47 protein-coding genes (2 of these 47 cut by a window edge) are annotated in these 57,671 nt (G+C 73.3%); 14 read left to right on the top strand and 33 right to left on the bottom strand.

The window, feature by feature from the left end:
- The 6 genes in view from ABTZ91_RS25655 to ABTZ91_RS25630 are tightly spaced (at most 5 nt apart) and all read right to left on the bottom strand, a layout consistent with a single transcriptional unit that may run on beyond the window.
- Nucleotides 1-781 carry the 5' end (the start) of an ABC transporter ATP-binding protein gene (locus ABTZ91_RS25655; protein ID WP_352079590.1) on the bottom strand. 863 nt of this gene lie to the left of the window's left edge, so 781 of the gene's 1,644 nt are visible here — the first part of the coding sequence; its start codon is at nt 779-781; its stop codon lies beyond the left edge, outside the window.
- A complete protein-coding gene (locus ABTZ91_RS25650) occupies nt 771-1,712 on the bottom strand; it encodes an ABC transporter permease (protein ID WP_352079589.1) in 942 nt (313 codons plus the stop codon). The genes ABTZ91_RS25655 and ABTZ91_RS25650 overlap by 11 nt, the downstream gene beginning before the upstream one ends.
- The gene (locus tag ABTZ91_RS25645; protein WP_352079588.1) at nt 1,709-2,641 is read right to left on the bottom strand and encodes an ABC transporter permease; all 933 of its coding nucleotides are present in this window, start codon (nt 2,639-2,641) and stop codon (nt 1,709-1,711) included. The genes ABTZ91_RS25650 and ABTZ91_RS25645 overlap by 4 nt, the downstream gene beginning before the upstream one ends.
- 2 nt (nt 2,642-2,643) lie before the next feature.
- A complete protein-coding gene (locus tag ABTZ91_RS25640) occupies nt 2,644-4,272 on the bottom strand; it encodes an ABC transporter substrate-binding protein (RefSeq protein WP_352079587.1) in 1,629 nt (542 codons plus the stop codon).
- Nucleotides 4,269-4,496: a ferredoxin gene (locus ABTZ91_RS25635; protein WP_352079586.1), complete on the bottom strand. Its 228-nt coding sequence runs from the start codon at nt 4,494-4,496 to the stop codon at nt 4,269-4,271. Before ABTZ91_RS25635 ends, ABTZ91_RS25640 begins: the two co-directional genes overlap by 4 nt.
- A gap of 5 nt (nt 4,497-4,501) precedes the next feature.
- The gene (locus ABTZ91_RS25630) at nt 4,502-5,737 is read right to left on the bottom strand and encodes a cytochrome P450 (RefSeq protein ID WP_352079585.1); all 1,236 of its coding nucleotides are present in this window, start codon (nt 5,735-5,737) and stop codon (nt 4,502-4,504) included.
- A gap of 164 nt (nt 5,738-5,901) precedes the next feature.
- Between ABTZ91_RS25630 and ABTZ91_RS25625 the strand changes: the two genes are divergently transcribed.
- Genes ABTZ91_RS25625 through ABTZ91_RS25610 form a run of 4 tightly spaced genes read left to right on the top strand, consistent with a single transcriptional unit; the run spans nt 5,902 to nt 10,169 of the window.
- Nucleotides 5,902-6,669 (top strand): 2-oxo acid dehydrogenase subunit E2, encoded by a 768-nt coding sequence (locus ABTZ91_RS25625; protein WP_352079584.1) that lies wholly within the window; start codon nt 5,902-5,904, stop codon nt 6,667-6,669.
- A complete protein-coding gene (locus ABTZ91_RS25620) occupies nt 6,666-7,805 on the top strand; it encodes an alpha/beta hydrolase (protein WP_352079583.1) in 1,140 nt (379 codons plus the stop codon). The genes ABTZ91_RS25625 and ABTZ91_RS25620 overlap by 4 nt, the downstream gene beginning before the upstream one ends.
- The gene (locus ABTZ91_RS25615; protein ID WP_352079582.1) at nt 7,802-8,680 is read left to right on the top strand and encodes a TIGR03621 family F420-dependent LLM class oxidoreductase; all 879 of its coding nucleotides are present in this window, start codon (nt 7,802-7,804) and stop codon (nt 8,678-8,680) included. The genes ABTZ91_RS25620 and ABTZ91_RS25615 overlap by 4 nt, the downstream gene beginning before the upstream one ends.
- 4 nt (nt 8,681-8,684) lie before the next feature.
- Entirely contained in the window at nt 8,685-10,169 is a 1,485-nt protein-coding gene (locus tag ABTZ91_RS25610) for an FAD-dependent monooxygenase (RefSeq protein ID WP_352079581.1), read from the top strand.
- 204 nt (nt 10,170-10,373) lie between these two features.
- Here ABTZ91_RS25610 and ABTZ91_RS25605 read toward each other — a convergent pair whose 3' ends face one another.
- On the bottom strand, nt 10,374-11,408 hold the full coding sequence (locus ABTZ91_RS25605; RefSeq protein ID WP_352079580.1) for a 3-oxoacyl-ACP synthase III family protein: 1,035 nt from the start codon (nt 11,406-11,408) through the stop codon (nt 10,374-10,376).
- Nucleotides 11,409-11,594: 186 nt separating this feature from the next.
- Here ABTZ91_RS25605 and ABTZ91_RS25600 point away from each other — a divergent pair, with 186 nt between their 5' ends.
- The 3 genes from ABTZ91_RS25600 (at nt 11,595) to ABTZ91_RS25590 (ending at nt 27,706) form a co-directional block, all read left to right on the top strand.
- Nucleotides 11,595-23,693 carry an SDR family NAD(P)-dependent oxidoreductase gene (locus ABTZ91_RS25600; RefSeq protein WP_352079579.1) on the top strand — a complete coding sequence of 4,033 codons (12,099 nt, stop codon included), beginning with the start codon at nt 11,595-11,597 and terminating at the stop codon, nt 23,691-23,693.
- Nucleotides 23,690-27,076, top strand: coding sequence for a type I polyketide synthase (locus ABTZ91_RS25595; protein WP_352079578.1), 3,387 nt, complete (start codon nt 23,690-23,692; stop codon nt 27,074-27,076). The genes ABTZ91_RS25600 and ABTZ91_RS25595 overlap by 4 nt, the downstream gene beginning before the upstream one ends.
- Before the next feature lie 84 nt (nt 27,077-27,160).
- Nucleotides 27,161-27,706: a helix-turn-helix domain-containing protein gene (locus tag ABTZ91_RS25590; RefSeq protein ID WP_352079577.1), complete on the top strand. Its 546-nt coding sequence runs from the start codon at nt 27,161-27,163 to the stop codon at nt 27,704-27,706.
- Between the two features lie 136 nt (nt 27,707-27,842).
- On the opposite strand, the gene ABTZ91_RS25585 is transcribed toward ABTZ91_RS25590, so the two are convergent.
- Nucleotides 27,843-28,541, bottom strand: coding sequence for an alpha/beta hydrolase (locus tag ABTZ91_RS25585; protein WP_352079576.1), 699 nt, complete (start codon nt 28,539-28,541; stop codon nt 27,843-27,845).
- Nucleotides 28,542-28,646: 105 nt separating this feature from the next.
- Nucleotides 28,647-29,405 carry an alpha/beta fold hydrolase gene (locus ABTZ91_RS25580; protein ID WP_352079575.1) on the bottom strand — a complete coding sequence of 253 codons (759 nt, stop codon included), beginning with the start codon at nt 29,403-29,405 and terminating at the stop codon, nt 28,647-28,649.
- Between the two features lie 359 nt (nt 29,406-29,764).
- On the opposite strand from ABTZ91_RS25580, the gene ABTZ91_RS25575 reads away from it, so the two are divergent.
- Nucleotides 29,765-30,211 carry a hypothetical protein gene (locus ABTZ91_RS25575; protein ID WP_352079602.1) on the top strand — a complete coding sequence of 149 codons (447 nt, stop codon included), beginning with the start codon at nt 29,765-29,767 and terminating at the stop codon, nt 30,209-30,211.
- A 228-nt stretch (nt 30,212-30,439) separates the two neighbouring features.
- On the opposite strand, the gene ABTZ91_RS25570 is transcribed toward ABTZ91_RS25575, so the two are convergent.
- The 10 genes from ABTZ91_RS25570 to rpmG all read right to left on the bottom strand — a co-directional run bounded on the left by ABTZ91_RS25570 (nt 30,440) and on the right by rpmG (nt 38,725).
- Entirely contained in the window at nt 30,440-30,943 is a 504-nt protein-coding gene (locus ABTZ91_RS25570) for a DUF6099 family protein (RefSeq protein ID WP_352079574.1), read from the bottom strand.
- Between the two features lie 126 nt (nt 30,944-31,069).
- A complete protein-coding gene (locus tag ABTZ91_RS25565; RefSeq protein WP_352079573.1) occupies nt 31,070-31,453 on the bottom strand; it encodes a nucleotide pyrophosphohydrolase in 384 nt (127 codons plus the stop codon).
- The gene (locus tag ABTZ91_RS25560; RefSeq protein WP_407078024.1) at nt 31,440-32,777 is read right to left on the bottom strand and encodes an ATP-binding protein; all 1,338 of its coding nucleotides are present in this window, start codon (nt 32,775-32,777) and stop codon (nt 31,440-31,442) included. Before ABTZ91_RS25560 ends, ABTZ91_RS25565 begins: the two co-directional genes overlap by 14 nt.
- A 220-nt stretch (nt 32,778-32,997) precedes the next feature.
- On the bottom strand, nt 32,998-33,420 hold the full coding sequence (locus ABTZ91_RS25555; RefSeq protein WP_352079572.1) for a cell division protein SepF: 423 nt from the start codon (nt 33,418-33,420) through the stop codon (nt 32,998-33,000).
- Nucleotides 33,421-33,778: 358 nt separating this feature from the next.
- On the bottom strand, nt 33,779-34,219 hold the full coding sequence (locus ABTZ91_RS25550; protein ID WP_352079571.1) for a DUF6086 family protein: 441 nt from the start codon (nt 34,217-34,219) through the stop codon (nt 33,779-33,781).
- Between the two features lie 271 nt (nt 34,220-34,490).
- Nucleotides 34,491-36,329, bottom strand: coding sequence for a rhamnogalacturonan lyase (locus ABTZ91_RS25545; protein ID WP_407078025.1), 1,839 nt, complete (start codon nt 36,327-36,329; stop codon nt 34,491-34,493).
- A 481-nt stretch (nt 36,330-36,810) separates the two neighbouring features.
- Complete coding sequence (gene rpsR / locus ABTZ91_RS25540) at nt 36,811-37,047, bottom strand: 30S ribosomal protein S18 (protein WP_150233278.1); 237 nt, start codon at nt 37,045-37,047, stop codon at nt 36,811-36,813.
- A gap of 74 nt (nt 37,048-37,121) precedes the next feature.
- A complete protein-coding gene (locus ABTZ91_RS25535; RefSeq protein ID WP_352079570.1) occupies nt 37,122-38,273 on the bottom strand; it encodes a GTP-binding protein in 1,152 nt (383 codons plus the stop codon).
- Complete coding sequence (locus ABTZ91_RS25530) at nt 38,273-38,518, bottom strand: type B 50S ribosomal protein L31 (protein ID WP_030493470.1); 246 nt, start codon at nt 38,516-38,518, stop codon at nt 38,273-38,275. The genes ABTZ91_RS25535 and ABTZ91_RS25530 overlap by 1 nt, the downstream gene beginning before the upstream one ends.
- A 42-nt stretch (nt 38,519-38,560) precedes the next feature.
- Complete coding sequence (gene rpmG, locus ABTZ91_RS25525; protein WP_352079569.1) at nt 38,561-38,725, bottom strand: 50S ribosomal protein L33; 165 nt, start codon at nt 38,723-38,725, stop codon at nt 38,561-38,563.
- Nucleotides 38,726-38,792: 67 nt separating this feature from the next.
- On the opposite strand from rpmG, the gene rpmB reads away from it, so the two are divergent.
- From rpmB to rpmF, 4 genes are all read left to right on the top strand, one after another.
- On the top strand, nt 38,793-39,029 hold the full coding sequence (rpmB, locus tag ABTZ91_RS25520) for a 50S ribosomal protein L28 (protein WP_352079568.1): 237 nt from the start codon (nt 38,793-38,795) through the stop codon (nt 39,027-39,029).
- Nucleotides 39,029-39,334, top strand: coding sequence for a 30S ribosomal protein S14 (rpsN, locus tag ABTZ91_RS25515; protein WP_352079567.1), 306 nt, complete (start codon nt 39,029-39,031; stop codon nt 39,332-39,334). Before rpmB ends, rpsN begins: the two co-directional genes overlap by 1 nt.
- A 187-nt stretch (nt 39,335-39,521) precedes the next feature.
- Nucleotides 39,522-40,748, top strand: coding sequence for a GTP-binding protein (locus ABTZ91_RS25510; RefSeq protein ID WP_352079566.1), 1,227 nt, complete (start codon nt 39,522-39,524; stop codon nt 40,746-40,748).
- Nucleotides 40,749-40,808: 60 nt separating this feature from the next.
- Nucleotides 40,809-40,979 (top strand): 50S ribosomal protein L32, encoded by a 171-nt coding sequence (gene rpmF, locus ABTZ91_RS25505; RefSeq protein ID WP_352079565.1) that lies wholly within the window; start codon nt 40,809-40,811, stop codon nt 40,977-40,979.
- Nucleotides 40,980-41,745: 766 nt separating this feature from the next.
- Here rpmF and ABTZ91_RS25500 read toward each other — a convergent pair.
- The 13 genes from ABTZ91_RS25500 to ABTZ91_RS25440 form a co-directional block, all read right to left on the bottom strand.
- Nucleotides 41,746-42,468, bottom strand: coding sequence for a cation transporter (locus tag ABTZ91_RS25500; RefSeq protein ID WP_352079564.1), 723 nt, complete (start codon nt 42,466-42,468; stop codon nt 41,746-41,748).
- A 2-nt stretch (nt 42,469-42,470) separates the two neighbouring features.
- On the bottom strand, nt 42,471-42,806 hold the full coding sequence (locus ABTZ91_RS25495) for a metalloregulator ArsR/SmtB family transcription factor (RefSeq protein WP_352079563.1): 336 nt from the start codon (nt 42,804-42,806) through the stop codon (nt 42,471-42,473).
- Nucleotides 42,807-42,992: 186 nt separating this feature from the next.
- Nucleotides 42,993-43,997 (bottom strand): hypothetical protein, encoded by a 1,005-nt coding sequence (locus ABTZ91_RS25490; protein ID WP_352079562.1) that lies wholly within the window; start codon nt 43,995-43,997, stop codon nt 42,993-42,995.
- Between the two features lie 52 nt (nt 43,998-44,049).
- A complete protein-coding gene (locus tag ABTZ91_RS25485; protein WP_352079601.1) occupies nt 44,050-44,280 on the bottom strand; it encodes a hypothetical protein in 231 nt (76 codons plus the stop codon).
- A gap of 143 nt (nt 44,281-44,423) precedes the next feature.
- A complete protein-coding gene (locus ABTZ91_RS25480) occupies nt 44,424-44,873 on the bottom strand; it encodes a CBS domain-containing protein (protein ID WP_352079561.1) in 450 nt (149 codons plus the stop codon).
- Nucleotides 44,860-46,107 (bottom strand): cation:proton antiporter, encoded by a 1,248-nt coding sequence (locus ABTZ91_RS25475; RefSeq protein WP_352079560.1) that lies wholly within the window; start codon nt 46,105-46,107, stop codon nt 44,860-44,862. The genes ABTZ91_RS25480 and ABTZ91_RS25475 overlap by 14 nt, the downstream gene beginning before the upstream one ends.
- A gap of 305 nt (nt 46,108-46,412) precedes the next feature.
- Entirely contained in the window at nt 46,413-47,720 is a 1,308-nt protein-coding gene (nhaA, locus tag ABTZ91_RS25470; protein ID WP_352079559.1) for a Na+/H+ antiporter NhaA, read from the bottom strand.
- A 243-nt stretch (nt 47,721-47,963) separates the two neighbouring features.
- Nucleotides 47,964-49,514: an alanine/glycine:cation symporter family protein gene (locus ABTZ91_RS25465; RefSeq protein WP_352079558.1), complete on the bottom strand. Its 1,551-nt coding sequence runs from the start codon at nt 49,512-49,514 to the stop codon at nt 47,964-47,966.
- A gap of 396 nt (nt 49,515-49,910) precedes the next feature.
- On the bottom strand, nt 49,911-50,141 hold the full coding sequence (locus tag ABTZ91_RS25460) for a hypothetical protein (RefSeq protein WP_352079557.1): 231 nt from the start codon (nt 50,139-50,141) through the stop codon (nt 49,911-49,913).
- Nucleotides 50,142-50,310: 169 nt separating this feature from the next.
- Nucleotides 50,311-51,363: a PucR family transcriptional regulator gene (locus ABTZ91_RS25455; protein WP_407078023.1), complete on the bottom strand. Its 1,053-nt coding sequence runs from the start codon at nt 51,361-51,363 to the stop codon at nt 50,311-50,313.
- A 118-nt stretch (nt 51,364-51,481) separates the two neighbouring features.
- Nucleotides 51,482-51,781 carry a hypothetical protein gene (locus ABTZ91_RS25450; RefSeq protein ID WP_352079555.1) on the bottom strand — a complete coding sequence of 100 codons (300 nt, stop codon included), beginning with the start codon at nt 51,779-51,781 and terminating at the stop codon, nt 51,482-51,484.
- A 74-nt stretch (nt 51,782-51,855) separates the two neighbouring features.
- The gene (locus tag ABTZ91_RS25445) at nt 51,856-52,578 is read right to left on the bottom strand and encodes a TrkA family potassium uptake protein (RefSeq protein ID WP_352079554.1); all 723 of its coding nucleotides are present in this window, start codon (nt 52,576-52,578) and stop codon (nt 51,856-51,858) included.
- Entirely contained in the window at nt 52,571-53,932 is a 1,362-nt protein-coding gene (locus tag ABTZ91_RS25440; RefSeq protein ID WP_352079553.1) for a potassium transporter TrkG, read from the bottom strand. Before ABTZ91_RS25440 ends, ABTZ91_RS25445 begins: the two co-directional genes overlap by 8 nt.
- Nucleotides 53,933-54,336: 404 nt before the next feature.
- Here ABTZ91_RS25440 and ABTZ91_RS25435 point away from each other — a divergent pair, with 404 nt between their 5' ends.
- Entirely contained in the window at nt 54,337-54,843 is a 507-nt protein-coding gene (locus ABTZ91_RS25435) for a hypothetical protein (RefSeq protein ID WP_352079552.1), read from the top strand.
- A 53-nt stretch (nt 54,844-54,896) separates the two neighbouring features.
- On the top strand, nt 54,897-56,327 hold the full coding sequence (locus tag ABTZ91_RS25430; protein WP_352079551.1) for an SPFH domain-containing protein: 1,431 nt from the start codon (nt 54,897-54,899) through the stop codon (nt 56,325-56,327).
- 111 nt (nt 56,328-56,438) lie between these two features.
- Here ABTZ91_RS25430 and ABTZ91_RS25425 read toward each other — a convergent pair whose 3' ends face one another.
- Nucleotides 56,439-57,671 carry the 3' portion of a SulP family inorganic anion transporter gene (locus ABTZ91_RS25425; protein WP_352079550.1) on the bottom strand. Its footprint extends 273 nt past the window's final position, so only the last 1,233 of its 1,506 coding nucleotides appear in the window; its start codon lies off the right edge, out of view — the gene reads right to left on this strand; its stop codon occupies nt 56,439-56,441.

Below are 57,671 nucleotides of genomic sequence, written 5' to 3'. Positions count from 1 at the left end.
GACGGCGGGTGTACGGATGGGCGGGCGCGGCCAGGACCTTCCCGGCGGGACCGCTCTCCACGATCCGGCCGCCCCGCATCACCGCGATCCGGTCGGCGAGCCGGGCGACCGCCGCCAGGTCGTGGCTGATCAGCAGTACCGCGGTGCCCGCGTCCCGGCGGGCGGCGAGCAGGTCGAGGATCTGCGCCTGCACGGTCATGTCGAGCGCGGTGGTCGGCTCGTCGGCGATCAGGACGCGCGGTCCCGCGGCGAGGGCGGAGGCGATCAGCGCCCGCTGCCGCTGCCCGCCGGAGAGCTGGTGCGGGAACTGCCGGACCCGCCGCTCGGGTTCGGGTACGGCGACCTGGCGCAGCAGCTCGACGGCCCGGTGCGGCCGGTCGCGACGGGTGCCGATGCCGTGGTTGGCGAGCGACTCCTCGATCTCGGCGCCGACCCGGCGCAGCGGGTCGAGGGAGACCAGCGCGTCCTGGAGCACCAGGCCGATCTCGGCGCCGCGCAGCCGGCGCCACGCGCGTTCGTCGAGGGCGGTCAGGTCCCGGCCGTCGAAGTCGAGGGTGCGGGCGGTCACCGTGGCGCCGGGCCCGGTGAGTCCGGCGAGGGTGCGGCCGGTGAGGGTCTTGCCGGAGCCCGACTCGCCGACCAGGGCCAGGCATTCGCCGGCCCGCAGGGTGAGGTCCACGCCGTGGACGACCTCGGTGCGGCCGCGGCCGCGGCCGAAGGAGATCCGCAGGTCCTCCACGGTGACGAGGGCCCGCTCCGCGCGGGTGCTGTCAGTGTCCACGGCCGTCCCTCCGGTCGAAGCGGCGCTGCAGGGCCCGGCCGACGACCGTCACGGAGACGACGGTGACGGTGATGGCCAGGCCGGGGAAGACGGCCGCCGCCCACGCCGTGTCCAGGTGGTCGCGGCCCTCGGCGAGCATCGCGCCCCACTCGGGCGAGGGCGGCTGCGGCCCGAGGCCGAGGAAGCTGAGGGTGGACCCGGCGATGACGGCGCTGCCCACGTTGACCGTGGCGAGGACGAGCAGCGGGGGCAGGGCGTTGGGCAGCAGGTGCCGGAACAGGATCGACGCCCGGCCGCGGCCCATCACGAGGGCCGCCTGCACGTAGTCGCTGTCGCGGATGGCGAGCGCCTGGCCCCGGGCGAGCCGGACGAAGCCGGGCAGCAGCGAGGCGCCGATGGCCAGGGTGGCGTTGCCGGTGCCGGGGCCGAGGACGGCGACGACCACCAGGGACAGCATCAGCCCGGGGAAGGCCATCAGGATGTCGGTGCCGCGCATCAGGACCTGGTCGACGGCCCGGCCCGCGGTCGCGGCGAACACCCCGAGCAGCGAGCCGGCCACGACCGCGAGGGCGGTCGCGCCGAGCCCGATGACGAGCGAGGTACGGGCCCCGTGCACGATCCGGCTGAACACGTCGCGGCCCAGCTGGTCGGTGCCCAGCCAGTGTCCGGCCCCGGGCCCCGCGAGCGCGTCGACCGGGTCGATGAGGTCCGGCTGCCGGGGCGCGAGGAGTTCCGGCGCCACGGCGGCGACGGCGACGGCCAGGAGCACCACCGCGGCGAGCGCGACACCCGGCCGGAACCGGCGCGGGGCGCGGCGCGGCGGCGCGGCAGCGGCGTCGCCCGGGGCGTCGGCGGTCGTCCCGCCGGCGCCCGCCGCGGCCCCGCGTTCGGAGGCCGGGTGGGACGAGGCGGCCGAGGCGGACGCGGTCATCCGATGCTCCTCTCGTCGATGCGCGGGTCCACGAGCCGGTAGAGCACGTCCACCGCGAGGTTGATCAGGGCGAAGGCGACGGCCGAGACCAGCACCACCCCCGTCACCACCGGCAGGTCGCGGCCGGCCACGGCGGCGGCCGTGACCTGGCCGAGCCCCTGGCGGCTGAAGACGGTCTCCACCACGACGGCGCCGCCGAACAGCGCCCCCACCGCCCAGCCGGACAGGGTGATCAGCGGGATGAGGCCGTGCCGCAGCGCGTGCCGCAGCCGGATCGCGGTCTCGCCGCCGCCGCGGGCGCGCGCGGTGAGCACGAAGGGCTGTTCCAGGGCCCGTTCGAGCTCCTCCCGCAGCACCTGGGTGAAGGCGCCCACGAGACCGGCGGCGAGGGTGACCGCCGGGAGCACCAGGGCGGCGGCGTCGCTGCCGCCCATCGCCGGGAACCAGCGGAGCCGGAAGGACAGCAGCGCCAGCAGGAGCAGACCGGTCCAGAAGGCGGGGGTGGAGGCGGTGACGAGTTCGAGGGAGGAGGCGAGCCGGCGGGCCCGCGGCCGGTGGGCGGTGAGCACGGCCAGGGTCACCGACACCAGCAGCGCGAGCAGCAGGGCCGCGACGGCGAGCTGGACGGTGGGCCACAGCTGCCCGCCGATCACCTCGCCGACCGGCTGCTGGAGCTGGAAGGACTCGCCGAGGTCGCCGGTGAGCAGCCCGCGCATGAACCGCCCGTACTGCACGGCGAGCGGCTCGTCGAGGGCGAGGTCGTGCCGTACCCGCGCGACGAGTTCGGGCGTGGGGTTGGTGGAGCCGAGCACGCTGCGCACCGGGTCGCCGGGCAGCAGCCGGAAGGCGAAGAAGACGGCGTTGGCCGCGCCGAACACGACCAGGGCGGCCAGCACCAGCCGGCGCGCGAACCAGCGCAGGGGCAGCACGGTCAGTCCTCCAGCCGGGCGTCGTGGAAGCGGGGGTACGCCTGGACGTCGAAGGTCACGCCGCGCACCCGGTCGGCGACCCCGAGGAGGGTGGCGGGGGCGTACACGGGCAGGGCGTAGGCCTGGTCGTTCACGCGGGTCTGGGCCTTCGCGTACAGGGCCGCGCGGCGGGCGGGGTCGCGGGTGGCGGAGGCCTCGCGGAGCCAGCCGTCGAGCTGCGCGTCGGCGAGTCCGAAGGCGTTCACGCCGCCCTTGTCGGCGGTCTGCGCGGAGTCGAAGAAGGTCCGCAGGATGTCGGGTTCGGCGCGGTTCCAGCTGAAGGCGAGGATGTCGGCGTCGCGGCCGACCGCCTTCTGGAGGTAGGCGCCGGGTTCGAGGGCGGTGAACCGGAGCTCGATGCCGGCCCGCTTGGCCTCGGCCTGGATGCCCTGGCCGAGCAGCGCCCGCTGGTCGCGCATGAGGCTGTTCATGTAGGGCCAGTGCACGGTGAGCCGGACGCCGTTCCTGGTGCGGTAGCCCTGCTCGTCGCGCCCGGTCCACCCGGCCGCGTCCAGGAGCCGGGCCGCCTCCCCGGGGTCGTACGGCCAACCGCCCTCGGTCGCGCGGGCGTAGCCGGTGGTGGCGGGCGCCAGGGTGCTCCAGGAGCGCTCGTACGCGCCCGAGTACAGCGCCTTCACCAGGGCGTCGAAGCGCACGGAGCGCTGTAGCGCGCGGCGCACCCGCGGGTCGTCGAGCGGTGCCCGGTTGACGTTGAGCATGAGCAGGTACGGCGCGCCGGGCTGGGTGGCCCGCATCAGCCGGAAGCCGTCGGCGTGCCGGAGCCTGCCGACGTGGCTGGGCGGCACGGCGGAGGCCAGGTCGACCTGGCCCGAGCTGAGGGCGCCGAAGCGCGAGGCGGCCTCCGGGATGAACTCGACGGTGACGCCGGCGACGTGCGCCGGTCCCCGGTGGGCGGCGTCCGGCGGGCCCCACGCGTAGTGCGGGTTGCGGTCCAGGTCGATCCTCCGGTTGCGGGTCCAGCCGGCGAAGACGAACGGGCCGCTGCCGACGGGCTTCAGGCACGTCCGGCCCCGGTTCGCGCGCAGTGCGGCGGGCGACTGGATGCCGAACGTGGCCGTGGACAGCACCTGGAGGAGCGGGGTGTACGGGCGGGAGAGCCGGATCCGTACGGTGCGGGCGTCGACGACGGTCGCGCTCTCGTACATGGAGATGAGCCCGGCCGCGTACTGCGACTTGGTCTCGGGCGCGACGGTGTGGTCGAGGGTGGCCTTGACGGCGGTCGCGTCGAAGGCGGTGCCGTCGTGGAAGCGGACGTCGTCGCGCAGACGGAAGGTGTAGGTCCGCCCGTCGTCGGAGACCTGCCAGGACGTGGCGAGCCAGGGCCGGACGCGGCCCTTTGCGTCCATGGCGACCAGCGAGTCGAAGACGCCCCGGCCCAGGGCCGCCGTCACGTCGTACGGGCTGATCTGCGGGTCCAGGCAGTCGGGCTGGGTGTCGACGGCGTACACGATCCGGCCGCCTGCTCCGGCCGCCCGGCCGGTGCCGGTGCCGCAGCCGGTGGCGACGCAGGCGAGGGCCAGCGCCGCCGTCAGGGCCCGGCGGACGACGGTGCGGTGTGTACGGGTCCTCATGCGCCCGGCTGCCCCTCGGCGTCGTCGGTGGCGGGTGTGACGCGGAGCGCGGCGGCCGGGCACAGGTGCGCGGCCTCCTCGGCGAGCTTCGTGTCCGCCTCGGTGGCGACGGTGTCGGTCAGCAGGACGACGAGGCCGTCCTCGTCCTGGTCGAACAGGCCGGGCGCGGTCAGGACGCACTGGCCCGCGCCGATGCAGCGGTCGGAGTCGGCGATGACGCGCACCGGCCTCACCACGCCACGGGGAGTTCGTAGATGCCCTGCACTCCGCTCTGCGCGGGCTTGATCTCCACCTCTTCGGCGGGAACGGCGAGCCGCAGCCCGGGGATACGGGAGAAGAGCAGGGTGAGCGCGCTCTGCATCTCGGCGCGGGCCAGGTTCTGGCCGATGCACTGGTGCACGCCGTAGCCGAAGGCGAGGTGGTGCCGGGCGCCGCGGCCGAGGTCCAGCGCGTCGGGATCCTCGAAGGCCTCCGGATCGCGGTTGATCTCGGCGGTGGACAGCATGACGCTGTCGCCGGCCCTGATGTGGGCGTCACCGACGACCATGTCCTCGGCGGCGATCCGCATGGCCACGTCCCCGATGGAGAGGTAGCGCAGCAGCTCCTCGACGGCCATGCCCGCCCCGTCCGGGTCGGCGCGGAAGGCCGCCAGCTGGCGCGGGTTCTGCAGCAGCGTGAAGGTGCTCAGCGTGATCATGCTGGCGGTGGTCTCGTGACCGGCCATCAGCAGGATGATGCCGAGTCGGATCACGTCGTCGCGTGACAGCGAGCCGTCGGCGAGGTCCTTGTGCACCAGGGTGTCGAGCAGGCCCTCGCCCGGCTCGGACTCCTTCTCCTTGCGGTCCACCAGGGACGTCAGGTAGTCCCGCAGGTTCGTCAGCGCCCCGGTCGCGTCCTCCTCGGAGACGTCGGGCGAGACGAGCAGCGCCGACTGCTCCTCGAAGTAGGCGTGGTCCTCGTAGGGCACGCCGAGGATCCCGCAGATGGTGTGCGAGGAAAGCGGCAGCGCGAGAGCGTGCAGGATCTCCGCGGGCGGGCCCTGTTCGATGATGGCGTCGACGAGTTCACCGGCGCGCCGGTGGATCGACTCGCCGAGCTCGCGGGTGCGGCGGACGGAGAACGAGGGGATGAGCCGGCGGCGGTACGCGGAGTGTTCCGGCGGGTCCATCCCGACGAGGATCGTCGCCTTCTGGATGGCCTTGCGGCGCGGGCTCGGCGACGGGAAGTCGGGCCGGCTCCAGTCGGAGGAGAGCCGCGGGTCGATGAGCAGCTCACGGGCGACGGCATGACCGAGGACCACCCAGGTAGGACGGCCGTCGTAGAGCCGGGCGCGCACCACCGGCCCCTCGGCGAGCCGCAGGTCGCGGTAGCCGGGCGGCGGCTGGTACGGGCAGGTGCGCGGCTGCGGGAAGTCGGGCAACGGCGCGTTTCCGGTGGTGAGGCCCACGGCGCTGGGGTGTGACATGCGCGATCTCCTGCGAGCGGCGACATTCGGGCTGGGGGCAAGACTGGAACGGGCGTCTTGCGCCGCGCTAAAGGACGGCTGTGGACCCTTCCCCCGGGAAGCCGCCGGGGCCGGGTTTAGGCCGCGCTAAAGGGTGCTTTAGCCGGGCTGCGGAGATTGGCGGGATGCAGATCGCAGCCATCGCCCGGGAGCGGCGACACACGCTCTTCTTCCTCGACGAGATACGGCCCTTCGCGCCGGTCCACCTCGACACGGAGGTGGACATGTCCGGGGTGCTCGCGCACCGCGAGGCCCATCGCGGCGACAGCCGGCTGTCCGTGGTCACCTACGTCCTCCACTCCGCGGCCCGGGTGATCGCCGCCCACCCGGAGGCGAACGCCGCCATCCGGGGCCGGCTGCGCCCCAGGGTCGCCCGCTACGGCGAGGTGTCCGGAAAGGTCGCCCTCGACAAGCGGGTCGGCGGCCGGCGGGTCGTGGTCTCCACGGTCCTGCCGGACCTGGACCGGACCGATCTGAAGGGCATCCAGAACGAGCTGGAGCGCTTCCGGGACGGCGACCCGGAGACCATGCCGGAGTTCGCCTCGATGCTGCTGCTGCACCGGCTGCCGTCGCTGCTCGCGCGCGCCGCCTACCGCCGCGCGGTACGTCCGCTCCTCGCCCACCCGCGCTTCTTCGGCACCTTCTCGGTGTCGTCCCTGGGCCACCGGGCGGTCGACGGCTTCCACTCGGTGGGCGGCACGACCCTCACCTTCGGCGTGGGCCGGATCGTGCCGCGCCCGGTCGTCCGGGACGGCGAGGTGACGAGCGCGCCCGTGATGCGGCTGAACCTCACCTTCGACCACCGCGTGATCGACGGCGCCGAGGCGGCGGACATCCTCACCGAGGTCAAGGAGTCGCTGGAGGGCTACTCGGCCGAGGAGGCGCTGCGATGAACGACGTCACGGAGCTGAAGCGGTTCGTGGAGGTGCACGGCCGCATCCTCGGCATCCCGGGCGGGCGGCTGGCCCAGGTCCTCGGGCGGATCCGCCACGACGAGGACGGCGCACCGGGCTCCTGGGCCCGCGAGTGGACCGAGGCCGGCGTCGAACTGGAGCGGCGGGGCCGGGAGGTGGAGGCCGGGCGGCACTTCAACATCGCCCGCTTCCCCTACGTGGACGGCCCGGCGCGCGCCGACGCGCAGGCCCGGACGGTCGCCTCCTTCGACCGCTGGCGGCTCGGCGGCTCCGGCATCCAGCGGGTCGACCTCGACCTGTCCGGCGGCCGGGTGCGCTGCTGGGCGGCCGGGCTCGCCCCGCGCGGCGGCGAACGCGCGCCGGTGCTGCTGCTCAGCGGCGGCATCGTCAGCGTCAAGGAGCAGTTCGGTCCGATCCTCGCCAAGGCCGGACGGCTGGGTCTGACCGTCGTCGCGACCGAGATGCCGGGCGTGGGTGAGAACGAGCAGCGTTACGGGGCGGACAGCCACCGCATGGTCTCGGAGATCCTCGACGCCCTCGCGGACCGCGCGGACACCGACCGGACCGTCGCCGTGATGATGAGCTTCAGCGGCCACATGGCGCTGAAGGCGGCCCTCCACGACAAGCGGATCCAGGGCGTGGTGACGGCCGGCGCGCCGATCGGCGACTTCTTCACGGACACCGGCTGGCGGCCCCGGGTGCCCCGGGTCACCGTCGACACCCTGGCCCACCTCACCGGCCACGGCCCGGACACCGTGCTGCCCCGGCTCGCGGACCTGGCGCTGACGCCGGAGGAGCTGTCGGCGCTCCAGGTGCCCGTGGCGTACACGGTGAGCGCGCGCGACGAGATCATCCCGCCCGGCGACCGGCTGCTCCTCGAGAACCATGTGCGCGACCTGCGGCTGCTCGTCCACGACGACGTGCACGGCTCGCCGTCCCACGTCGCCGAGTCCCGGCTGTGGAGCCTGCGTTCGGCCCTGGACGCCCTCGGCGGTTACGGGCCCCAGCGCCGGTTCCTCGGCCTCGCCCTGGCCGCGCTCCGGTTCCGCGAGCGACTGACCGGGACGGGCGGACGCGACTCCGCCGCGGCGGACGCGACCGGGGAGGAGGCGTGACCGCCGGGCCGGGCCCCGCGTTCCGGCTCGGGGTCAGTCAGATCGCCCAGGACGCCGACTGGCCCGGCTTCGCCCAGGAGGCCGAACGGCTCGGCTACGACATCCTCGCGACCACCGACCACCTGGGCATGACCGCGCCGTTCCCGTCCTTGGTGGCCGCCGCCGCGGCCACCGACCGGATCGAGGTCGCCACCTACCTCACCAACACCACGCTGTGGGATCCCGAGGTGCTCGCCCGGGAGATCGCCGGCACCGACCGGCTCACCGGCGGGCGGCTCCGCGTCGGCCTGCACGCGGGCCAGACCGGCAGCACCGCGACGGCCTCGCTCACCGCCGCGGACAAGCGCGAGCGGCTCGCCGAGACCGTCGACGTGCTCGACCGGCTGCTCACCGACCCGGCACACCTGCCCCGGCCGCTCCGGACGCCCCGGCCCCCGCTGATGATCGGCGCCGGCGAACCGGAGGAGCTGGAACTCGCCGCCCGCCGGGCCGACACCGTCTGCTTCCTCGGCGCCGAACTCCCGCCCGGAGGCGGCTTCGTGCTCACCGGTCCCGAGGAGTTCGCCGCCCAGGTGGCCGTCGTCCGCACCCGGGCCGCCGAGCTCGGCCGCTCCCCCGAGCTGAACACCGGTGTCAAGAAGGTCGTCGTCACCGACGACCGGAAGGCCGCCGCCGAGCGGCTGCGCCCCGCGCTCGCCCCGCACCTGACCACGGACCAGCTCCTCGACCTGCCCTCCGTGCTGTTCGGCACCCATGAGGAGATCGCCGAGCAGATCCGCCGCGGCCACGAACGGTACGGCCTCACGTCGTACATGATCCTCGCCGCCCACCTCCACGACTTCGCCCCCGTGATCCCGCTCCTGCGGAAAGGATGACCCCGTGACCGACCCCGTGATCGTCGTGGGCGCCGGCCCCACCGGTCTGATGCTCGCCTGCGAGCTCGGCCTGGCCGGCGCGCCCGTCGTCGTCCTCGACCGACGCGACGCACCCGATCCGCACGCCCCGGGCCAGGCCGTCAACGCGGGCGTCGTCGCGCTCCTCGAACAGCGGGGCCTGGCCGACGCGCTGCGCGCGTCCGGACTCCCGCTGCCCGGGGCGCACTTCTCGCTGCTGTGGCTGCGTCCCGAGCAGGTGGCCGCCGACCGGCCCGAGGCGGGCACCGGACTCCTCGTGCCACAGCCCCGGCTGACCGAGGTGCTGGAGCAGCGGGCCCGCGAACTCGGCGTGGACATCCGCCGCGGCCACGAGGTGACGGAGCTGCGCCAGTCCACCGGACACGTCACGCTGAAACTGCGCACCTCCGCGGGCGAATCCCTGCTGCGCGGCTCGTACGTGGTCGCGGCCGACGGCGCCGGAAGCACCGTGCGCCGCCTCGCGGGCATCGACTTCCCGGGCAGCGGCTGGACCGTGTCGGGCATCGTCGGCGACGTCACGGCCGACTTCTCCGAGCTCGCCGTCCACCACCTGGGCGCGCACTACCTGCCGGCCGGCGGGGTGTACTCCGGCGCGCCCGCCGGCCCCGGAGTGCTGCGGGTGATCACCACCGTGTTCGGCAGCACGCCCGCCGCCCCGGCGGGCCCCGTCGCCGCGGAGGAACTCCAGGGCGAGGTCGAGCACCTCACCGGGCAGCCGCTGGCGGCCCGCGAGGTGCTGTGGGCCCACCGGTTCACCAGCCACAGCGGCAACGCCGAACGCTACCGCTCGGGCCGGGTGTTCCTCGCCGGCGACGCGGCGCACTCCTTCTACCCGCTGGGGGGCCTGCGCCTGAGCACCTGCCTGCAGGACGCCGTGAACCTCGGCTGGAAGCTCGCCGCGGACCTGGCGGGCTGGGCGCCGCCGGGGCTGCTCGACACGTACCACTCGGAGCGTCACCCGGAGGGCGAGCGGGCGCGGCTCGCGCTCGACGCCCAGCTGGCCCTGATGCACCCGGCGGCCCGCACCGCCGGGGCCCGCTCGCTCGTCGCGGACCTGGCCCGCTTCGACGACGTCAACCGGTATCTGGTGGAGCTGGTGACCGGCGTCGACCTGCGCTACCGCCTGGGCCCCGACGACACCTCCGGCTCCGCCGCTGTCGACCCCGCGCTCGGCGGCCGGGTCCCCGGCGCCGCGCCGCTGCTCCACGACGGCCGCGGGCTGCTGCTCGTCGGCGGGGACGGCGAGGAGGGCGGGGACGGCGAGCGCGGCGAAGCCGGGGCGTACGCCCGTACGGCGGCGGCCTGGGCCGACCGCGTGGGCGTCGCGCCCGCGTCCGCGGCCGAGGCGACCGGCTCCGTACTGCTGCGCCCGGACGGACACGTCGTGTGGGCCGAGGGCTCGGGCAGTCTGGAGACGGCCCTGAAGCACTGGTTCGGCGCGCCGCGCTGAGCACGCGCGACGACGGAAGAAGCGCCCGCGGTCACCGCGGGCGCTTCTCGTGCGGGGGGGTGGGCGCCGACCGGGCCGCCGGTACGGGCGGTCAGGGCAGGGGCGCACGGTCAGGACAGGCCCGGACGGTCAGCGCAGGGGCGCACGGTCAGGACAGGCCCGGACGGTCAGCGCAGGGCGGACGGTCAAGGCAGGGGCGGACGGTCAGGGCAGTTCGAGGGCGAAGCCGGCCTTCAGCCACTTGCTGGACTCGACGGAGATCCCGAGGACCCGGTCGCCCGGCGCCAGCTGCGGCAGGACCTGCTCCAGCTGGAAGAACGGCATCGCGTTGCCCGTGTTGGCGATGGTGTCCACGCGGGTGACCTCCTCCGCGAGGGGCATGTCCAGGCCCTCGACGATCCGCCGCGTCATGCGCCCCGACAGCTGGGGCGGCAGCAGGTAGTCCACGTCCGTGACCGCCCAGCCCAGATCGCCGAGCAGTTCCTCGGCGATCTCCCGGGACATCACCGGGACGGACTCCTCGATCGCCTTGTAGTCCTCCTTGATGTGCGCGCGGTCCGCGTCGTCCCGGTCGAGCGCGCCGGTCCACTCCACGATCTGGCCCGGCTCGCGGCCCAGCCCGGTCAGCCGGTTGAGGACCCGGCGGATCACCGGCGCGCCCGCGGTCGGCTCAGCGGTCAGCACGGCCGCGCCGGCGCCGTCGCCGAACAGCACGAAGTTGACCAGCTCGCCCGAGTCGAGCTTCGCGAGGTCGACACCCGGGTCGTAGTGCCGGGAGCACAGCTCACCGCCGATCACCAGGGCCGTACGGTGTCCGCCGGCCCGTAGCATCTGGCTGCCGACGTCGAGGGCCTGGAAGGCCCCCGCGCAGCCCGACTGCAGCTGGTAGGTCGGCACCCCGTCGATCCCGAGCCGGTCCGCGACGATGTTGACGGTCGCGGGCATGAGCTGGTCGGGCGTGGCGGTGCCGAGGACCACCAGGTCGATGTCGCCGGGCCCGAGACCGGCGTCCGCCAGGGCGCGGGCACCGGCCTCGGTGGCCAGGTCGGCGAGCGTGGACCTGAGCCTGCCGGTCGCCAGGTCCACCGACAGGTGCCGGGCCCGGGTCCCGACGAAGGCGTCGACCCACTCCTCCCAGATCGGGTCCATGCCGAAGTGCCGGGCGAGGTCCGCGTTGTCCAGGGGGTCACCGGGCAGGGCGGTGCCCACGGACAGGATGTGGATTTCCGAGGCTTCCATCCCGCCACTTTCGGCCGCCGGGCTGTCGCCCCGCTGACGGCTGCCTAAAGAACCCCTTAGGCGCCGCACGGGACATTCGCGCCGGTCAACGGCGGACCGCGACGGCTTTAGGTCACGCTAAGCAGCCCGCAAGCCGCGTCGGCGACGTTGCCCGCAAGACCGTCTGGCATTGCGAGGGATGGGTTCATGGCCAACGAAGCGAAACTCCGGGACTACCTCAAGCGGGTGACGACCGACCTGCAGCAGACCCGGCAGAGGCTGACCGACGTCGAGGCCGCGGCGCACGAGCCGATCGCGATCGTCGGCATCGGCTGCCGCTTCCCGGCCGGTGTGCGCAGCCCCGAGGACCTGTGGCGGCTGCTCGCCGCCGGCGGCGACGCCATCACGGACTTCCCCGAGGGCCGCGGCTGGGACCTCGACCGGCTGCACGCGCCGGACCCCGGGTCCGACGCGCAGGCCACCACGTACGTGGCCAAGGGCGGCTTCCTGCACGACGCGGGCCTCTTCGACGCCGGGTTCTTCGGCATCAGCCCGCGCGAGGCCGAGGCGATGGAGCCGCAGCAGCGGGTGCTGCTGGAGACGGCCTGGGAGGCCCTGGAGCGCTCCGGGATCTCCCCGGACAGCCTGCGCGGCAGCGACACCGGCGTGTTCGTCGGCGTCATCGCGCAGGACTACGCGCGCCCCGAGGAGATCCGCCCCGAGCTCGAGGGCTACCTCGTCACCAACACGGCGAGCGTGGCCTCCGGCCGGATCGCCTACACCCTCGGCCTCGAAGGGCCCGCGCTCACCATCGACACCGCCTGCTCGGCCTCGCTGGTCGCGCTGCACCTCGCGACCCAGTCGCTGCGGCAGGGCGAGTGCTCGCTGGCGCTGGCCGGCGGCGCGACGGTCATGGCGTCGCCGGTGCTGCTCACCGAGTTCAGCCGGCAGCGCGGGCTCGCGGCGGACGGCCGCTGCAAGGCCTTCGCCTCCGGCGCGGACGGCACCGGTTTCAGCGAGGGCTCCGCGCTGCTCGTCCTGGAGCGCCTCTCGGACGCCCGCCGCAACGGCCACCCGGTGCTCGCGGTGATCCGCGGCACGGCCGCGAACCAGGACGGCGCGAGCAACGGCCTCACGGCGCCCAACGGGCTCGCGCAGGAGGCCGTCATCCGCCAGGCCCTGGCCAACGGCCGCCTGACGGCCGACCAGGTCGACGCGGTCGAGGCCCACGGCACCGGAACGACCCTCGGCGACCCGATCGAGGCCCAGGCGCTCATCAACACGTACGGGCAGGGCCGGGGCGGCGACGAGCCGGTGTGGCTGGGCTCGATCAAGTCGAACATCGGCCATACGCAGGCGGCTGCCGGTGTCGCCGGTGTGATCAAGATGGTCATGGCGATGCGCAACGGGGTACTCCCCCGGACCCTGCACGTCGACGAGCCGACCGACCACGTCGACTGGTCGGACGGCACCGTCCGACTCCTCACCGAGGAACAGCCGTGGCCGGCCCGCGACGACCGGCCCCGCCGGGCGGGTGTGTCGTCGTTCGGGATCAGCGGAACGAACGCACACGTCGTCATCGAGCAGGCACCCGAAGCCCCCACAGCCACCGACACCCCGGAAGTCGCCGACCTTCCCTGGCTGCTGTCGGCCAAGAGCGAGCAGGCCCTGCGCGACCAGGCACGACAGCTCCACACCTACACCACCGAACATCCCCACACCCCGGCACACCAGGTCGCCGCCGCACTCGCCGCGCGAGCCCGCTTCGACCACCGCGCCGTCGTCGACACCACCGACCGCGACGCCCTGCTCACCGCGCTCGCCGCACTCGCCGACGGCGCCGAGGCACCCGGACTGACCACCGGCACCGCCCTCACCGGCAAGACCGCGTTCCTCTTCACCGGCCAGGGCAGCCAACGCCTCGGCATGGGCCGACAACTGTACGAGTCCGACCCGGTGTTCGCCGCCGCCTTCGACGAAATAGCCGCCCTCTTCGACCAGCACCTCGACCAGCCCCTGCGCCAGGTCATGTGGGGCAAGGACCCGGACACCCTCCACCAGACCCAGTACGCCCAAGCGGCCCTCTTCACCCTCCAGACCGCACTCCACCGCACCCTCACCCACCGAGGCGTCACCCCCGACGCCCTCATCGGCCACTCCATCGGCGAGATCGCCGCCGCCCACGCCGCCGGCGTCCTCGACCTCACCGACGCCGTCACCCTCGTCACCGTCCGCGGCCGCCTCATGCAAACCGCCCGCGACGACGGCGCCATGCTCGCCGTCCAGGCCACCGAGGACGAGGTCGCGTCCTTCCTGGCCGAGGCCCGGTACGAGGGCAGCCTGACCGTCGCGGCGCTGAACGGCCCGGACGCGACGGTGCTTTCGGGTGACGAGGACGCCGTGGCCGAGGCCCTCGCGCACTGGACCGGTCTCGGTCGCCGTGCCAAGCGCCTGACGGTCAGTCACGCCTTCCACTCGGCGCACATGGACGGGGTCCTCGACGAGTTCCGGTCCGCGATCGCCGGCCTGACCTTCCACGCCCCGAAGATCCCCGTCATCTCCAACGTCACCGGCCGCCCCGCCACCGATGACGACCTCCGCACCCCCGACTACTGGGCACGACACATCCGCGGAACCGTCCGCTTCCACCCCGGCATCCAGCACCTCGAAGCCCACGGCACCACCCGCTACCTCGAACTCGGCCCCGACGCCACCCTCACCGCCCTCGCCCAGCAGACCCTCGACAACCCCACCGCCGTCCTCGCGCCCACCCTGCGCAAGAACACCCCCGAACCCACCACCCTCGCCACCGCCGCCGCCCGCCTCCACACCGCCGGCCACACCCCCACCACCTGGCAGCCCCAGGCCCCGGCGCCGTACGTGGAGGACCTGCCCACCTACCCCTTCCAGCACGAGCACTACTGGGTCGAGCGGACGACCACCGGGACCGACGTGACGTCCGCCGGGCTCGTCTCCGCCGGGCACCCCTTCCTGGGCGCGCTGGTCACGCTCGCCGACAGCGACCAGCTCGTCCTCACCGGACGGATCTCGCTGCGCACCCACCCCTGGCTCGCCGACCACACCATCTCCGGCACCGTGCTGCTGCCCGGCACCGCCTTCGCCGACCTCGCGCTCCACGCCGCCGGCCACACCGACACGCCGACCCTTGAGGACCTCACCCTCGAAGCGCCGCTCGTGCTGCGCGAACAGGGCTCGGTGGAGCTGCAGTTGGTGGTCGACGCGGCGGCCGGGTCCGACCGCCGGGCGTTCACGATCCACGCGCGCGGCGAGGACGCCGAGTCGTGGACCCGGCACGCCTCCGGCACCCTCTCCACCACCCCGGGCGGCACGGGGGCGGACCGCGCGTCCCTGCCGTGGCCGCCGCCCGGCGAGCAGGTCGACCTGACCGGTCTCTACGGAGAACTGCACGCCCAGGGCTACGCGTACGGCACCGCCTTCCAGGGCCTCACGGCGGCCTGGCGCGACGGCGACGACCTCTACGCCGAGATCGAGCTGCCCGGGGAGGCCGACGCCCTCGGGCACCCGGTGCACCCCGCGCTCCTCGACGCCGCGCTCCACCCGCTGCTGCTCGACCTGGTGGGCGGCACACCGGAGACGGTGCGGCTGCCGTTCAGCTGGTCCGACGTCACCCTGCACGCGACCGGCGCCGCCCGGCTGCGGGTCCGGCTGACCCGGTCCGGCGCCGACACGGTCACCCTGACCGCCGACGACCCCGAGGGCGGTCCCGTCGTCGACGTCGGCGCCCTCCTGATCCGTCCGGCCGACATCGGTGCCGCGTCCGCCGCCTCCGGCGACCGCTCGCATGCCCTGTACCGGGTCGACTGGCGGCCCGTGCCCGGCGCCGCCGACGCCCGTACGCGGGACGACGCGGCGGCCGCCGCGCCCGTGCGCGCGGTGGTGGGGCCCGACGTCGTCGGCGTCGCCGACGCCCTCGGCGACGGTGCCGTGCGGTACGCCGACCTCGACGCGCTGGCCGCCGCCGACGGGCCCGTACCGGCCGAGGTCCTGGTGCCGTTCACGCCGGGACGCCCGCCCCGGGGCACGTACGACCCGGTGGCGATCGCCCGCGAGGCGCCGCACCGGATGCTCGGCCTGATCCAGCGCTGGCTCGCCGACGAGCGGTTCGCCGGCTCGCGGATGGTCGTCGTCACCCGCCACGCGGTCTCCACCCGCTACGACGAGTCGATCCGGGACCAGAGCCTCGCCGTGTGGGGCCTGGTGCGCTCCGCGCAGACCGAGCACCCGGACCGCTTCCTGCTGGTCGACGTGGACCGCGACGAGGCCTCGTACCGGTCGCTCGGCACCGCGCTCGACACGCCCGGCGAGACGCAGCTCGCGCTCCGCCGCGGCACCGTGCTCGCCGCCCGCCTGACGCCGGACGCGCCCGAGGGGCGCCTTCCCGTCCCGGCCGGCAGCGCGGGCTGGCGGCTCGGCGCGACAGCCAAGGGCACCCTGGACAATCTGGCCCTGCTGCCCGCCGAGGCGCCCGACGCGCCGCTCGCCCCGGGGCAGGTGCGGGTCCAGGTGCGCGCCGCGGGCCTCAACTTCCGCGACGTCCTGATCACCCTCGGCCAGTACCCCGGTGAGGCACCGATCGCCAGCGAGGGCGCCGGATACGTCCTGGAGACCGGTCCGGGCGTCGACGGCCTCGCGCCCGGCGACCGGGTGATGGGCCTGTTCACCGAGGGCGCGGCCGGACCGGTCGCGGTCACCGACCACCGGCTGCTGTCCCGGGTGCCGGCCGGCTGGTCGTTCACCCAGGCCGCCGCGACGCCGGTGGTGTTCCTCACCGCCCTGTACGCGCTGACCGACCTGGCCGACGCCCGCGCCGGGCAGACGGCGCTGATCCACTCCGCCGCGGGCGGTGTCGGCATGGCCGCGACGCAGATCGCCCGCGCCCTGGGTCTGGAGGTGTACGGCACGGCCTCGCCCGTCAAGTGGGACGCGCTGCGTTTCCAGGGCTTCGACGACGCCCATCTGGCGAACTCCCGCACCCTCGACTTCGAGCGGGAGATCCTGGCCGCCACCGAGGGCCGTGGTGTGGACGTGGTCCTCGACGCGCTCGTCGGCGAGTACGTGGACGCGTCGCTGCGGCTGCTGCCGCGCGGCGGCCGGTTCGTCGAGATGGGCAAGGCCGACGTCCGTGATCCCGAGCAGGTGGCCGAGGCGCACCCGGGCGTGGTCTACCGTTCGTTCGACCTCATGGAGGCCGGCCCGGACCGCATCCAGGAGATGCTGGCCGAGCTCCTCGCCCTGTTCGAGGCGGGCCGGCTCGGCCCGCTGCCGGTGGAGGCCTGGGACGTACGGCGGGCCCGGGACGCCTTCCGGCACCTGGGCCAGGCCCGGCACACCGGCAAGGTGGTCCTCACCCTGCCGCGGGCCCTCGACCCCGACGGCACGGTCCTCGTGACCGGCGCCACCGGCACCCTCGGGCGGCTCGTCGCCCGTCATCTGGCCACCCGGCACGGGGTCCGGCACCTGCTCCTGACGAGCCGGCGCGGCCTTGCGGCGCCCGGCGCCGACGAGCTGGTCGCCGAGCTCGCGGAGCTCGGCGCCCGGGCCACCGTCGTCGCCTGCGACACGGGCGACCCGGCGGCGGTGCGGCGGCTGTTCGCGTCCGTCGACCCGGCGCGTCCGCTGACCGCCGTCGTGCACACGGCCGGTGTCCTCGACGACGGCACCATCGAGTCGATGACGCCGGAGCGCCTGGACACGGTGGCCCGCTCCAAGCAGGACGCGGCCTGGCTGCTCACGGACGAGGTGCGCGACCTGGACCTGGCCGCGTTCGTGATGTTCTCGTCGTTCGCCGGCATCATCGGCAACGCCGGGCAGTCCAACTACGCGGCCACCAACTCCTTCCTGGACGGCCTCGCCGCGTACCAGCGCTCCAACGGCCTGCCGGGCGTCTCGCTCGCCTGGGGCCTGTGGGGCGCGGACGGGGCCGCGGACGCGGGCGGCGGTATGGCCGGCGCGCTCGACGCGGGCGACCTGGCCCGGCTCGCGGGTGCCGGTCTCGCCCCGATCGACCCGGAGCAGGGCCTCGCGCTGTTCGACGAGGCGCTGACCACGGACGAGCCGCTGCTCGTCCCGCTGCGCCTCGACCCGCCCGCGCTGCGGGCCCGCGCCGAGGCGGGCACCCTGCCTCCGCTGCTGCGCGGTCTGGTGCGCTCGCGCACCCGGCGTGCGGCGGCGGGCCGGCCGGCCCCGGCGGGTGCCGGGTCGCTCGCGGAGCGGCTCGCGGGCGTCGACCCGGCCGAGCGCGACCGGCAACTGCTCGCGCTGGTGCGGGCCGAGGCGGCGGCGGTGCTCGGGCACGGCGCCGGTGACACGCTCGCCCCGGAGCGGGCGTTCAAGGACGTCGGCTTCGACTCGCTGACGGCGGTCGAGCTGCGCAACCGGCTCAACGCGGCCACCGGCCTCAGGCTGCCGTCCTCTCTGGTCTTCGACCACCCCACGCCGGCCGCCCTCGCGGCGCATCTGCGCACCGGTCTGTTCGGCGACGCCGAGCCGGCCGCGGCTCCGGCCGCCCGGCGCGCCGGGCCGGCCACGGCGGCGGAAGCCGACGAGGACCCGATCGCCATCGTCGGCATGGCCTGCCGCTACGCGGGCGGTGTCGCCTCGCCCGAGGACCTGTGGCGGCTCGTGCTGTCCGGGACGGACGCGGTGACCGGCTTCCCCGAGGACCGCGGCTGGGATCTGGAGAACCTGTACGACCCCGATCCGACCCGGTCCGGCACCTCGTACACGCGGCGCGGCGCGTTCCTCACCGACGCCGACCGTTTCGACGCGGCCTTCTTCGGGATCAACCCGCGTGAGGCGACGGCCATGGATCCGCAGCAGCGGCTGCTCCTGGAGACGGCGTGGGAGGCCGTGGAGCGGGCGGGGATCGACCCGACGACGCTGCGCGGCAGCGACACGGGCGTGTTCGCGGGCGTCGTCGCCGGCGACTACGTGACCCGGCTCGGGCAGGCGCCCGAGGCGGTCGAGGGCTATCTGGCGACCGGCACCACGGCGAGCGTGGCCTCCGGCCGCATCGCCTACTCCTTCGGCTTCGAGGGCCCCGCGGTGTCCGTGGACACGGCGTGCTCCTCGTCGCTGGTCGCGCTGCACCTGGCCGCGCAGTCGCTGCGGCAGGGCGAGTGCTCGCTCGCCCTGGCGGGCGGCGCGACCGTCCTCGCGGGGCCCACGAGCTTCGTCGAGTTCAGCCGGCAGCGGGCGCTGTCGCCGGACGGTCTCGCCAAGGCCTTCTCGGACTCCGCGGACGGCACCGGCTGGGGCGAGGGCGCGGGTCTGCTGCTGCTCGAGCGGCTGTCGGACGCGCGCCGCAACGGGCACCCCGTCCTCGCCCTGGTGCGGGGCACGGCCACCAACCAGGACGGCGCGAGCAACGGCCTGTCCGCGCCGAACGGGCCCTCGCAGGAACGCGTGATCCGCCAGGCCCTCGCCAACGCCCGCCTGACGGCCGACCAGGTCGACGCCGTCGAGGCCCACGGCACGGGCACCCGCCTCGGCGACCCCATCGAGGCCCAGGCCCTCATCAACACCTACGGCAGCGAACGCGACGCCGAACACCCGCTGTGGCTAGGCTCGTTGAAGTCCAACATCGGCCACACGATGGCGGCGGCCGGGGTCGGCGGCGTCATCAAGATGGTGATGGCGATGCGGAACGGTCTGCTGCCGAAGACGCTCCACGTCGAGCGCCCGACGACGCACGTCGACTGGTCGGACGGCACCGTGCGGCTGCTCACCGAGGAGCAGGCGTGGCGCACCGCGGGCGACGAGCCGCGCCGGGCCGGCGTCTCGTCCTTCGGCATCAGCGGCACCAACGCCCACGTGATCATCGAGCAGGCACCGGAGGAACCGGACGGCGCCGGGGCCGATGACCGACTCCCCGACCTGCCCTGGCTGTTGTCGGCCAAGACCGAGCAGGGTCTGAAGGACCAGGCCCGTCTGCTCCTCGCCTACGCCACCGAGCACCCCGAGGTGCCGGTACGGCGGATCGCGGGCACGCTCGCCGCCCGCGCCCGCTTCGACCACCGCGCCGTGGTGGACGCGGGCGACCGCGAGGCGCTGCTCGCCGGCCTCGACGCGCTCGCCGGAGGCAGGGAGGTGCCCGGCCTGGTGACCGGCACGACGGTGGGCCACGAGCCCGGCCGCGCCGTGTTCGTCTTCCCCGGCCAGGGCAGCCAGTGGCTCGCCATGGGCCGCGAACTCATGCGGGACAGCGAGGAGTTCGCCGGTTACGTGCGGGAGTGCGCCGACGCGCTCGCCCCGCACACCGACTGGAACCTGACCGCCGTCCTCGCGGGCGACCCCGACGCCGCCCCGCTCGACCGGGTCGACGTCGTGCAGCCCGCGCTGTTCGCGATGATGGTCTCGCTCGGCCGGCTCTGGCGGCGGTACGGCGTGGAGCCCGCCGCGGTGATCGGCCACTCCCAGGGCGAGATCGCCGCCGCGTACCTCGCCGGCGCCCTCAGCCTCGCCGACGCCGCCCGGGTGGCCGCGCTGCGCAGTCGCGCCCTCACCCGGCTCGCGGGCACCGGCGGCATGCTGTCGGTGCAGCTGCCCGCCGACGTCGTACGGGAGCGGCTGATCGACGACACGTACGTCGCCGCCGTCAACGGCCCGGCCCTCACGGTCGTCTCGGGCGCGCCCGAGGCCCTCGGGACGCTCAAGGAGCGGTTCACGGCGGAGGGCGTCCGGGCCAGGATGATCCCCGTCGACTACGCCTCGCACTCCCCGCACGTCGACGCGCTGCGCGACGAGCTGCGCGAGCTGCTCGGCGGGATCGAACCCCGCGCCACGGACGTGCCGTTCTGGTCCACGGTCACGCGCGGCCCGCTCGCCGGCACCGAGCTCACCGGCGAGTACTGGGTGCGCAACCTGCGCGAGCCGGTGCTCTTCGAGGAAACCGTGCGCGGGCTGCTCGCCGCCGGACACACCGCCTTCATCGAGGTCAGCGCGCACCCCGTGCTGGTGCCCGCGATCCAGGACACCGTGGAGGAGGCGGGCACCGCGGCGGTCGCGCTCGGCACGCTCCGCCGCGACCAGGGCGGCCTCGACCGCTTCCGCACCTCGCTGGCCGAGGCGCACGTCACCGGCACCTCGCCCGCGGCGTGGCGGCCCGCGCTGCCGCCCGTGGACCCGGCGGGACCGCCCACCTACCCGTTCCAGCGGCAGCGCTACTGGCTGGAGGGGACCGGCGCCGCCGTCGACGCGGACGGCCTCGGCCTGGACACCGCCGGGCACCCGCTGCTCGGCGCCAGCATCCCGCTCGCCGGCTCCGGGCAGGTCGTGTTCACCGGCCGGGTCTCCCTGCGCACCCACCCCTGGCTCGCCGAGCACGCGGTGGAGGGCACGGCGCTGCTCCCGGGCACGGGCTTCCTCGACCTGGCGCTGCACGCGGCGGACCGCACCGGCGCGGGCGGCGTCGAGGACCTCACCCTGGAGGCGCCGCTGACGCTCGCCGAACAGGGCGCGGTGGTGCTCCAGGTGACGGTCGGCGCGCCGGACGAGGCGGGCCTGCGGCCGCTGGGCATCCACTCCCGTACGGGCGACGACGCGGACTGGACCCGGCACGCGACCGGCACGCTCGGCGCCGCTTCCGGCGCCGACCCGGCCGACCGGGCGCCCGCCGGGAACCCGGTGTGGCCGCCGGCCGGGGAACGGGTCGACCTCGGCGACGCGTACGGTGAACTGCTCGCCCGCGGCTACGCGTACGGGCCGCTCTTCCAGGGGCTCACCGCGCTGTGGCGCGACGGCGACGACCTCTACGCCGAGGTCGAGCTGCCCGAGGACACCGACACCACCGGCCACGCGGTCCACCCGGCGCTCCTCGACGCCGCCCTGCACGCCCTGGCGCTCGCGCCGGCGGGCACGGACGGCACGGACCGCACGGACGCCACGGACCGCACGGACGGCTCCGGGGAGGCGGACGCGAACGGCGCCGGGGAGGGTGCCGGGGACTCCACGGAGATCCTGCTGCCGTTCTCCTTCGGCGGCGTACGGCTGCACCGCACCGGCGCGAAGGCGCTGCGGGTGCGACTGACCAGGACCGGCACGACCTCGGTCGCCCTGCGGCTCACCGACGCGGACGGCGCGCCCGTCGCCGACGTCGAGACGCTGGCCCTGCGTCCGCTGCCGGCCGCCGAGCTGGCCGCGCTGCGCTCCCCGGGAGCGGCGGACCTGCCGCTGTACGCGGTCGACTGGACGGCCGGCGGCCAGGCCGCCCCGGCGGCATCGACCGCCTCGGCCGAGGGCACGTGGGCGGTGCTCGGGGAGCACGGCGGCGGGATCGCCGCGGCGCTCGGCGACGCGCCCGTGTTCGCCGGCACGGCCGAGCTCGGCGCGGCCGTCGCCGACGGCACGCTGCGAGCGCCGGACACGGTCGTCGCCGTCCTTCCCCCCACCGGGACCGGGGCCACCGGGACCGGCACCGGGACCACGGGGACCGGGACCACCGGCACCACGGGGACCGGCACCGAGACCGTCCCGACCGGTGCCGATGTCCGGGCCGTGCTCGACCCGCTGCTCGCGCTGCTGCGCGACTGGCAGACCGACGAACACCTCGCCGCGGGACGCCTCCTCGTGGCCGCGCGCGGCGCGGTCGCGGTACGGGACGGCGACACCGTCGACCCGGTGGCCGCCGCCGCGTGGGGCCTGCTGCGCACGGCGCGGAGCGAGAACCCGGACCGGATCGTGCTGCTGGACCACGACGGCACGGACGCCTCGCTGCGCGCCCTGGCCGCGGGAACCCGCCCCGACGAGAGCGAACTCGCCCTGCGCGACGGCACCTGGTACACGCCCCGGCTCACCGCGCTGCCGGACACCCCGAGGCCCGGCACCACGACCGACGCCGGAGCCGGGGCCCGGCCCTGGGACCCGGACGGCACCGTCCTGATCACCGGCGGCACCGGCACCCTCGGCGGGCTCGTCGCCCGCCGGCTCGTCACCGGCCACGGCGTGCGGCACCTGCTGCTCACGGGCCGGCGCGGACCCGCCGCCCCGGGCGCCACGGACCTCGCCGCCGAACTCACCGCGCTGGGCGCGGAGGTCCGGATCGAGGCCTGCGACGCGGGCGACCGCGACGCGCTCGCCGCCCTGCTCGCCCGGATCCCCGCCGACCGGCCGCTCACCGCGGTCGTGCACGCGGCGGGCGTCCTGGACGACGGCGTCATCCAGTCGCTGACCCCGGAGCGGCTCGACACGGTGCTCGCCGCCAAGGCCGACGCGGCGCTGCACCTGCACGAACTCACCCGCGAGCTGCCGCTCGCCGCGTTCGTCCTGTTCTCCTCGCTCGCCGGCGTCGTCGGCAACGCGGGACAGGGCAACTACGCCGCCGCCAACGCCCTGTTGGACGGTCTGGCCGTGCACCGGCAGGCCCTCGGGCTGCCCGCGCTCTCCCTGGCCTGGGGACTGTGGGCCGACGGCAGCGCGCTGACCGGCCACCTCGACGGCCGGGAACGCGACCGGCTCGGCCGCGACGGCGTCGTACCGCTCAGGGCCGAGGACGGACTCGCCCTCCTCGACCGCGCCCTGGCCGGCGCGCCGGCCGCCGTCGTCGCCGCACGCCTGGACCGCGCCGAACTCCGGCGCCGCGCCGGGGCCGGGCTCCTGCCGCCGCTGTTCGGCGGACTCGTACCGGCGCCCGCGCGCCGGGCCGCCACGGCGGCACCGGCCGGCTCCCTGGCCGAACGCCTCGGCCACGTACCGGAGAAGGAACGGGAGCGCCTGGTCCTCGACCTGGTGCGGGAGACCGCCGCGCTCGTCCTCGGCCACAGCGACACCACCCTCATCGACGACGAGCACTCGTTCAAGGAGCTCGGCTTCGACTCCCTGACGGCGGTGGAGTTCCGCAACCGGCTCAGCGCCGCCACCGGACTGCGGCTGCCCGCGACCGTGGTCTTCGACCACCCGTCGCCCGCCGCGCTGGCCACCCGCCTGCGCGCCGGCGCGGAGGAGGCCGCGGCGAAGACGGCGGCGGCGAAGGCGGCGGCCGCTCCGGGCGCCAAGGAGGCCGCCGGTACCGACCCGCTCGCCGGGCTCGACGCCCTGGAGAAGGCCCTCGCCCTGACCCCGGAGACCGACACCGACACCCGTACGGAGGTCGGCAGGCGGCTGCGGGAGCTGCTGAGCGGCCTGGAGGCCACCCCCTCGGCGGCAGCCGCCGCGGGCTCGCCGAAGGCCGGCCCCGAGGACGTGGCCGCCCGGATCAAGTCCGCATCGGCGAGCGACCTCCTCGATCTCATCGACAGCGAATTCGGCAGGAAGGCCCGGTCGAAGTGACGACAACGACGCCGACGACGGACAGCACCACCGAGACGGACACCACCGCCGAACCCGCCTCCCAGGAGGAACGGCTGGTCGAGTACCTCAAGTGGATCACCGCGGACCTGCACGAGACGCGGCAGAAGCTCGCCGAGGCCGAGTCCGCGGCCCGGGAGCCGATCGCCGTGGTCGGCATCGGCTGCCGCTACCCCGGCGGCATCCGCGGTCCCGAGGACCTGTGGCGGGTCGTGGACTCCGGCACCGACGCCATCGGCGGCTTCCCCGAGGACCGCGGCTGGGACCTCGACGCGCTGTACGACGCCGACCCGGACCGCTCCGGCACCTCGTACACCCGCAACGGCGGCTTCCTGCCGGACGCCACCGAGTTCGACGCGGGCTTCTTCGGACTCAGCCCGCGCGAGGCGCTGGCCACCGACCCGCAGCACCGGCTGCTCCTGGAGACCACCTGGGAGGCGCTGGAGCAGGCCGGGCTCGACCCGCGCGAGCTGCGGGGCAGCCGGACCGCGGTCTTCGCGGGCCTGATGTACAGCGACTACGCGGCACGGCTCCCCCGCATCCCGGAGGAGGTGGAGGGCTTCATCGGCAACGGCACCGCGCCGTCGGTCGCCACCGGCCGCATCTCGTACACCTTCGGCTTCGAGGGCCCGGCCGTCACCGTCGACACCGCCTGCTCCTCCTCCCTGGTCGCCATCCACCTGGCCGTCCAGGCGCTGCGCCAGGGCGAGTGCTCGCTCGCCCTGGCAGGCGGCGCGACGGTCCTGTCGACGCCCGGTCTGTTCACCGAGTTCAGCCGGCAGCGAGGCCTGTCCGCCGACGGCCGCTGCAAGTCCTTCGCGGCCGGCGCCGACGGCACCGGCTTCGGCGAGGGCGCGGCCCTGGTCGTCCTGGAGCGGCTGTCCGACGCCCGCCGCAACGGCCACGAGGTGCTCGCCGTCATCCGCGGCAGCGCCGTCAACCAGGACGGCGCGAGCAACGGCCTCACCGCGCCCAACGGGCCCGCCCAGGAGGCGGTCATCCGCCAGGCCCTCGACAACGCCCGGCTGGCCCCCGCCGACGTCGATGCCGTCGAGGCCCACGGCACCGGCACCACGCTCGGCGACCCGATCGAGGCGCAGGCCCTGATCAACGCGTACGGGCGGGATCGGCCCGCCGACCGGCCGCTGTGGCTGGGCGCGCTCAAGTCGAACATCGGGCACACCCAGGCCGCCGCCGGCGTCGGCGGCGTCATCAAGATGGTGATGGCCCTGCGCAACGGCGTACTGCCCCGCACGCTGCACGCGGACGAGCCGACACCCCACGTGGACTGGTCGGACGGCACGGTCCGGCTGCTGTCCGCGCCCCGCCCGTGGCCCGCGGAGGAGGGCCGGCCGCGCCGGGCCGGCGTGTCCTCCTTCGGGATCAGTGGCACCAACGCGCATCTGATCCTGGAGGAAGCCCCGGAGGCGGAGGCGGGGGACGCGGAGGCGGGGGACGCGGAGGCGCCGGAGCCGGCCGGTGCTTCGGAGACCTCGGGGGTCTTGGGGGCTTCAGGGACTTCGGGGAGCTCCGGGACTTCGGCGACCTCGGGGACTTCGGGGCCTGCCGAGGCCGCCCAGAGCCGCGCGGGTGCCGCGCTCCCGCTGGTCGCCTGGCCGCTGTCCGGCCGGGGCCCGGGAGCCCCGGCCGCGCAGGCCCGCCGGCTGCTCGACCACCTGACGGAGCACGCCGGACCGACCGCCACCGAGGTGGCGCGGACCCTGGCCACCCGGCCGGCCCTGGAGGACCGGGCCGTCGTGCTCGGCGAGGACCGCGAGGCCCTGCTGCGGGGCCTCGCGGACCTCGCGTCCGGCGGCCGGTCCGCGGCCGTCGTCCGGGGCAGGACCGAGCGCCGCGCGCGCACCGCGTTCCTGTTCACCGGCCAGGGCAGCCAGCGCCTCGGGATGGGCCGCGAACTGTACGAGTGCCACCCGGTGTTCGCCGCCGCCTTCGACGAGGTGTGCGCGCTCTTCGACCGGCACCTGGAACGGCCGCTGCGGGACATCGTGTTCGCGGCGCCCCGCACGCCCGAGGCCGCCCTGCTCGACCGTACGCGCTACGCGCAGGCCGCCCTGTTCGCGCTGGAGACGGCGCTGTTCCGGGTGATGGAACACCACGGACTCGTACCGGACTTCGTGATCGGACACTCGGTGGGCGAGCTGGCCGCCGCGTACGCGGCGGGCGTGCTGACCCTCCAGGACGGGGTGGCGCTCGTGGCCGTCCGCGGCCGGCTCATGGAGTCGGCCCGGGGCGACGGCGCCATGGTGTCGCTACAGGCCTCCGAGGAGGAAGTCGAGGCCTTCCTGACGGGAGACGCGGCAGGGGCGGAGGGCACGAAGGGCGCGGGGGGCACGGAGGGCCCCGGCGCCACGGGAGGCTTCGCGGGGGGCCGGCTGTCGATCGCGGCGGTCAACGGACCCCGGTCGGTGGTCGTCTCGGGCGACGTCGACGCGGCCGCCGAGGCCACGGCACACTGGCGGGCGCAGGGCCGCAAGACCAAGCGGCTGCGGGTCAGCCACGCCTTCCACTCGCACCACATGGACGGAATCCTGGAGGAGTTCCGCGAGGCCGTCGCGGCGCTGTCCTTCACACCGCCGGTGATCCCGCTGATCTCCAACCTGACCGGCCGGCCCGCGAGCGCGGCGGAACTGGGCGACCCCGACTACTGGGTGCGGCACGTCCGCGAGGCGGTCCGCTTCCACCCGGGCGTGCGGCACCTGGAGGACGAGGGCGTCCGCCTGTACGTGGAGCTCGGCCCGGACGGCATCCTCTCCGCCCTCACCGCGCAGAGCCTGCGCAAGGAGCCGCCGGTCCTGGTCCCGGCCCTGCGCGCCGACCGCCCGGAGGCGCGGACGCTGCTCACGGCGCTCGGCCTGGCCTGGGCGCACGGCCGCCCGGTGAACTGGGCCGGGCTCGCCCCCGCGGGCCGGCGGGTGCCCCTTCCGCCGTACGCCTTCCAGCGGCGCCCGTACTGGCTTCACGCCCCGGCCGTACGGCTCGCAGAGGAGCCGGCGGCCCCCTCCACCCCGGCGCGGGACGGCGGCCTCGAAGTCGTCGATGCCCTCGGAGACCCCGTCCCGCGCCGGAATCTCGCCGGGCTCGCCCCCGAGGAGCGGGAGGCGGAGCTCCTGGAACTGGTGCTGTCCTCGGCGGCGGACGTACTCGGGCACGACTCCGTCGCCGAGATCGCCCCGGACGCCACCTTCCTGGAGGCCGGATTCACCTCGTTCACGGGCCTTGAGCTGCGCAATCTGCTGGCCGAGGCGACGGGGCTCGAACTGGCGGCGACGCTCGCGTTCGACCATCCGACGCCCGCGGAGCTGGCCGCCCGGCTGAGCAGGGAGATCGGCGGGGAGGCAGGATAGAATCGGGGTCCTACCCCGCTTATGGTGCCGCTGCCGTCGCCGGCGGCGGCACCGTCCGAGCACGGCTGAGGAGAAGACAGCACGATGCGCGCAGACGCCCGCCGCAACTACGAGCGACTCCTGACCGAGGCCAGGAAGGCCTTCGACAAGCACGGCATCCACACCTCGCTCGACGACATCGCCAAGCAGGCGGGGCTGGGCAACGCGACGCTGTACCGCCACTTCCCCACCCGGGAGGCCCTGCTCAAGACGATGCTCCGGGACAGCCTCTCCGAACTCGGTGACACGGCCCAGGAGTTGCTGACCACGGAGCCGGCCGGCGCGGCCCTCGCGACCTGGGTCCGGGCGGCGGTGGCCCACGCCACCACGTACCGGGGACTCGTGACCCTGCTGATGGACAGCCTCAAGGACGAGACCTCCGAGCTGAACAACGCCTGCACGTCGATGCAGTCGTCCGGCCAGCAGCTCCTGGAACGCGCACAGCGGACCGGCGAGGTGCGGGACGACATCACCGCGGCCGAGCTGTTCGCGCTGATCGCCGCGGTGGCCTGGACCCGAGAGCACGCCCCCGACGAGGCCGACCAGGTCCTCACGGTCCTGATCGACGGCCTCTGGCCACCGCGACGCTGACCCGAGCGGGCCCGGACGGACCGCTGCTCGCGGCCCCGCCGGGCCCGCTCGGGCCGTCCGTCCCCGGATCGCTCCGGCGCGCATCTCCGGCACCAACCCCCAGGGCGACAAGGAGTCCGTCAGCGTAGAGCTGCGGTCACTTCCCGACGGTGCCGAGGAGGACCTGCGCCAGTTCGCGCGGCCGGGAGAACATCGGCCAGTGGCCGGTGTCCATCTCGATCAGCCGCCAGTCCTCGCTGAGCAGGAGGTCTGCCACGTCATCGCCCGGCTCGGGGTCACCGAGCGTGCACGTGACGTACGTCGCCGGGAGGTCACCGAGCGACCGTTCCAGCACGGCGGGTTCGGTCAGCGTGGCGCCCGGGTGCGGCGACGAGCCGCGAACGATCCGTGCGATCTGCTCATCGGTGAGACCGTGACCCTCGAAGTGGGTCGCAGGCGCGACCGGCCAGAATCCCTCGTTCTCGGCGATCGACGCCCGCACCGTCACCCCGCCGTCCGGCCAGGAGGAGACGAACGATTCGCCATCGGCCGGAACACTGGAGTCGACGAAGACCACGCCCGCCAGCCGATCGCCGACCCGTTCGGCGGCCTGACCGACCGGGATGCCCGAGTAGCTGTGACCTACCAGGACGACCTCACGCAGATCCCGACGCTCGACCTCGTCGACGATGTCCTGCACGTGGGTCTGCTGCCCGGCCGGCACGCCTCGCTTCTCGGCGAGACCCGACAGCGTCAGCGGGTAGACGCCGTGGCCGGCCGCTCTCAGATGCGGCACCACCTCGTCCCACGCCCACGCTCCGAGCCGCGCACCTGCCACCAGCACGTAGTTCGCCATGGCCGCACCCTAGCCAAGCGACCGAACAGCCGTTCCAGAAATATTTCCGACACTCGCCCTGGCCCTGAAGGGTTGACCCGCAGCCCTGCTCGCCCGGCGGACCTGCTAGCGCGGCAGCCGGGCGAGCCTACCGGTGATCAGAGCGGCAAGCTCCTCGCCGCGGTCCGCCAGATAGAAGTGCCCGCCACCGGGGACGACGGTGCAGCCGAACTGCCCTGTGGTGTGCGCCCGCCAGGCCCGTGCCTCCTCCTCGCTGACCCGCGGGTCCCGGTCACCCACGATCACCTCGATCGGCACTCGTACGACGGCATCCGGCTCCGGGCGGTACGTCTCGATCGCCCGGTAGTCGGCCCGCAGCGGCGGCAGCACGAGCTCCCGCATCTCGGGGTCGGCGAGCAGCTCCGACGAGACTCCGCTCAGCCGCTCCGTCTCGGCGATCAGCGCGTCGTCGTCGAGCAGATGGAACGCCTCCGCACGGTGCGTGGACGGCGCGCGGCGCCCGGAGGCGAACAGCACCGAAGGCTCACTCAGCCGCGCCGCCTCGAAAGCGACGACGGCACCCATGCTGTGCCCGAAGTACGCCGGGCGGCGCTCCGTCCACGGCGCGATCGCCGCGACGACCGCGGCCGCGATCTCCCGCACGTCCTCCATCGGAGCCTCGCCCCTGCGGTCCTGCCGTCCCGGGTACTGAACGGCCAGCACCTCGACCCCCGCGGGATCCAACAACCGTGACAGCCCGTGGAAGTAGCCGGCCGACCCACCCGCGTGCGGAAAACAGACCAGCGGAATCCGCTCCGAGTCCCCCGCCGCGGACGGATGGAACCGCCTGATCCACACGTCACTGTCGACCATGAGCCCCGTCATCCCTGCACTCCTCGCTTCGGCTTCCCACGTGAACGAGCCATCCTGACCCACCCTCCTTAAGCCCCGATTACGCCTCCCGGGGGGGCTCCCCCCTCCCCCTCCCTCCCCACCCCCCGGCCCGCCTTCTGCTCCCGTATGCGCGTCAACCGTTTCGTCAGCGGATGATCTCCACCGGCACGGCCGGGTGAATATCCACACCCCTGGCGGGCGGCGTCCCCATGGGCCAGTGACCAGGGGCGGGCGGGCGTCGTTGGCTCGGGCGGAGCCGGACCGCCCGGCCCGCGCGCCGGCGGCCGTTGCCGGTGCGCCTCTCTGGTGGCCCTTCCCGCGCCGAAGGGCCCCGGGCCGAGGAGGCCGCCATGTCCCAGGAAGCCGCACCGGAGCGGGTCGTTCCCGAGCAGCCCGTCACTCAGGTGCCGCCCCCGCAGCCGTCGGTCCAGTCCGTACAGCCCGTACCGCCCCTCCCGTCCGCACAGTCCGTACAGCCCGTACCGCCCCTCCCGTCCGCACAGTCCGTGCAGTCCGTGCAGTCCGTGCAGTCCGTGCAGTCCGTGCAGTCCGTGCAGTCCGTGCAGTCCGTGCAGTCAGAGGTGTCGGCGGAGTCCGCACAGCCGGCCCGGTCCGAGCCGTCGGTGCCTGAGCAGGGCGGTGCTCCGAAAGGCCTGCTGCAGCAGATGGAGGAGCTGATGGCGGCCCTGACCGCCGACCTGTCCCAGCTCGACGCCGACCTCCAGTCGTCGGCGGACCGCCAGTCGCCCGCCTCCGCCCGCACGAGCCCCGACCACCCGGACGTCACCCCCGCCTGACGCCCGCGTCTGAGCCTCCGAGCCCCCGAGCCCTGGCGCCGCTCCCGCCGCCCGCGCACCGGCACCCTCCTCCGCACGGCTCGGACCGCCTCCGTCCGCCTCGGTCCGCCTCCTCCGGCTCCATCCGCCCCGGTCCGACTCCGTCCGCCTCCTCCCGTCTCCGCCCGCCTCGGTCCGGCTCGGTCCGGCCCGGTCCGACGCGCTCGCCCCCCCGCCCGGCCGTGGTGCTCAGCGCAGACCTGGGGTCGGACCCGCCCGGTTGCGGGTGGGGTCGGGCGGTCGGCCGCGCTCTCGCTCACGTACGGCCAGGCGGCGGAGCATGGTGCGCACGCGGTCGCCCGCCTCGTCGGCGGCGTCGATCGCCTCGATGCACTGCCAGTAGAGCCCGTCCTCGTCGGTGGCGCACGCCACCCCGACCAGGGCGATGCCCACCTCGCCGAGAAGCGCGCCGAGCGCCGTGAGCGCCGCGCGCGCGTCGCCCACGGCGGTGAGCTGCGTGGCCCGTAACCCACCGGTGCGCAGGACGGAGTGGTCGACCGTGACCCGCCCGCCGCCTATCTCGCTCAGCCCGCGTGCCTCGCCCCGCAGCTCCGGCGGGCCGCCGAGCGCGAGGTGACTTCCTATGGCCTGGGCGAGGACCTGGGCCTGCCAGGCCTCCGCCACGATGTCCAGCGCCGTGTGGCTCTCGGCCAGCGCATGCCGACCGGCCGCGATGAGTCGCTCCGCTTCCATCAACGCCGCCCCCGTTCCCCAGACTTACCGCTCATTCATTCCATTACCCAGCGTGAGGCCGCCTGGACCCAAACACCAGGGGAATTCGGGAAACTGTGGACAGGAAGCTCGATGTGGATAACTCGATCACTCCGAAGAGTGACGATCGGCGTCGTCGTCACCCTGCGCGGCCGCCTCGGACCGGCGTCCGCGCACGGGAAAACGGAGTTCGTTGCGGTCGATCTTCGCCGCGAGCGCCGCGAGCGGGTCGATCCCCAACACCCCGCAGAACTGGAGGAGGTAGGCGAGGACGTCGGCGACCTCGTCCGTGACCCGGTGCGCCTGCTCCGGGTCCGCCATCACCCGCCCGGCCTCCTCGGGAGTCAACCACTGGAAGATTTCGAGGAGTTCGGCGGCCTCGACGCTCAGCGCCGCGGCCAGGTTCTTCGGCGTGTGGTAGGGCTGCCACTCGCGGGCCGCGGCGAAGTCCGCGAGGCGGCGCTGCAGGCCCGGCACGTCAAGTTCTGTCACGCCCCAGGTCTACCACCGTCACCTGGGACTCGTTCGGCCCCTTGCTCTCGTTCACCCCACGCACCCCGCGCGGCCCACCCACCCCGCTCGGCCCCGTCACCCCGCTCGCCTCGTTCGACCCGTTCACCTCGTTCGACGCCTTCGGCACGTTCGCCTCCTTCGACACGATGGGCACGCTCGGCGCGTCGACGACGGCTCCTTCTCCGACCGTCGCGACGAGCCGGAGGTGGCCCTTCGCGCAGATCTCCTCCGCCAGGGAGAGCAGGGCGCGTAGCTGCCGGCCGTCGAGGCCGCGGTCGAGGCCGTCGGCGAGGACGGTGAGCGTCTGCATGGCCTGCGGCACCTCGGCGACGGGGTCCACCGCGAGCACGCCGGGACCGGTGAGCAGGACGAGGCCGAGGGCGAGATAGCGCAGTTCGCCGTCGCCGAGACGGCCCAGCGGCGTCGCCGCGCGGGCGGCGCGCTCCAGCACGGCCTGGACGGTGTCGCCCTCCGCCGACTCCCGTAGGCCGAGGCCCGTGACCGGCCCCGCACAGCCCGCACCGGCGAACGCGGCCAGGCGGACGTGGCGCCGGGGGCATGCGGTGGCGGTGCGGTGCAGGACCTCCGCGAGATTGCGGCAGTCCCTTCGCAGTCGGCCCTCGCCCACCGGCACCGGTGCCCGCATGCTCCGCGGTTGCGGGTCGCACGGGAAGACCGAGCGCAGCCCGACGATCACCTGTTCCGCCGCGGCCAGCACGTCCCGCTGCCCCTGGGTCTTGCCGGCGACGCGCAGCGGGAGCAGGGCGGTGGCGAGGAGGTCGTCCGGCAGCGGGGCCCTGGTGACGGGGGTGCTGCCCGCTGTGTGCCATTCGGCCTGAACGGTGCCGCGGCCGGGGTCCCGCAGGGCGGTGGCGAGGAGGACACGGCCCTGGGCGGTGAGGCGTTCGCCGACGATCCTCAGGGAGGGTTCGGCCTGGACGGCGATGTCGAGGTGGACCGGCCCCACCGGTCCGTCGACCGTGCAGCCGATCCGGAAACCCCGCCTCCCCTGGGTGTCGGGCCTCGCGGACTCGGGCACCCGGTCCGCCGCGTCCGGCAGTGCCTCGGCGAGCCCCGCACCGGCGCCGAGCGTCGCCAGCACCTCGTACGCGCGCAGGGCGGTGGACTTGCCGCTTCCGCTCGGGCCCCGGAGCAGCGTCACGGGCCCGAGCGGAAGGACGGTCCCGCGATGGGCGCCGAAGGCGGAGAGCCGTAACTCCGTGACGGCTGGCCGGGTCCTCTCGCCCCTGCTCCGCTCTGCCGAGGCGAGAGGAGACGTGAGGGGGGAGGCGAGAGGGGGCACAAGAGCGGAGGCCGGAAGGGGGGCGGGAACGGACGGGGACTGAGGCGCGGGTACGCGTGGACGTCCCTGAGCGGGGACTACCCCGGGCGCCGCCGGACCGTGCGTACGGTCGCGGGCGGCTGGAGCGGGGTCGCGTTCGGGGGCGGTGCCGCCGGTGATGGTCATGATCGGACCGTACGCAGCCGGGCGAACGACGAACCGTTACGGCTGAAGGACCTTCCTACGAACGAGGGATCGCGCCCTCGTCGATGTCCTCCGCGCTCCCGTCCTCCGCGCCCTCCACCTCGGTGCCGGCCGGCGCCAGCAGGAAGACGTTGCGGTCGACGCGGTGCATGCCGCTGCCGAGCCCGAAGACGACACCGCTGCTGAAGTCGAGGATGCGCTTGGCGACCTCGGTGTCGGCGCTCGTGAGGTCGAGCAGCACGGGGACCTGGGCGATGAGGTACTCGGCGACCTCGCGGGCGTCGGCGAAGACCTGGACCCGCAGCACGACCATACGGCGCTGCTGGGCGGCCTGGTACTGCTCGGGAATCGTGCGGTGGTCGACCCTGGACGGCCATTCGTCCCGGCCGCGCAGGGGCACGACCTGTGCCAGACCCTCCCACTGCTCGTCGGTGACGTCGTACCTCTCGTACCTACTCATGCGCCCATCCTCCCGTTCCTCACCCGTTCGGCCCAACACCGACACGAACCGACTCGCCGCGGCCCACCCGGGACCGGACCGTCAGGGCCGGCTCGCCCCGGCCCGGACCGTCAGGACCGGCTCGCCCCGGCCCGGACCGTCAGGACCGGCTCGCCCCGGCCCGGACCGTCAGGACCGGCTCGCCCCGGCCGGGACCGGTCGCGACCGACCGGCCCCGGTCCGACCGGACCACCACCGCCCCGGACCACCCCCGCCCCGGACCGGACCACCCCGCTCCGACCGCTCTGGCACCGACCGCTATGGCCCCGACCGCTATGGCCCCGCGCACTGTGGACCGAAACGCTCGAACCGCCGCGGTTCAGCAGGGCATGCGCCGGCCCAACTCCTGGGCTCTTGCCCGCAGGGCCGCCGCCCAGGCCGCGCCTTCGGGCGGCTCGGACATCCCGGTGACGGCGGACACCTGCACATCCTCCAGGGGACCGTCCGTTTCGGCGCTGAGCCGCGCCCAGTCGATCGTGATTCCGGCGCGCTGGGCCAGGACCAGCGTGATCGCCGTGAAGTCCGCAGAGAGCGCGAGGATGATGGCGTGACCGGTCCGCCGGTGTCGTGCCAGCAAGGCGTGGACGAATTCCCCGAAGACGACGGGGTCGATCTGGCACTCGTCCATCTCCATCGGCCCGATACCGGACGGCAGCCGCAGTTCCGCCTCGTGCAGGGCCACATGGCGCTGGAACATGTGCGAAGCGCCGTTGGACGGGTTCCACAAGGTCTCGTCACCCAGGTCGAAGTACTGGCTCATCATCCCGTCCCCGCGTCGTCGTCCACTCGCGCCCGATGTCGTTCGATCGATCGTCGCAGGTCCGGTCCGGTGCCTTGGTCAGGGGGAGCCTATGCGGGGCCTGGGTCGGTGGTGCAGGTGTCGGTTCCGGGGCCGCCGATCATCGTGTCGTCGCCGGAGCTACATCTCGGTGGTGCCCGCGACGACGATCGTGCCATCGCTCGGGATGGCCACGGCGTTCGCCGAGTGGCCGCCGCCGGGCGGCACCCCTCCCCCTCCCCTCGCTCGTGATTCAGGGGGTGTAGACGGTGGGGCGCGGAGCGGGGCGCATGCCGGAACCGATGAAGAAGGAGGGGTGCGGGGGCTGGTTGTAGGCGGTGTTCTGCCAGGCGAGGGCGGTGCGGTACTGGGTGTCGTGCAGCAGGGTGGTGATCCTGGTGTCGGTCCGGTGGGGCGTCGCGTAGATGCGCAGGGCGCGGTTGTCGCCGGTCCGCCAGACGACCTCCTCGCGCCAGTCGCCGAGGATGTCGCCGGAGAGCGCGGGGGTGGCCTTGGTGGAGTTGTTGGAGGAGACGCCGGAGCCGGTGAGGAGACGGGTGTCGCCGGAGGTGCCGTACTTGTCGATGCGGGTGCCGTCGAGGAGTTCGCGGACGGGGTCGCCGTCCCACCAGGACAGGAAGTTGATGCTGGAGGGCTCGCGGCCGAGGGGGGCGCCGGTGGCGGAGCGCAGGGTGGTGTCGGAGGCCGACCACGCCTCGGCGCCGGGGCTGCCGGCGTGGATGTCGGCGGCGACGCCCCGACCGTTGTCGGCGCCGGAGGCGGTCTGCCACAGGGTCTGACCGGTGCGCGCGTCGGCCGTCCAGGAGCCGGGCTTGGTCTTGTCCTCGGAGACCTTGAAGTACTCGAGGCCCGGCCGGGCGGGGTCGAGGTCGCCGACGTGGCCGGCGTCGCCGTGGCCGAGCCGGGTCGTCCAGAGGCCGGCGCCGTTGTCGTCGACGGTCATCGCGCCGTAGACGATCTCGTCCTTGCCGTCGGCGTCGATGTCCGCGATCGACAGGCTGTGGTTGCCCTGGCCGTCGTAGCCCTTGCCGGTGTTGGTGGAGGAGTTGGTGTCGAAGGTCCAGCGGCGGGTGAACCGGCCGTTCCGCCAGTCCCACGCGGCGACGACGGTACGGGTGTAGTAGCCGCGGGCCATGATCAGGGAGGGGCGGGCGCCGTCGAGGTAGGCGGTGCCGGCGAGGAAGCGGTCGACGCGGTTGCCGTAGGAGTCGCCCCAGGAGGAGACGGTGCCGCGGGCGGGTACGTAGTCCACCGAGCCCATGGCCTTGCCGGTCTGCCCGTGGAACATGGTCAGGTACTCGGGGCCGGTCAGGACGTAGCCGCTGGAGTTGCGGTGGTCGGCGGAGGAGTCGCCGATCACGGCTCCGGTGCCGTCCCGGGTGCCGTCCGCGGTCTTGATGGCGACCTCGGCGCGGCCGTCGCCGTCGTAGTCGTACACCTGGAACTGCGTGTAGTGCGCGCCGGAACGGATGTTGCGGCCCAGGTCGATCCGCCACAGCCGGGTCCCGTCGAGCCGGATGCCGTCGAGAATCGTGTTTCCGGTGTATCCGGACTGCGAGTTGTCCTTGGCGTTGGTCGGCTGCCACTTCAGGACCAGGTCGAGCCTGCCGTCACCGTCGAGGTCACCGGTACTGGCGTCGTTGGCCTCGTAGGTGTACGCCACTCCGTCCGGGGTCGTCCCTCCCGCGGGTGGCGACAGGGGGACGTCCAGATACCCGGAGCGGAACGGGAGCGCGGGCTCGGACGCGCCCTGCTCGACGCCGTTCACGACCGCTCGCACCGTGTAGTCGGCGGAGGCGGGTGCGCCGGCGTCGAAGTGGTTGGTGGAGGCGGTGAGCGGCGCGGAGTTGAGCCTGACGGAGCCCCGGTAGACGTTGAACGCCACACCGTCCGGATCCGTTGCCAGCCACCGCCACGACACCAGGTTCCCGGCCCCGGTGTACGTACTGATGAGGCCGCGGTCGAGCCGTTCCACCTGCCGCGCGGTGGCGGCCTGTGCGTCCGTCTGCGGAATCCCGGCCAGCGCGGACCCGGCGAGCGCGGCGGCGACGACCCCGCGCGCCAGCGTCAGTCTCCTCCTGGGCCGGCTCTCTGCTCGGAACGGGGCGGGGGTCGTACGGCGGCTCCGGTGCGCGTCGGTCTCGGTCACGGTGACCTCCGGGGGGTGGGGGGTGCGTGAGCGCGGTTGCCCGCGGGGCACGGGGACAAGGGGGCGCTGGTGGGAGCGCTCCCATTTCCTGCCGTGAGCGTAGGAAGCCACTGACGGGAGGTCAAGGACTCTGTCGCAGTTTGTTGTTCGGCGATGTTTGAGTCCGTGACTTTTCCCTCCTGAAGAGAACCGACATCGGCGAGCGATCGGCGCGCGCCCTGCCTCTGCCGGGGCTCGCCGACCGGCGGGTCGCGCCGCCCGGGACACCTGCACCTCGACGACGACCGAACGGTCGGCGAGGACCAGGGCCGCGCGAAACCCATACCGACTCTGTCAGGTCGTGGGTCTGTCACCGCGCCGTCCTGCGCGACGGTCTGCCCCGACGGACCGCCCGGCCGGCCCCTCACCGACTTGAGTACGGCAGCAGGGCCATCTCCCGGGCGTTCTTGATGGCGGTGGCGAGGGCGCGCTGCTGCTGGGCGGTCACGCGGGTGACGCGGCGGCTGCGGATCTTGCCGCGGTCGGAGATGAACTTCCGCAGCAGGTCGGTGTCCTTGTAGTCGATGTAGGTGATGCCCGCCGCGTCGAGCGGGTTGGGGCGGGACTTGACGGGCTTGCGGGGGTCCTGGCGTCGGGCCATGGCGGGGTCTCCTTGCGGAAAGGTTTCCGTCACGGTCGGTCGGGCCGGGCCGTGAACGGTCGTACGGGTGGGTGTCAGGCGGCGTCGAGGAGGGAGTCGAAGGCGGCGGGCAGGTGCTTCCACGCCTCACGCCCCGACGCGTACTCCGCGTCCGTCAGGAGGCAGGAGTCCAGGAGCCGTTCGAGGCCGTCGCGGTCGAGGCCGGGTGAGGTGAAGACGAGGTGCTGGCAGCGGTCGCCGTGCTCGGGATGCCAGTCCAGGGCGGCCGCCGCCCGGCGCATGGGCGGGACCATCTCCCACGCCGCGTCCGGCAGCGACGCCAGCCAGGGGCCCGCGTTCTCCACGCAGAGCGCCCCGCCGGCCGCGTCCCAGGCCAGCAGGGTGTCGGGCCGGTCGGCGAGCCAGAACCGGCCACGGCTGCGGGCCGCCGCACAGCACAGGTCCTCCAAGGCCTCGTAGAGCCGTTCCGGATGGAACGGGCGGTGGCGGCGCCATACGAAGGTGGTGACTCCGGCCTCGTCCGCGTCCTGGGGCAGCAGCGCGCACGCCGGGTGCTGGGCGGCGGCCGCCGCCTCGACGTCGAAGCCGGCGAGGGCGATACGGGCGAGCTCACCGGAGGCGGCGGGTACGCGCCGCGCGGTGGGGTGCAGCTGCGCGAGCAGGGCGCGGTCCTCGTCGTCGGCCTCGTCGTTGTCGACGACGGCGAGGACGGGCGCGTACTCGAACTGGCGGGCCCAGGTGTCGCCGACGGTCCGCTGGTCGGTGGCGGCCGCCGCGAGGCCGGCTTCCGCCAGGTCGTCGCCGTTGGCGAGGCAGGGCAGGACGAGAGCGGGGTCCACGGCGGTGATCACGTTCGTCAGGGTCAGGCGGTCGTGGCCGTGGGCGGCGATGACCTCGGCCATGGCCTTCGGTTCGACCGAGTCCCACAGCTCGACCACGGCGAGGCGGGTCAGGCCGCTGTCGGCCATCCGGTCCAGTTCCGGGACGAGGTCCTCGCGCAGGGCGCAGCACGCGCAGTCGTTGACCAGCGGTGTCTCGCCGCGGGAGAGGACGCCGTCGGCGTCGCGGATCAGCCGCAGGACGCTGCCCTCGGACGCCGCCGCGAGGTCGTGATGCAGGGCCACGCTGCCGGGGACGGACTTCAGGAGGCGGTCGACGACCTCCGTCCGGGCCTCGGCGTGCAGGCCGGCGACGATGACGACGGGGAGCCTCTGCGTGCGGTCCATCAGCGGGCTCCGTAGCGGCGCTGGAACTTCTCGACCCGGCCGGCCGTGTCGAGCACGCGTGCCGTGCCCGTGTAGAAGGGGTGGCTCGCGGAGGAGATCTCCACGTCCACGACCGGGTAGGTGTTGCCGTCCTCCCACTCGATCGTCTTGTCGCTCGTCATCGTGGAGCGGGTGAGGAACGCGGTACCGGAGGCGGAGTCCCGGAAGACGACGGGCTCGTAGGCGGGGTGGATGCCGGGCTTCATGGCGGGGCCTTTCAGGAGGGGGACGGCGTGAGGGGGCGTGGATCAGCGTTCTTCGCGGAAGTCGACATGGCGCCGGGCGACGGGGTCGTACGTGCGCAGCACCATCCGGTCGGGGTCGTTCCGGCGGTTCTTGCGCGTGACACAGGTGAACCCGGTGCCCGCCGTGGAGCGGAGCTTGATGACCGGGCGGATCTCATTGCGTGCCATGGCGGTACTATATGGGAACGATTTCCATTACCAACAAGCCCTCGCGGTGAGAAAGGCGGCTGCACTCATGTCGGCCCACTGCCAACTGACCGGCGCCCAGCCCGGCTTCGGCAACACCATCTCCCACTCCCACCGGCGCACCTCGCGCCGCTTCGACCCCAACATCCAGCGCAAGCGCTACTGGCTGCCCAGCGAGGGGCGCCACGTCCGCCTCACCCTGAGCGCCAGGGCGATCAAGACCGTGGACATGATCGGCATCGAGGCGGCCGTGGCCCGCATCCGCGCACGGGGAGGAAAGGTCTGATGGCGAAGAAGAGCAAGATCGCGCAGAACGAGAAGCGCAAGCGGACCGTCGAGCGGTACGCCGCCCGGCGGGCGGAACTCAAGGAGATCATCCGCCGCCCCTCCTCCACCACGGCCGAACGCGAGGCCGCCCAGGCGGAGCTGCGCCGACAGCCGCGCAACGCCAGCGCCACCCGCGTACGCAACCGCGACAGCGTGGACGGCCGGCCCCGCGGCTACCTGCGCAGGTTCGGCCTCTCACGCGTACGGACACGCCAGCAGGCCCACGCCGGCTTCCTCCCCGGCGTGACCAAGTCCTCCTGGTAAATACCGGAAACCAGCCCCCTCCACCGGCCGGGCACCCCCGTCCACGGGGCCCGGCCCCTCTCGGACAGGGCCACCGACAGCATTCATGGTCGCTCCCGCGCGCGTGCGGCACTCTGCGGGCGCGCGCGGGGGACCACGGCAAGCCGCACGCGGACGTTCCGCCTCCCCCTCCCGAGGCATCTTCGACATGAGACCTGAGCCAAAGCGCCGTACGCCGAGCGGCGAGGCGACTCCGAAGGGCGTACTGAGCGTCCTCGTCGGCAACACCCCCGAGGCACGCGGCGAACTCACCCGTCGGCTGGCCCGCCGTCACCCGGAAGCGGTCACGCTCTCGGTGTCCGTCCAGGCCGCCACGAGCGGCCCGTATCCGGTGGTCCAGCGACTCCTAGCCGCACGCTCCGCCCCCGCCGACGGGACGGCGCCCGTCTCGTCGGGAGGCACGGGCGATCCGACGGTGATCCTGCGCCAGGACCTGATCGTACTGCGGCGGGCCAGGAAGGACGTACGCGTCCTCCTCACCCTTCCCCAGGAGATCGACCTCCTACCCTTCCTCCTGCGCCTGTGGCGCAGGAGGATCGGGGCCGACAGCCTGGACGATCACTACGACTGCGCTCCCGTGCTCGCGGCCGTCGCGCCCTCCGCCTTCCTCAACGACATCGCCGACACGCGCGAGGCATCCCGCCTGTGGACGGGTGACGGCTGGAGTGAGCCGCTCACCACCGCCGAGGTCGCGGCCCGGCAGATCGAGGCCGCCGACACGCTCCTCGTGGCCGCCCCGGCCGGCCCCCACGCGCGAGAGAGCGCAGCCACGCTCCTCCACCATCTCAACCCCCGCGCCCGGGTGACGACGCCGCACGACCTCTCCGCGGACGGCGGGGCACCGACGGGACGGCGCTCACCCGCCGACGCACGCGCGACATGGGAGGCGTCGCTGGAGGCGGTCGCCCTCCTGCCCCCACCCCCGGACGCCCGCTCCGGCGTATCGAGTCTCGTCTGGCGCGCCCGGCGGCCCCTCCACCCGGGACGGCTCGCCGACGCCCTCGGGGACGTCATGTTCGGTGTCCTGCGGAGCCGGGGGCACCTCTGGCTCGCCAACAGGCCCGACGCCGTCATCCACTGGCGGTCGGCCGGCGCCCACCTCGACGTCCGCGAGGTCGACCGGTGGCTGGACGAGTCGGACACCCACGCCTGGGAAGCCGCCTCCGCGCAACGCCGCACCCTCGCCGACTGGCTGTGGGACGACTACTACGGCGAGCGGCGCAACGAGATCAGGTTCACCGGACCGGGCCTCGACATCGAGCGCATCACCGGCGCGCTGGACGGCGCGCTGGTGACGGATGCCGAGCTGTCGCAGGGCCGGTCGGCCTGGAGCGGGTGGCACGACCCTCTCTTCCCGCACACCCGGTCGGATTGATAATGGTATCCATTTCCAGGTAGCTTCTTCCGCGTCACCACCCGACCGAGGAGTCTCACGATGGCCGTCCCCAAGCGGAAGATGTCCCGCAGCAACACCCGCCACCGCCGTGCCCAATGGAGGGCGGCCACCACGCAGCTCGTCCCCCTGACCGTGGACGGCTCGGCGTACCTCGTACCGCAGCGCCTGGTGAAGGCGTACGAGCGCGGCCTGATCCAGCCGGAGGGCTGAGCGCTCACGACGCCGTGCGGACCCGTCCCGCCGAGGGCGGGTTCCCCGCCAACGGAGACGTACCGCTTCAACGGCTACGAGCACGAGCGGACGGCCTGGGACGGCGGCCCCGCACCCTCCGGGCCGGACGGTGGTCGCAGCCACGGCACCGTCCGGCCCGGCCCCTTTTCGGCAGGCCCGCGGAAGAGCCGGGCGAGATCCCAACTCCCCTCCGGCACGGGCCAGGACGGCGGCAAGAGTGACGACGCACGGTCCCTTCCTGGGCGCTGTCCAGGAGACGCCGCTCATTCCGCTATACGGGCGGGCGGTGGAGCACCGCACGTCGGATTCCGCGCCGCGCGACGCGCGTGCCGCGGAGATCGCGGCGGCGCTGCCGTGCGGCTTCGGGCGCTCAAGGGTCTGCCGAGCCTCGTGGGCACGGTCTTGCGGACGGTCCTGTTCGACCGGTGGGCGCGGGACTTCCTCACCGCTGATCGCCGCGTCCGCGACCGACAGCGTGTGGACGGACAGGGTGGCGGCCGGTGCCGACGGCCCGTACTTCTTCGGCGCCCGACGGGCCGGGCGCTGCGCTTCTCCTGGCCTTGGACTGCCCCGTACGCGGCGACGGCCAGGCGCAGGCCCTGTCGCGACCAGGCGAGGTCGGCGACCGTGGACGCGACGGTCTCGGCGGCCCGCGACTCCTGCCCTTCCGGTCGAGTACGAGGGCGCGCCGGCCGGAGGCGGATCGCGCCCCTTCCGTCGTCCGGCCTGTCACACCGGCGAGCGGTCAGTCACAGCAGGCGCGGTCCAGACCGCAGTCGCACGTGCCCACCCGAGTGCCGTCGGGGACGCCCACCGCGGCGGTCGGGGCCGCGCAGCACCCCTTGCCCCGCCAGGCGTCACAGCCCTCCTTGACCGCGATCGCGGCGATCAGGAGCGCGGCCACAGGATCGGCCCAGGACCAGCCGAGAGTGGCGTTGAGAACCAGGCCGGCCAGGAGGACGGCGGACAGGTAGGTGCACAGCAGGGTCTGCCTGGAGTCGGCGACCGCGGAGGCGGAGCCCAGTTCGCGGCCCGCGCGTCGCTGGGCAGCGGACAGGAACGGCATCACCGCGAGGGAAAGGGCAGCGAGGGCGATGCCGGGGACGGAACGTTCGGCCTCGCCGCTGCCGGTCAGCGAGCGAGCGGCGTCGACGGTCACGTACGCGGCGAGCGCGAAGAAGGAGACAGCGATGATCCGCAGGGCGCGCTGTTCACGGGCCTCGCGCACGGCGTGGTCGCGGGCGGAGAACTGCCAGGCGATCGCGGCGGCGGAGGAGACCTCGATGACCGAGTCGAGACCGAAGCCGACCAGGGCGGTGGAGGAAGCAAGAGTGCCGGCAGTCAGGGCGACGATCGCCTCGATGACGTTGTGGGCGATGGTCACGGCCACCAGAAGCCGTATCCGACGGGTGAGCACGTCACGCCGGGCCGGGGAGGAACCGAGGGACATGGACGCCTCGCCGGACATGATCAGCAGCACCCCTTGTCGTCGGCGTCGGTGCACGTACGGTCGGTCTCGACCGCGACCACCGCGGTTCGCAGGTCGTCGAGCGCGTGGCCGAGGCGTTCGTCGGCCAGCTCGTAGCGGGTGCGGCGGCCGTCGGGCGCGGTGACGACCAGGCCGCAGTCCCGCAGGCATGCCAGGTGGTTGGACAACCGGGTCCGGGAGACGTCCAGCGCCTCGGCGAGGTCGGCCGGATAGGCGGGGGCGACGCGCAGGGCGAGCAGGATGCGGCAGCGGATCGGATCGGCGAGAGCGCGGCCGAAGCGGGCCAGCACCTCGATGTCGGAGGCGACAGTCAACACACCGTCACGGTACACAACTTGCTGAATTCAGGGAACCCTGAATCGTCCTCGCCGGCCTTGCCGCGCCATCACCCATTACTGCCGAAGGGGCCTCCTGCACCGCGTCCTCGTCGTCCACGGCGACCCGAGCATCCGGGAGGCAAGGACCGCTGCGTGTTCCCGAGCGGCCGCCACCCGCGCCCCCCGTCAGCTGGTGGAGCAGCCGTGACGCGCTGCGGAGGCTGCGGCGAAGGAGGTGAGGACGTCGTCCAGCGCCTTGCGCTTCGGGCCGTCGAGCGGCGCGGGCTTGCCGTCGTCCCCCTTGGGCGGTGTGACTTTGAAGTACGCGGTGCCGAGTGCGCCCGGGCAGGCGCGGGAGCGGGTGACGATGCCGACGACGCTGCCGGGGTAGCGGGTGTCGAGGTACGTCTCCTGCCGGGCGGAGGGTCCGTAGTAGGCGTTGACGCGTACGTGGCCGCCTTGACGCAGCTTCACGTCGCACTCCTCGGTCAGCGCGCGGCCTGCCCGGTACTCGGCGACGGCGACGGCTCCCAGGACGTCGGCGTCGCTCCGGCTGACCACTCCACGACAGGTTTCGCGTGCCTCGGCGACCGGCCGTTTCGCCGCCCCGGCCGTGTCGACCCTGTCAGGGCGCTGCCCCAGGTTCCCTTCGCAGTGGAAGCGACCGGCGGCACGGCGAGCGGTCTCGGTGGCCAGGCGGGCGACGCCGAGGACCTGGTCGGGGGTGAGCTCGTCGGCGTCCTTCGTGGCCTCGGTGAGCACGAGCAGTCCCTTGCCGGCGACCGGTGCGCAGTCCACGAGCACGGCGGCCTGGGGGCGGCCGCGGATGACGAACGAGCCGTTCCAGCCGTAGCCGAGGGGAGCGGCACCGGCTTCCTCGGCCGCCCCGCTGGTCCGGTGGGCGGCTGCGGGACGTATCTGGAGCCGGAGGGTGGCGCCGTGCTGGTCCTTCCGTGCCCACACGGAGCAGTATTCGACGTCGTGGCCGACCCACTCCGCCGTATGCCCGCGGGACTCCAGTTCCGCGCCGTCGAAGAAGTCGCTCGCCTCGTCGGCGGCCAGCGAGCCGCGGCAGCTTCCCCGCATGGGGTCTTCAGGACCGCCCCGAAGCGCGAGGCTCCAGACCGCGGCGCCCGTGGCGAGCAGGAGGGCCGCCGTCGCGGCTGCCTTGGTCCGTCGGTTCCACTTCACGTCGTCCTCATTCCTGGTGCTCCGTCGTCGGACGGACCGCGATGGCGCGGGTTCACGGCGTGCTTGAGGGGTAGGGCCAGGGGTCCTCTGCGGGTGGCGGACTCCAGGTAGGGGAAGGGGGCGGCGCGAAGGGGCTGGCTCGGTTCTCCATGAGGAGGATCATGACGATGGCGAGCGCGCTGCTGGCGATGATCAGGAAGAGGCCGACGGGGTTGTTCGGGTTGTAGACGTAGCGGTTGGTGCCCCACCGGCTCTTCTTGAAGACCGGTTCGTCGTCGTTCATCGGATCGGGCTCCTTGTCGTGAGGGGGGCGTGCGTGGCGCCCCCGTTCGCGGTCGGATTTCCGGCACGGGCACCGGTGGACGAGGACCATGGCGCTGCCCCCGGGAACGGTCGTTGAGGTCTGACGGACAGCCGGCCGGCCGATCAGAGGTAGTGGTGGAGCAGGCCGGCCGCGTCGACCGTGCCGTACACGTGCGCGTGGTCGTCGTCGTACTCGACGACCAGGACCACGGAGCTGCCGGTGCGCTCCATGAGTGCGGCCATGTGGACGGGTGAGGCCTCGGGACTCACGACCGCGAGCGCGTGCGGGCGCTGGGGCAGGAGATCGGCGAGCCGAAGGGACGCGGCGCGGGCCCGCACGGCGTCGTCGAGCGATTCGCCCGCGGCGGCGGCGAGGAGCGGGTCCTCCACCACGGCCTCGGGCAGGACGGCGGCCAGGACCCGCGCGGCGGGTACCACCGCCAAGGGATGCCCGTCCTCGCTCACCACGACGACCGCCGGGGCCCGTTCGCGGAAGAGGAGGGCAGCCGCCTCCCGCAGGGTGGCCTCCGGCCGTAGCGGTGTGCAGGGCCATGCGAGGTCACGTGCGGGCATGCGGGAGAACCTCGGTCTTCGTCTCGGAGACAGGGCGTGCCTCGGGTGTCGCGCCGGTGCCGATGAGGTCGTCGACGTGGAAGAGGCGGGCGATGGGCACGTCGGTGCTGCTGTGCGCGATGATCGAGAAGGCGATGCAGACGGCGATCAGCGTGTACGCCTGCTGGCCCTGCGGGATGCCGGCCTGGAGGACGAGCAGGCCGTAGACGACCGAGGCGAAGCCCTTCGGGCCGAACCAGGCCGCGACGAGCTTCTCCCGACGGTCGATCCGCGTCCCCCACAGGGAGATCAACAGCGACGCCGGGCGGATGAGCACGATCGCCAGCACCACCGCCACGTACCCCCCGGCGGACAGGTCGCCGAACAACCGCGGGGTCAGCAGCGCACCGAAGACGAGCAGGGCGGCGAACTTGGCCAGTTCGGCCAGCGACTCCCCCAGCGGCTCGAACGCCTTCTGCGACTCCGGCGACACCGCGGCCAGGACGGCGCCCGCGGAGAACGCCGCCAAGTAGGGGTTGGCGTGCGTCAGATGACAGGCCGCGTACAGGATGACGCCGCTGGCCAGCGGCAGCAGGGGCTGGAGCTTGGGCTCCGCGCCGAGCAGCCGGAACCGTACGAGCCCGTTGACGAGCAGCGGGAGGAGGACTCCGAAGGCCAGGCCGAGGCCGAGCTCCAGGGCGATGCTTCCGTACGACGCCTCGGCTCCGGCCGCCGTCGGGCCGGCGGCGGCGATGAGGATGAGGACGACCGGGAGGGCGAGGCCGTCGTTGATGCCGCTCTCGACGTTCAGCAGCTCGCGCAGCCGCGCCGGGACCTCCTTGCGGCCCACGATCGCGGAGGCGAACACCGGGTCGGTCGGTGCCAGGACCGCACCCACCAGGAAGGACGTCGTCCAGTCGAGGCCGACCAGGTAGTGGGTGATCAGCGCCATGCCCACACACGCGAGCGGCATGCCCAGGCCGAGTGCCCGTGCCGGATTGCGCCAGTTGGCGCGCAGCTTGGCGAAGGAGACGTGCATGCCGTCCGTGAACAGCACCGCGAACAGCGCCAGGTCCGCGGTGACCGACACGATCTCGCTCTCCGGCGAGATGTGGATCAGCCCGAGGAAACCGTCGCTGACCAGTGCCCCGCCGAGCAGGAAGAGCAGCGAGGTGGACAGGACGGTGCGGGCGGCGAGCCCGGACAGAAGGACCGCGACAAGCAGCGCGGCCCCGAAGACGGCGACGAGCACCATGACGGAAGCCCCCGATCGGCAGAAGAAGACACCTGTCTCTTGTTCGCCGACCAGACTTCCCGGCACACCGCAACGGACCTTACACGTTTCTTATGTGACGTTGACAGGTCCTTGACGTGCAGCCGAGCGCTCTCCTGGTTGCCGACATCCGGCAACCAGGCCTCGCGCGTGGTCCCGTCGTCACTGAGCGAGCGGATCGCGCGGCGCGCCTTCTCCGGGCCAGGCGCGCCGGGAGTCCTGGTCGGAGACGACGTCCGACCGGACCGGGCCCGTCCCGGCCTGGACGGGACGCGGTCCCGGGGCCGTCACCCGTCGATGCGGTCCCCTGCCCGGGATCCGGCCCGGTAGATGTCGGGGATGCCGTCGGCGTCCTCGTCGCGTTCCTCCTCTTCCCACAGCCGCTTGTAGACGCGGTTGCGGCGGCGCAGGAGGAGGGCGGCGAGGGCGGCGGCGGTGAGGGAGCCGATGAGGACGGCGGCCTTGACGTGTTCGGCCTGGGCCGGGTCCGGGAAGGCGAGTTCGCCGATGAGGAGGGCGACGGTGAAGCCGATACCGGCGAGGGTGGCAAGGCCCAAAACGTCGGCCCAGGCGAGGTCGGGGTTGAGCTCGGCGCGGGTGAAGCGGGCGGCGAGGTAGGTGCCGAGGAAGATGCCGAGGATCTTGCCGACGACCAGGCCGATCAGGACGGCGAGGGGTTCGGGATCGGTGAAGACGTGGCCGAGGGCCTCGCCGGAGACGCTGACGCCCGCGGCGAAGAGGGCGAAGAGGGGAACGGCGACGCCTGCGGAGAAGGGGTGGACGAGGTGGGCGACGCGCCCGCCCGGCGAGGCTTCCTCTCCCTTGTCGCGGGTGGTGCGCAGGATGAGGCCCATGGCGACGCCGGCGACGGTGGCGTGGACGCCGGAGTTGTACATCAGCCCCCAGATCGCGAGGCCGAGCGGCACGTACCACCACCAGCCGCGTACGCGCAGGCGCTGGAGGACGTAGAAGAGGACGAGGCCGGCGAAGGACCCGCCCAGGGCCCAGAAGTCGAGGTCGCTGGTGAAGAAGACCGCGATGATGAGGATCGCCCCGAGGTCGTCGACGACGGCGAGGGTGAGCAGGAACGCCCGGAGCGCGGAGGGCAGATGGGTGCTGATGACCGCGAGGACGGCGAGGGCGAAGGCGATGTCGGTGGCCATGGGCACCGCCCAGCCTTCGAGGCTTCCGCCGCCCGCCGAGGCGGTGAGCAGGTAGAGGGCGGCGGGGACGGCCATGCCGCACAGGGCCGCGACGACGGGAAGGGCGGCGGTGGCGGGGGTGCGCAGCTCGCCGACGACCAGTTCGCGCTTCAGCTCGATGCCGGCGACGAGGAAGAAGACGGCCAGCAGGCCGTCGGCGGTCCAGTGCCCGACCGAGAGGTCCAGGCCGAGGGCCGGTATGCCGAAGTGGAAGTCGCGTATCGACTCGTAGGCGCCGCTCCACGGGCTGTTGGCCCACCCGAGCGCGACGATCGCGGCGGCGAGGAGGACCAGACCGCCGACGGTCTCGGTGCGCAGGGCCTCGGCGATCGCCTGGCGCTCGGGCCAGGGCAGGAGTCCGAAGGCGGTCTTGCGGGGGCGTGCCTGGGTCATGGGAAGAAAGCCTCCGGGGCGTGTCGGCGGATGGGCACACGGGCCCCTCGGACGCCGACCAGACTTCCCGGCACACCAGCATCGTCACGTTGATGCGTTCTTTACACCCTATCGGGTGGTCGGGAGTCTCACCAGGGCGTCTCTCACCTGCGGGAACAGCATGGAACAGGGGGAAGGACCCTGTCCGCACCAAGGCGCGAGGTGGGGACAGGGTCCTTCGGGAGCCGGGCCGCCGGGGGGCGGTCAGACGGTGGTCTTCACCGGCTCCTGGTCGGTGTCGCCCTCGGCGTCTTCGTCCGTGTCGAGGCCGGCGTCGCGGCGCTTCACGAAGGCGAGGAAGGAGTTCAGCTCCCGCTTGACCACGGGGGCGAGCAGGTAGAGGCCGATGATGTTGATGACGGCGAGCAGGAACAGCACCGCGTCGGCCATGTCGATCAGCGTCTGCAGGGTGAGCAGGGAGCCCGCGACCGCGAAGAGCGTGTAGAAGATCTTGAAGGTCAGCTCGCTGGCGCGGCTGCGGCCGAACAGATGGGCCCACGCCTTCATGCAGTAGTAGCCCCAGGTCAGCACCGTGGAGATCGCGAACAGCATGACCGCCAGGGTCAGGATGTACGGGAACCAGGGCAGGACCGTCGCGAAGGCGTCGGAGGTGATGGTGACGCCACCGATGGACTCGCCGCCGTTGCGGAGCTCGACGTAGCTGGCCGGGTTGGCGATGACGATGGTCAGCGCGGTCATGGTGCAGATGACGACGGTGTCGATGAACGGCTCCAGGAGGGCGACCAGGCCCTCGCTGGCGGGGTGCTTGGTCTTCACCGCGGAGTGGGCGATCGGGGCGGAGCCGAGACCGGCCTCGTTGGAGAACGCGGCCCGCTTGAAGCCGATGATCAGCGCGCCCAGGACACCGCCGGCGACACCCTGCGGGTTGAAGGCGCCCTCGATGATCGAGGAGATCGCGGCCGGGACGGCGGTGACGTTGACGAGGATGACCACGAGGCAGGCGGCGATGTAGATGCCGGCCATCGCGGGCACGAGCTTGCTGGTGACGGAGGCGATCGAGCGGATGCCGCCGAGGAGCACGATGCCGACGAGGGCGGCGATCAGGATGCCGAAGAACAGGGCACCGGCGGAGCTGCCCATCAGGCCGCCCTCGCCGCCGGTGACGGAGACGAGCTGGGCGTAGGACTGGTTGACCTGGAAGAGGTTGCCGCCGAAGAGGCCGAAGAACAGGACGAAGAAGGAGGCGAGGACCGCGAGGACCTTGCCGAGGGTCTTGCCGTTCTTGCCGAAGCGGTCGGCGAGACCCTTGGGCAGGTAGTGCATGGGGCCGCCGGAGACGGTGCCGTCGGCGTGCACCTCGCGGTACTTCACACCGAGGGTGACCTCGACGAACTTCGTCGCCATGCCGAGCAGGCCGCACAGGATCATCCAGAACGTGGCGCCGGGGCCACCGATGGAGACGGCGACGGCCACACCCGCGATGTTGCCGAGGCCGACCGTGCCGGACACGGCGGCCGTCAGGGCCTGGAAGTGGTTGACCTCACCGGCCGACCCCTTCTCGTCGTACTTACCGCGGACCACGTCGACCGCCAGGCGGAACTTCCGCAGCTGTACGAAGCCGAACCAGCCGGTGAAGACCACGCCGGCGACGACCAGCCAGGCGACGATGAGGGGGAGCTGGGTGCCGCCGACGGGGATGGCGAAGAAGACGACCTCGCCCAGCCAGGTGGCTATGGGCTCGAAGAATCCGCTGACTGCCTTGTCCACGGACTGGGTGATGGAGTCGAGTGACACGGTGGGACCTCAATGGCGCAGGGGCCGGCGCGCGGGAGGGCTGCGCCGGTGCGAGGGGTGCGGGCTTTGAGCGAACGCCGTTGTCCGTTCGGCGACCGGGGGCGCACCGTCCGCGGACTCGGACAGTGATCACCGGGGTCGAGCAGGCCGGAGGTGCACCGGCCCTCCACGAGACGGCGAGGGGTGGTGCCACCTGCGGAGTTGCGCATTCCTACCACGAGACCCGACGGACAGCACGTGATGCGGATCACATTACGGACGGTGATCTTCCAAAAGTCCAGCACCCGTGACACGACCGTTATCCGGACAGGTGCGTCCGTTCGTCGTGCACTTATCTCCGCAGGTCAGGAGCCTGCGGAAAAATGGTCCTGTCACCCTGGGGGCGATGTCCTGCCCTCAGTCCTCACGCCGCTCCCGGAAGAACCTCAGGTCACGGTTGACGAACAGGTGGACGTAGCCGCACGACAGACAGATCAGACCGGTCGCCGACTCGTTGGCCCATGCCAGGTTGAAGAGCTCCATCCCCGTGCTGTTCAGCTTCACCTCCCGCACGCGGAACGTGTCGTTGTCACACATCAGGCACAGGATCGGGCGCTCCCCGATCGCGACGTGCAAGGGCTTGGCCATGCGCTGTTCTCCCTTCCTTGCTCAGTCCTCGCTCAGGTCGCCGCGCGGCGTCCGGCAGGCCGCGTGAGGTGGCGGCGCCGGCCGGTCACCCGGGCAAGGGCGGTCTTCACGGCGGCGAGCCGGTCCGCCGACGGCACGAGGGCGGCGGCCGCCCGGCCGGGCGGCCCGCTCAGAGGGCCTTTACCGGCCAGCCGAGGAGGCGGGCGCCGATGACGGCGGTCTGGAGGGTGTAGCGGCTCGCCGGGTCTGCGGGGTCGACGCCGGTGAGGCGGTGGATACGGTCGAGGCGGTACGTGACGGCCCGCACGGACAGGTTGAGGTGGCGGGCGGCCTGGGTGGTGACGCAACCGGTGTCGAAGTACGCGGTCAGCGTGTCCAGGAGCGGTTCCGCGCCGCCGCGGGCCGACGTCAAGGGGCCGAGGACGCTGTGGACCAGGTCCTCCATGGCCTGCCGGTCCCGGGTGAGCACCGGGTAGACGAGGAGGTCGGCGGCGTACAGGACGGGCGCGTCGAGGTCGAGACGGTCGGCGAGGTCGAGGGAACCGAGCGCTTCCTCGTAGGAGTGGACGACACCGCGCGGTCCGGGCTGGGGCCGGCCGATCGCCACCTGGCCGCCGCCCGTGGCGGCGAACGCCTGCTTGGCGAAGTACGTGAGGACGTCGGCCTGGTCCCCCGGGGCGACGCACACGATCCGGCCGCCCTTGGTCGTGAGCAGGATGTGCCGGTCGCCGAACCTTCCGATCAGGGCCCGCTCCACCTGCTGCGGGACGAGGTCGGCCTCGCTGTAGGACTGCGGGCCGCGGGCGACGGCGACCGCGTGCGCCTGCGAGAGCCTGAGGCCGAAGCGTTCGGCCCGCTCGGCTATGCGCCCCAGGTCGCTGCGGCCGTACAGCAGGTCGTCGATGAACTCCCGGCGCTCGGCCTCCTCCTGGCGTACCGCCAGGCGCTGGGCGCGCTCGAACCCGCCGGCGAAGGCGTCGACGGACTGCTCGACGGCGGCGAGCAGGTCGAGCGTGGTCCGCCGGGACATCGGCTGCTCGGGCCAGGCGGCCCGGACCGCCGCCAGGTGATGGCCGATCGATTCACGCAGGGCGAGGCCGTCCCGCGCGGCCCGCTCCCCCTCTTCCCGGCGCCGCTCCACCTCTTCCCGGTTCAGCCGCCGCCCGCTCGCCGCGACCTCCGTGAGCAGCCCCTCGTACCCCTCCACGTACCCGTCCCTCATGTCCCCGTCCCTCATCTCCCCGCCCTCCATCTCCCCGCCCCTCAACTCCCCGACTTCCGTCGTCACTTCCGGTCCCGCCGGGAACGACCGGCGAGGAATGTCCCACCGCCCCCCGTGCTCACGACACACCTTCGGTCCGTCCCGCGGCGGCTGCCCGCCGGGCGCGCCGCCGGTCCAGCTCGAACGTCCCGAGCAGCGCGGTGGCCACGGTCAGCGGGAACGCCACTGCTTCGGCGACGGCGGTGATCCCCCAGGCGCGGCTGATGCTCGCCGCCAGGGCCAGGCACAGCAGCAGCGTGGGCAGGATGCGGCGCCACAGGGGCAGCTCGGTCATCCACCACACGCGCACGCACAACACGATGTCGAAGAGCAGAAAGGCGAGCGCGAACAGGGCGATCAGGAACAGGGAAAGGGGCACGGCCGGTCCTTCGGGGCAGGCGGAAGAGAAGTGCCGACCAGACTTCCCGGCTCACCGGCGCACGATCCTACTGGTCAGGGCAGTTCGGTGAAGGCCTCGACCGCTCGGGTCTTGCCGGTGACGACGATGATGTCGCCCTTCTCGACGACCGTCTCGGCGGTCGCGTAGGTGAAGTCCTCGCCGGGGCGCTTGATGCCGACGACGGTCACGCCGTAGCGGCTGCGCACCTGTGACTGGCCGAGCGGCCTGCCGGTCGCCACATTCGGGGTGACGGTCTTGACCAGCGCGTAGTCGTCGTCGAACTCGATGAAGTCGAGCATCCGCCCGGTGACCAGATGGGCCACCCGCTCGCCCATCTCGTGCTCGGGAAGCACGACGTGGTGGACACCGAGCCGCTCCAGGATCTGCCCGTGCTGGCGGCTGATCGCCTTCGCCCAGATGTTGGGGACGCCGGCTTCGAGGAGGTTGGAGCTGATGAGGATGCTCGCCTCGATATCGCTGCCGATGCCGACCACGGCGCTGGTGAACTCGTTCACGCCGAGCTGCTTCAACACCTCGGGGTCGGTGGCGTCGGCGACAGCGGCGTGGGTGAGCTGGTCGCTGTACTTCTGCACGAGGCGGGCGTCACCGTCGATGCCGAGGACGTCCCAGCCCCGGCGCATGAGCTCGTTGGCGAGGGAGCTGCCGAAGCGGCCGAGACCGATGACGGCGACCCGCTGGTCCTGCTGCGTCCGGTGCTCTTCGGCAGTCCGGCGCAGCCGACGCCGCTTGCGCAGATTGTGCAGATGGCTAGCCAATGACGGGTCGCTCCTCGGGCAGTTCGTAGCGGCGTGTGCGCTCGCGCAGGGCGAGCGCGGAGACCAGGGTGATGGGACCGATGCGGCCGATGAACATCAGGGCGACGAGCACGAGCCGGCCGCTGTCCGGAAGGTCGGCGGTGATGCCCGTGGACAGCCCCACGGTCGCGAAGGCGGAGACGACCTCGAAGAGCACCGCCTCGAACGACGCCTTGCTCACCGAGAGCAGCGTCAGGGTGGCAGTCGCCACCAGCCCGACTCCCAGCAGGGCCACGGTCAGCGCCTGACGCAGCACGTGCGGGGCGAGACGGCGCCCGAGGACGGCCGAGGTCGGTTCGCCGCGGACCTCGGCGAGGATCGCGGCGGCGAGGACGGCGAAGGTGGTGACCTTGATGCCGCCCGCCGTGCCGGCGCTGCCACCGCCGATGAACATCAGCATGCAGGTCATCAGCAGGGTCGATGCCTCAAGGGCGCCGATGTCGAGCGAGTTGAAGCCGGCCGTGCGGCTCATCGCCGAATGGAAGAAGCTGTTGAGGAGCTTGCCCCAGACGTCATGGGCGCCGAGCGTGGCGGGGTTGGTCCACTCCAGCAGCGCCGTGAGCACGGTTCCGACGGCGAGGAGCGCAAGGGTGGTGATGACGGTGAGCTTGGTGTGCAGGGTCCAGTTCTTCCGGCCGGTGGCGCGGGCGAGGTTGCGGTGGCGCAGCATCTCCAGCAGGACGGGGAACCCGATGCCGCCGAGGATGACGGCGGCGGCGATGGGCAGGGTGACCCAGGCGTCCTGGGAGTAGCGGGTGAGACTGTCGGCGTGCAGCCCGAAGCCCGCGTTGTTGAACGCGGAGACGGCGTGGAAGAACCCGAGGTAGACGGACTCGCCGATCCCGTTTCCGTAGCCGAACCGGAAGCGCAGGGCCAGGCATGCTCCGACCGCGAGCTCGACCATCAGGGTCGTACCGGCGACTCCGAGCAGCACTCTGCGTACGTCCCCGATGCCGAGGCTCTTCGTCTCGGCCTGCACGGTGAGCTGCATGCGAAGTCGCAGTCGGCCCGACACGAGGAGGGCCAGGAGGGAGGCCATGGCCATGATGCCGAAACCGCCGACCTGGATCAGCGCCAGGATCACTCCCTCGCCGAAGCCGCTCCAGTACGTACCGGTGTCCACGACGGCCAGTCCGGTGACGCAGACGGCGGAGGTCGACGTGAACAGTGCCGTCAGCGGATCGGTGGCACCACCGTCCTCGGTGGCGGCCGGCAGCATCAGCAGCCCGGTCCCGATCAGGACGGCGGTCGCGAAGGCGAGGACGACGGTCCGGGCAGGGTGAGCGGAGAAGAACGAGCGAGCCCGTCGGCGCACGGCGGTCACCACTGACAGGCCCCTTCGTCGAGTGCGTGTACGGGCGGTTTCGGTCACGCGTAGGCGATACGTCAAGAACGGCCGTCACCCTACCCGGGGGCCTGCCGCACGCCCAGCAGGCTCCCTTCGATGCGGCCGTGCCGTCCTGGATCTTCCGCGACCGGGCCGCGCAGGACCGTATGTCCCTTGCGCATCCTTCCGCGGGTTCGGCACCTCGTCCCCGAGGAAGCGCCCGCGCGCGTGGCCGCTCTCGTCGCCGCATTCGACCGCCTCCCGGCCGCCCGCACGACCACGGCATTAAGAGAGCGTAAAGACTGCCGAAGTCCGGCAGTGAACGCACGTGCGGTCCCCTGCCACGATGGCCCGGACGGCAGAAGAAGCCCAGCAGCCGAAGGAGCGGGGACATGGTCTGGTTTCTCGGTCTCGGCATCGGGGGTCTGGTGCTGCTGGTCCTGTCCCTGGTCTTCGACGGGGTGTTGGAGGGGGTCCTCGACGGGTTCGGCGGGGGGCTGGACGGGGTTCTGTCGTTGCCGGTGATCGCCGGGTTCGTGTCGGCCCTCGGTTTCACGGGGGCGATCGTGCTCGGCACCACCGGTACGGGGGCGGGGGTCGCCACCGGTGCGGGCGTGGTCACGGGGGTCGGCGCGGCCTGGCTGACGTGGAGATTCAGCCGGGCGTTGACGCGCGACGGTTCCGCGCCCGCACCGCGGGGCGAGGACCTGACGGGGACGTCGGGTGCGGTGGTGACGGCGATCCCGGCCGGCGGTTACGGCGAGGTGCTGCTGCACCTCGCGGGGCAGCCGGTGAAGTACGCGGCGAAGGCCGACGCGCCGGTCGCACGCGGCACCGAGGTGTGGGTCGAGTCCGTGCTCTCGCCGACGTCGGTGACCGTTCGCCCCGTCGAACGCTGACCCTCGTCGGCTGCTGTTCTTCATCGTTCGTTCTGATCGAAGGGGGTTTCGTCATGAGCCCTGTCCTCATCTCCGTGGTGGGCATCGTCGTCCTGGTCGTCCTGCTCGGCCTCGTCGTCATCACGCGCTACAAGGTCGCCGGCCCCAGCGAGGCGTTCATCATCACCGGCCGGCGCGGCAAGAAGACCACCGACCCGGCCACCGGACGGGAGTACACGGACAACAGCGGCCAGAAGGTCGTCGTCGGCGGCGGGGTCTTCGTCGTGCCGTTCGTGCAGCAGAAGTTCAGCCTCGACCTGTCCAGCCGGCACATCCCCGTGGCGGTGCGCGGTGCCGTCACCCTGCGGGGCGTCAAGGCGAACCTGGAGGGCGTCGCGATCGTGAAGGTCGGCGGCACCGAGGACTCGATCCGGGCCGCGGCCCAGCGGTTCCTGATGCAGCAGGACGGCATCGTCGGCTTCACCCAGGAGGTGCTGTCCGGCGCCCTGCGGTCGATCGTCGGCCGGATGTCGGTGGAGGACATCATCCGCGACCGGGCCGCCTTCGCCGGGCAGGTCGCCGAGGAGGCCGAGGCGAGCCTTTCCGGCCAGGGCCTGGTGCTCGACGCCTTCCAGATCCAGGACATCACCACCGAGGGCTCCTACCTGGAGGACCTGGGCCGGCCCGAGGCCGCCCGCGCCAAGCAGGAGGCCGACATCGCCGAGGCCGTCGCCCGCCGTGCCGCCGAGCAGGCCCGGCTGAAGGCGGAGGAGGAGATCGCCGTCGCGCAGCGGACGCTGTACCTGAAGCAGGCCGAGATCAAGGCGCAGACGGACGAGGCGGCGGCGCAGGCCAACGCGGCGGGACCGCTCGCCGAGGCCGCCCGTCAGCAGGACATCCTCTCCGAGCAGGAGAAGGTCGCGGCCCGCCAGGCGGCCCTGACGGACCGACAGCTCGACACCCAGGTCCGCAAGCCGGCCGACGCCGCCCGCTATCAGGCCGAGCAGGAGGCGGAAGCCCGCCGTATCGCCTCGGTGAAGGAGGCGGAGGCCGCGGCCGAGCGCGCCCGGCTGACCGGTGAGGGCGAGAAGGCCCAGCGCGCCGCGCTCGCCGAGGCCGTACGCATCGAGGGCGAGGCGGAGGCCGCCGCCATCGGCGCCAAGGGCGCGGCGGAGGCCGAGGCCATGCGGAAGAAGGCCGACGCCTTCGCGCAGTACGGTGACGCCGCCGTCCTCCAGATGCTCGTCGAGGTCCTGCCGCAGGTCGTCGCCAAGGCGGCCGAACCGCTCGCCGCGGTCGACAGGATGACCGTCATCTCCACCGACGGAGCGAGCCGGCTGACCCGTACGGTCACGGACAACGTCACCCAGGGCATGGAGCTGCTCTCCTCCGCCACCGGCGTCGACCTCGCCGCGCTCCTCCAGGGCATCACCCAGAAGAAGCCGGCGCCCGAAGCCGCGGCGGCTTCCACGGCTCCCGGAACGCCGGTCGAGATCACCGACTGAGGGACCAGTCCGACGGGGGGGACGGACGCGAAAGAGCCGCTCTGGAGTGGCCCACACCACGAGAGGGCCCCGGCCGGATGCCGGGGCCCTCTCACTGTTGCGGGGGGTGGGTCAGTGGGTGCCGGCGAGTTCGCCGGTGAGCTTGCTGTGGAGGTCGGCGCTGGGGTTGTTCAGGCCGATGATGTCGACGGACTTCCCGCGCTGCTTGTATCTGATCTCGATCGCGTCCAGGGCGGCGACGGAGGAGGCGTCCCAGATGTGGGCGGCCGAGAGGTCGACGATGACCTTGTCGGGGTCGGTGGCGTACTCGAACCGGCCGACCAGGTCGTTGGAGGAGGCGAAGAACAGCTCGCCGGTCACGGTGTACAGGACGCTCGTGCCGTTCGGGTCGACGCGCCGGGTGACCTCGGCGAGGTGGGCGACGCGCTTGGCGAAGACGACCATGGCGGTGACGGAACCGACGACGACACCGATGGCGAGGTTGTGGGTGGCGACGACGGCGACCACGGTGACGACCATGACGCCGATCTCGCCCGCCGGCATCCGCTGGAGCGTCTTCGGGGCGATCGAGTGCCAGTCGAAGGTCGCGAACGACACCATGATCATGACGGCGACCAGGGCGGCCATGGGGATCTCGGAGACGACGGGGCCGAAGACGATGCAGAGCACCATCAGGAAGGCGCCGGCGAGGAAGGTGGACAGGCGGGTCCGAGCCCCGGAGACCTTCACGTTGATCATTGTCTGGCCGATCATGGCGCAGCCGCCCATGCCGCCGAAGAAACCGGTGACGATGTTGGCGATGCCCTGGCCGACGGACTCGCGGGTCTTGTTCGAGCGGGTGTCGGTGATGTCGTCGACGAGCTTGGCCGTCATCAGCGACTCCATCAGGCCGACCAGCGCCATGGCGAACGCGTACGGGGCGATCGTCGTGAGCGTGTCCAGCGTGAACGGAACCTCCGGCAGACCCGGCACCGGCAGGGAGGACGGCAGCGCGCCCTTGTCGCCCACGGTGGGCACGGCGATGCCGGCCGCCAGCGTGATCACGGTCAGGATGACGATCGACACCAGCGGCGCCGGGACCACGCTGGTGATCTTCGGGAAGAACACCAGCAGCGCCAGCCCACCGATGATCAGCGGGTAGACGGCCCACGGGACGTCGCGCATCTCGGGGACCTGGGCCATGAAGACCAGGATCGCGAGCGAGTTGACGAAGCCCACCATCACGCTGCGCGGGATGAAGCGCATCAGCTTCGCCACGCCGACCGCGCCGAGGATCACCTGGAAGACGCCGGCCAGGATGACGGCGGCGATCAGGTGGCCCAGACCGTGCTCACGGTTCAGCGG

Source organism: Streptomyces sp. NPDC126499 (assembly GCF_040302485.1).
In the GTDB taxonomy this organism is placed as follows: Bacteria; Actinomycetota; Actinomycetes; order Streptomycetales; family Streptomycetaceae; genus Streptomyces.
The sequence above is the reverse complement of the archived record's forward strand: the minus strand, read 5'-3'. Positions and strand labels throughout refer to the sequence as shown.

What these genes read in the sequence shown, in the direction of transcription:
- ABTZ91_RS25650 (WP_352079589.1), bottom strand. Translation starts at nt 1,712, where the DNA reads ATGACCGCGTCCGCCTCGGCCGCCTCGTCCCACCCGGCCTCCGAACGC.
- ABTZ91_RS25640 (WP_352079587.1), bottom strand. Translation starts at nt 4,272, where the DNA reads ATGAGGACCCGTACACACCGCACCGTCGTCCGCCGGGCCCTGACGGCG.
- ABTZ91_RS25630 (WP_352079585.1), bottom strand. Translation starts at nt 5,737, where the DNA reads ATGTCACACCCCAGCGCCGTGGGCCTCACCACCGGAAACGCGCCGTTG.
- ABTZ91_RS25625 (WP_352079584.1), top strand. Translation starts at nt 5,902, where the DNA reads ATGCAGATCGCAGCCATCGCCCGGGAGCGGCGACACACGCTCTTCTTC.
- ABTZ91_RS25620 (WP_352079583.1), top strand. Translation starts at nt 6,666, where the DNA reads ATGAACGACGTCACGGAGCTGAAGCGGTTCGTGGAGGTGCACGGCCGC.
- ABTZ91_RS25605 (WP_352079580.1), bottom strand. Translation starts at nt 11,408, where the DNA reads ATGGAAGCCTCGGAAATCCACATCCTGTCCGTGGGCACCGCCCTGCCC.
- ABTZ91_RS25600 (WP_352079579.1), top strand. Translation starts at nt 11,595, where the DNA reads ATGGCCAACGAAGCGAAACTCCGGGACTACCTCAAGCGGGTGACGACC.
- ABTZ91_RS25590 (WP_352079577.1), top strand. Translation starts at nt 27,161, where the DNA reads ATGCGCGCAGACGCCCGCCGCAACTACGAGCGACTCCTGACCGAGGCC.
- ABTZ91_RS25585 (WP_352079576.1), bottom strand. Translation starts at nt 28,541, where the DNA reads ATGGCGAACTACGTGCTGGTGGCAGGTGCGCGGCTCGGAGCGTGGGCG.
- ABTZ91_RS25580 (WP_352079575.1), bottom strand. Translation starts at nt 29,405, where the DNA reads ATGACGGGGCTCATGGTCGACAGTGACGTGTGGATCAGGCGGTTCCAT.
- ABTZ91_RS25575 (WP_352079602.1), top strand. Translation starts at nt 29,765, where the DNA reads ATGTCCCAGGAAGCCGCACCGGAGCGGGTCGTTCCCGAGCAGCCCGTC.
- ABTZ91_RS25570 (WP_352079574.1), bottom strand. Translation starts at nt 30,943, where the DNA reads ATGGAAGCGGAGCGACTCATCGCGGCCGGTCGGCATGCGCTGGCCGAG.
- ABTZ91_RS25555 (WP_352079572.1), bottom strand. Translation starts at nt 33,420, where the DNA reads ATGAGTAGGTACGAGAGGTACGACGTCACCGACGAGCAGTGGGAGGGT.
- ABTZ91_RS25550 (WP_352079571.1), bottom strand. Translation starts at nt 34,219, where the DNA reads ATGAGCCAGTACTTCGACCTGGGTGACGAGACCTTGTGGAACCCGTCC.
- rpsR (WP_150233278.1), bottom strand. Translation starts at nt 37,047, where the DNA reads ATGGCCCGACGCCAGGACCCCCGCAAGCCCGTCAAGTCCCGCCCCAAC.
- ABTZ91_RS25535 (WP_352079570.1), bottom strand. Translation starts at nt 38,273, where the DNA reads ATGGACCGCACGCAGAGGCTCCCCGTCGTCATCGTCGCCGGCCTGCAC.
- ABTZ91_RS25530 (WP_030493470.1), bottom strand. Translation starts at nt 38,518, where the DNA reads ATGAAGCCCGGCATCCACCCCGCCTACGAGCCCGTCGTCTTCCGGGAC.
- rpmG (WP_352079569.1), bottom strand. Translation starts at nt 38,725, where the DNA reads ATGGCACGCAATGAGATCCGCCCGGTCATCAAGCTCCGCTCCACGGCG.
- rpmB (WP_352079568.1), top strand. Translation starts at nt 38,793, where the DNA reads ATGTCGGCCCACTGCCAACTGACCGGCGCCCAGCCCGGCTTCGGCAAC.
- rpsN (WP_352079567.1), top strand. Translation starts at nt 39,029, where the DNA reads ATGGCGAAGAAGAGCAAGATCGCGCAGAACGAGAAGCGCAAGCGGACC.
- ABTZ91_RS25510 (WP_352079566.1), top strand. Translation starts at nt 39,522, where the DNA reads ATGAGACCTGAGCCAAAGCGCCGTACGCCGAGCGGCGAGGCGACTCCG.
- rpmF (WP_352079565.1), top strand. Translation starts at nt 40,809, where the DNA reads ATGGCCGTCCCCAAGCGGAAGATGTCCCGCAGCAACACCCGCCACCGC.
- ABTZ91_RS25500 (WP_352079564.1), bottom strand. Translation starts at nt 42,468, where the DNA reads ATGTCCGGCGAGGCGTCCATGTCCCTCGGTTCCTCCCCGGCCCGGCGT.
- ABTZ91_RS25485 (WP_352079601.1), bottom strand. Translation starts at nt 44,280, where the DNA reads ATGAACGACGACGAACCGGTCTTCAAGAAGAGCCGGTGGGGCACCAAC.
- ABTZ91_RS25480 (WP_352079561.1), bottom strand. Translation starts at nt 44,873, where the DNA reads ATGCCCGCACGTGACCTCGCATGGCCCTGCACACCGCTACGGCCGGAG.
- ABTZ91_RS25475 (WP_352079560.1), bottom strand. Translation starts at nt 46,107, where the DNA reads ATGGTGCTCGTCGCCGTCTTCGGGGCCGCGCTGCTTGTCGCGGTCCTT.
- nhaA (WP_352079559.1), bottom strand. Translation starts at nt 47,720, where the DNA reads ATGACCCAGGCACGCCCCCGCAAGACCGCCTTCGGACTCCTGCCCTGG.
- ABTZ91_RS25460 (WP_352079557.1), bottom strand. Translation starts at nt 50,141, where the DNA reads ATGGCCAAGCCCTTGCACGTCGCGATCGGGGAGCGCCCGATCCTGTGC.
- ABTZ91_RS25455 (WP_407078023.1), bottom strand. Translation starts at nt 51,363, where the DNA reads ATGAGGGACGGGTACGTGGAGGGGTACGAGGGGCTGCTCACGGAGGTC.
- ABTZ91_RS25435 (WP_352079552.1), top strand. Translation starts at nt 54,337, where the DNA reads ATGGTCTGGTTTCTCGGTCTCGGCATCGGGGGTCTGGTGCTGCTGGTC.
- ABTZ91_RS25430 (WP_352079551.1), top strand. Translation starts at nt 54,897, where the DNA reads ATGAGCCCTGTCCTCATCTCCGTGGTGGGCATCGTCGTCCTGGTCGTC.